This window comes from Massilia forsythiae, from assembly GCF_012849555.1.
GTDB classification, from domain to species: Bacteria; Pseudomonadota; Gammaproteobacteria; order Burkholderiales; family Burkholderiaceae_D; genus Telluria; species Telluria forsythiae.
Genome location: NZ_CP051685.1, coordinates 1,950,387 through 2,007,602, shown reverse-complemented (window position 1 = coordinate 2,007,602; position 57,216 = coordinate 1,950,387). Strand labels below are relative to the sequence as shown.

Sequence of the window (57,216 nt, the reverse complement as noted above, 5' to 3'; positions counted from 1 at the left end):
TTGCGCCAGTTCCGATTTCTTTTGCTGCAGCAGCTGGATCTTTTCTTCCAGCGTGCCCTTCGCAATCAGTTTATACACGAACACCGGCTTATCCTGCCCGATGCGCCAGGCGCGGTCGGTGGCCTGGTTCTCGGCCGCCGGGTTCCACCACGGGTCGTAGTGGATGACGGTGTCGGCCGCGGTCAGGTTCAGGCCGACGCCGCCGGCCTTCAGGCTGATCAGGAAGATCGGCACCGCGCCCTGCTGGAAGGCGGCCACCTGCGCCGAGCGGTCGCGCGTCTCGCCGGTGAGGATGGCGTATGGAATGTTGCGCGCGTCCAGCTCTTCCTCGATCAGGCCGAGCATGCTGGTGAACTGCGAGAACACCAGGATCTTGCGGCCTTCTCCGAGCAGGTCGTCGACCATCTGCATCAGGTCCATCAGCTTGGCCGACACCGCCGCCGTGTTCTTCTTGCCCGGCATCGCTTTTACCAGGCGCGGGTCGCAGCATACCTGGCGCAGTTTCAGCAACGCTTCCAGGATCACGATCTGGCTTCTCGCCACGCCCTTGCGGTCGATTTCCTCGCGCACCTTCTTGTCCATCGCCAGGCGCACGGTCTCGTACAAATCGCGCTGCGGGCCGCTGATCTCGACGCGGCGCACCATTTCCGTCTTTTGCGGCAGTTCCTTGGCAACGTTGTCCTTGGTACGGCGCAGCAGGAAAGGCTTGATGCGGCGGTTCAGCAGCGTGCGCCGCACCGGATCGTCCTGGCGTTCGATCGGATGGCGGAACTGGCTATTGAACGTCTTTTCGTCGCCCAGCAGGCCGGGCAGGAGGAAGTGGAATTGCGACCACAATTCGCCCAAGTGGTTTTCCAGCGGCGTGCCGGACAGGCACAGGCGGTGGCGCGCGTTCAGCGATCCCGCCGTCTGCGCCGCCTTCGAGCGGGTATTCTTGATGTAGTGCGATTCGTCCAGGATCACCAGGTGGTATTCGTGCTCGCGCAGCTTTTCCTCGTCGCGCGGCAGCAGCGCATAGGTGGTCAGCACGATGTCGGCGCCGTCGATCTGGTCGAACAGGTCGACCCGTTCCTTGCCCTGCAACAGCAGCACCTTCAGGCTGGGCGCAAAGCGCGCGGCTTCTTCCATCCAGTTGGCCATCAGGCTGGTCGGCGCGATCACCAGCGCCGGATTGGTCAAGCGGCCGGCTTCCTTCTCGGTGAGGATGTGGGCGATGGTCTGCACGGTTTTACCCAGGCCCATGTCGTCGGCCAGGATGCCGCCGAAATCGTATTCGCGCAGGAATTGCATCCAGGCCAGGCCATCCAGCTGGTAATCGCGCAGCGTGGCTTGCAGGCCCTGCGGCGCCTCGACCTTTTTCACCTTGCCGAACTGGCTCAGTTTGCGGCCGGTCTCGCGCAGGCGCTCGCCGCCGGTCCAGTTCAGTTCGGTGCCGCGCGCCAGTTCTTCCAGGCGCGCCGCGTCCAGTGTCGACAGGCGCACCCTGGCCTTGATCTTGTCGTTGAAATACAGCTCGCCCAGCGTCGACAGGATCGGTTTCACGCGGCCCCATGGCAGCGCCACGCGTACGCCGTCGGGCAGCGTGGCCAGCATCTGGTCACCTTCCGCATGGGCTGCCAGCACTTCCGGATTGAAGTCCAGCGGCGCGCTGCGGATCAATTGCACCAGCACCGGCAGCAGCGGCACGCGCTTGCGGTTGACCACGATGCCCAGCTCCAGCTCGAACCAGGCGTTGCCGGCCTCGGCCGGCTCGTCGATCTGGGCATACCACTCCTCGACCGGCACCACGTCGTAGCGGTACTTCGGCGACTTCTGCACGTGCCAGCCGAGGTCGGACAACGCATCCAGGTCGCTTTCGGCGAAGCGCAGCCATTGCGCCTGGCCGTCCAGCAGCAGCGCGCCGGACAATGCGCTCAAGGGCGCCGAGCCCGGCTTGCGGAAGCCGATCTTGTGCAGCGCCTCCAGGGCTTGCGCCTCTGCCGCTTCGTTGCGCTGGATGACCTCGGTCAGGTCGCCGATCTGGCGCACCACGCGCTGGGCCGGGTCGAACGAGATGCGCTGGCCGTCGTAGTCGAAGGACAGCACGGCGAAATCCTGCAGGCGCTGGCCATTGCCCTCGGCCATCGGCAGCGCGTCCAGCAGCAGGTGCGGCGCAGGCTTGACGTCGTCGCGCAGGCGCTGGGTCAGCGGTTGCGGCAGCGGCATCAATTGCTGCAGGCCATGCGCCAGCAGCAGCTGCGACACGCGTTTCTTGTCGTTGCCGGTGAGCAGAGGCGCCTGCGACACCAGCGCCTGCAGTTCGCCCAGCGAGATGTCGATGCCGCCGCGGTTCAGGTCGAGCGGACCGCAGGACAAATTGTCGATGTACCAGGGCGGATCGGTCGGCAGCATGTAGTCGACCAGGTCGGCGCCCGGGTGGTTCGCATTGCGCGCCGGTTCCACCGACCAGCCCAGCTTGGCGGTGCGGCCCTCGTCGCGCCAGGTCAGGTTGGCCTTGCGCACCGGACCGGCCTGCAGCGGGTACAGCAGGCCACTGCCCATGTCCGACCACGAGTTGGCCCACAGCAGCTTGCCCTGTTCCAGCAATTGCGCCAGCAGGATGGCGCCGACCTTGCCCTTGGGCTCGGTGGCACTGGTGCTCTGGTTGGAACCGCTGCGCATGGCGATGAAGAAACGCACCAGGTCCTCGTCGTCGCCCTCCAGGTAGGCCGGCGGCGCCGACAGCAGCGAAAAGACTTCGCCCACCGGGCTGGCCGAGGCCACGTCGCCGTTCGGACGCAGGCGCGCCTTGCACAGGCACACCGCGACGTGGCGACCGCCGCTGGTGGGCGCCATCACGTAGACGAACTTGTACTGCACCGTCTTCGGATCCGCCACCTCGACGGTCAGCTTCGGCTGCGGATGCGCCGCCGCTTCGACCCGTTGCAACCAGCTCAATACCGGTGCGGGCAAGGCGGGTGCGCGGGCGGGCGCGCGGGCCGGAGGTGCGTCACTGGTATCGTCGCGATGAAAATCAACTGTGTGCATGGGTCTCACGAATCTGGATTTTTGAAAAAACAACAACCATCATTATCTGTCAGCAGCCCGAACCGTTGTGTACGGAATCGCACTTAGCAAGTAAAACTTTACGGGCCGAAAGGATGAAAAGTTACACTCTTCCGCGGCTTTTTGCCACCACCCGTGCGCCGAAAGACCACGCTTTCGGACATTGAGCAAGCTTGTGCGCTTTATATCGTTCCCCAGGCGACCTGGCGGCGGCGATCGCCGGCCGCGGCCAAGGGCATATTGTGCTGCGCGCCCGCGTGTGCGTATCATTGTCCTTCGTTCCACGCTCATCGATTCAAGACCCGCCCCATGCTGCCCTCCATCGAACAACGCCTCGCCCAAGAACTGTCCGCCAAGCCGGTGCAAGTCGCCGCCGCCATCGCCCTGCTCGACGAAGGCGCGACCGTCCCCTTCATCGCGCGCTACCGCAAGGAAGCGACCGGCGGCCTGGACGACATCCAGCTGCGCCTGCTGGAAGAACGCCTGCGCTACCTGCGCGAACTGGAAGAACGGCGCGCCGCGGTGATCGCCGCCATCACCGAGCAGGGCAAGATGACGCCGGAACTGCTGCAATCGATCGCGCTGGCCGAGGACAAGACCCGGCTGGAAGATTTGTACCTGCCGTATAAACAGAAACGCCGCACCAAGGCGCAGATCGCGATCGAGGCCGGCTTGTCGCCGCTGGCGGACGCGCTGCTGAACGATCCTTCCCTAAGCCCGGACGGCGAAGCAGTGAAATTCCTGCGCGATGCTTTCGCCAACGCCGACGGCGCCGGCAACCCCGGCGTGCCGGACGCCAAGGCGGCGCTGGACGGCGCGCGCCAGATCCTGATGGAGCGTTTTGCCGAGGATGCGCAATTGCTGCAATCGCTGCGCGAATACGTGCAGGACCACGGCGTGGTCGCCTCCAAAGTGGTCGAGGGCAAGCAGGATGAGGGCGAAAAATTCGCCGACTATTTCGATTATTCGGAACCGCTGGCGAACGTGCCCTCGTACCGCGCGCTGGCGCTGCTGCGCGGCCGCCGCGAAGGCATCCTCGACGTGACGCTGCGCCTGGACAGCGAAGAGGAAAAGCCGAAGTGGGATGCGCCGCCCAACCCGTGCGAGAGCCGCATCGCGGCGCGCTTCGGCATCAAGGCTGCGGGCCGTCCGGCGGATAAGTGGCTGCAGGACACCGCGCGCTGGACCTGGCGTGTAAAAAGCTTCATGTACATCGAGACGGAACTGATGGGCCTGCTGCGCGACAAGGCGGAGAGCGATGCCATCCAGGTGTTCGCGCGCAACCTGAAAGCGCTGCTGCTGGCGGCGCCGGCCGGTCCGCGCGCCACCATGGGCCTCGATCCGGGCTTGCGTACCGGCGTCAAGGTGGCGGTGGTGGACGCCACCGGCAAAGTGGTCGATACCGCCACCGTCTACCCGCACGCGCCGCGCAACGATTGGGACGGCGCCCTGCATACCCTGGGCAAGCTGGCGGCCAGGCACGGCGTGTCGCTGGTCTCGATCGGCAACGGCACCGCCTCGCGCGAGACGGACAAGTTGGCGCAGGATCTGATCAAGCGGCAGCCGGAACTGAAACTCACCAAGATCGTGGTGTCGGAAGCCGGCGCCTCGGTGTATTCGGCCTCGGAATTCGCTTCGCGCGAACTGCCGGAGCTGGATGTGTCGTTGCGCGGCGCGGTGTCGATCGCGCGCCGGCTGCAGGACCCGCTGGCGGAACTGGTGAAGATCGACCCGAAATCGATCGGCGTCGGCCAGTACCAGCACGACGTGTCGCAGTCGCAGCTGGCGCGCCAGCTGGACGCGGTGGTCGAGGATTGCGTGAACGCGGTCGGCGTCGACGTCAACACGGCGTCGGCGCCGCTGCTGGCGCGCGTGTCCGGCCTGTCCGCCGGCGTGGCGCAGAGCATCGTCAGCTACCGCGATATAAAAGGCGCGTTCGCCTCGCGCGCGGCCTTGAAGAAAGTGCCGCGCCTGGGCGACAAGACCTTCGAGCAGGCTGCCGGTTTCCTGCGCGTGATGAATGGAGAAAATCCGCTGGACGCCTCGGCGGTGCACCCGGAATGCTACCCGGTGGTGCAAAAGATCCTGGCCGACGTCAAGCGCGACATGAAGGCGGTGATCGGCGATGCCGCGTTGGTGAAATCGCTGAACCCGGCTAAATACGCCGACGACAAGTTCGGCGTGCCGACGGTGTCCGACATTTTGAAGGAGCTGGAAAAGCCGGGGCGCGATCCGCGGCCGGAATTCACCACCGCCACCTTCAAGGAAGGTGTGGAAGAAATTTCCGACCTGCGCCCGGAGATGATCCTGGAAGGCGTGGTGACCAACGTGGCGGCGTTCGGCGCGTTCGTCGACATCGGCGTGCACCAGGATGGGCTGGTGCACATCTCGGCGCTGTCGACCAGCTTCGTCAAGGACCCGCACACGGTGGTCAAGGCCGGCCAGGTTGTGAAAGTGAAAGTGCTGGAAGTCGATCCGAAGCGCAAGCGCATCGCCTTGACCATGCGCCTGTCCGACAGCGCGCCGCAGCCGGGCGCACAGCCGCAGCAGCGCGGCGACCGCGGCGATGCCAAGCGCCTGAACGAGCACCAACGTGGACGCGACCCGCAGCGGCGTGGCGACGAGCGCGCGCCGGCGCAGGCCGGCGGGGCGATGGCGGCGGCGTTCGCCAAGCTGAAGAAGTAAGCGATCCCGGGCGCGACCGTGTTCGCCATCGGACCGCTCGATCCGGACCATGCCGACGCCCATGTACTGCTGGCCGAACTGGGCCGGGCGCTGGCGCACATCACCGGCAGCGACGGCGCGGCCTCGTTCGACGCCGCCGACGTGCGCGGCGAACGCGCCTGCTTCCTGGTGGCGCGCGGGTTCGATGGCAACCTGGCCGGCTGCGGCGCGCTGCGGCCGCTGGACAGCGCTACCGCCGAACTCAAGCGGATGTATGCGCGGCCCGGCAGTGGCGCCGGTACCCACCTGCTGGCGGCGCTGGAAGCGCAGGCCGTGGGGTTCGGCTATACGCAGGTGTGGCTGGAAACGCGGCGCGTGAACCGGCGGGCAGTCGCATTCTATGAACGGCACGGTTACCGGCCTATCGCCAGCTACGGCAAATACATGGACCGGCCCGAAGCCGTTTGCCTGGGTAAAGAGGTAGGGTGAACAGCCGTGTACCCGGCGCCGGGTTTTCTTATAAAATGCCGCATCAACGATCATTTACCCGAGGCGACCACCATGAGCGACGTACAAACCTGGATCAAAGACACCGTGACCAACACCCCTGTGGTGCTGTTCATGAAGGGCACCGCCCAGTTCCCGCAGTGCGGCTTTTCCGGCCGCGCGATCCAGATCCTGAAATCCTGCGGCGTCGACAACATCGCCACCGTGAACGTACTGGAAGACGCGGAAGTCCGTCAGGGCATCAAGGATTTCTCGAACTGGCCGACCGTACCACAGCTGTACGTGAACGGCGAATTCGTCGGCGGCTCCGACATCATGACCGAAATGTACGAGTCCGGCGAACTGCAGGCCCTGCTGAAGAAAAATGACTGATCCGCAGCCGCACGCCGGCCAGGTTGGCCGGCCGCGCCGCATCGTGGTCGCCATCACCGGCGCGACCGGCGCGGTCTACGGCGTGCGGCTGCTACAGCGTCTCGGCGCCTGTCCCGGCATCGAGACGCACCTGGTGATGTCGGATGCGGCAACGCTGACGCTGCACCAGGAAACCGGGATGCAGCGTCGAGAAGTGGAAGCCCTGGCGCACGCGGTGCACCGCAACCGCGAGATCGGCGCCTCGATCGCCAGCGGCTCGTTCCAGAGCGCCGGCATGGTGATCGCGCCGTGTTCGATGAAGACCCTGGCTGCCGTGGCGCACGGGCTGTCGGACAACCTGATCGCGCGCGCCGCCGACGTCGTCCTGAAGGAACGGCGGCGCCTGGTGCTGATGGTGCGCGAAACCCCGTTCAATTTGGCGCACCTGCGCAACATGACCGCCGTCACCGAGATGGGCGGCATCGTCTTCCCGCCCCTGCCGAGTTTCTACAACCGCCCGTCCAGCATCGACGAGATGGTCGACCACACGGTTGCGCGCGTGCTGGACCTGTTCGACATCGACAACAGCCTGGCGCCGCGCTGGGCCGGCATGCGCGACCCTGGCTGATTCACGCGAAATTCACGTCCAGCGTTCGCCGCAGCGCTCCCGTTCGGCCTGGCGCGCTTCCCTGGCATCTTCGATCTTGCGGCGCTGCTCGTTACGTTTGCGCATGATTTCCGCATGCTGTTCCGCCGTCATCGGCGGCGCGGTCATGAGGTCTTTCAGTTGCGCGGTGTTGCTGTAGTTATTGATCATGTGGGGGCGGCATCCTTGTTGTCCGGTCACGCTGAAGGAACCCGATAGCGTGATCGATTATGCGCGAGACTCGGCCATTTGTGCCGTTCGATTGAATAAAAATTGCAATCCGGCAGGAGAATGAAAACGGCTGATGCGCAAATCCGACGGAGCGCAATGATCGCCCGGGAATGCTGGTGGACGGCATTCCCGGTGAAAAAGGAGCAAAAGCGAGGAAGATTATTTTTGCTGGTGGTGGATGCGCACCAGCATGCGGATGAACTCGCGCGCCAGTTGCTTGTGGTGCTCGTCCAGGCGCTGCAGGTCCGCGATCAGCTTGACGTCGGCGGATTCGAAACGGGTGGCGCCGTCGGCGCCCTCGCCGTTGGCGGCGGCGGCGTCCGCGCCGCCGAAGCGCAGCCAGTCGGCCGGCACGCCCAGCCACTGGGCGATCATGCGCAGCTTTTCCTGGGTCGGGATGGCTTCGCCGACCAGCCACTTGCGCGCCGCATGGACCGTGATGGGACGGCCTTCGAAGCGGATGTTGAATTCACGGGCCAGGCGCGTCGGGCTGTCCGGAGAATAATGGGCATTTTTCAGGGCTTGCTGCAGACGCTCGCTGAAGCTTTCCCGTTCGTTGGTCGAATTCATGGCTGGTACTAAAGGTTCATGCAACGCCGTCATTGGTTGCTCCATTGATCAGACCGTCTGTGACGACAGGACAGGCTGCAAGTAACAAATGTGTGAGTATTGATCAATTCTCACAATGCTGTCCAGCAATTCCCGAACTTTTTGGTCCGCACTTCATCAAATGTGAAAAATATCCTACAGGAAAAAGAAAACGTTTGCTTACGGCATTAAAAGAGCGATTGCAATCAATCTGTAAAGAAATGAAATGCACGGCGTTCTCACGCTGCATGATGCCGGTGCGCGTCGGATGATACTACAAGGAAACACTAAATTACATTACATCAACTCAAAGCGGATGATCCCATCGCTGCCGGTTACACGGCGCAAGCGACCGTCGTACCAGAGTGCATGCAGGTGGGCGAGCGCTTCGCCGAGGGCGAAGCCGAGTTGATGGGCGTCGAGCGCGCGCCGGAACATGAGCGGCACGATCTCGGCCGCACTGCACGGCGTTGCGCAAGCGCTACGCACTTCCTCGAGGCGCGCAGCATGGTGGTCGCGCAATTGCCCGATGCGTATATGCAAACCGCGGAAAGGCTTGCCGTGCGACGGCAGCACCAGCACGTCGTCGGGCAGGCCGGCGAACTTGTCGAGCGATTCGAGGTAGAGCCGCAGCGGATCGCCCTCGGGCTCCACCGCGAACACCGAGACGTTGGTCGAAATGCGCGGCAACACCATGTCGCCCGACACCAGTACGTTGCGGCGTGCGCTGTACAAGGCCACGTGCTCGGGCGAGTGGCCGAAACCGGTGATCACGCGCCATGTATCGCCGCCGATCGCGACCTGATGGCCATCCTGCAGGCGGGTATAGGCCGGCGGCACGGCCGGCACCAGCGACGGATAGTAATTCTTGCGACTGCGCATCTGCTCGAGCATGCCTTCGTCGGCCAGGCCGTGCCGGCGGAAGTGCGGGATCGCGGACGGGCCGTCCACGCCCGGCAGCGCCGCCGCCATCATGCGCGCGAAGGCGAATTCGGCGGCGCTGGTCCAGAACGGCGCCTCGAAACGCTCGCACAGCCAGCCGGACAGGCCGACGTGGTCCGGGTGGCAGTGGGTGGCGAACACGCGCAGCAACGGCCCTTGTCCCATGTCATCCGCGAACAATTGCTCCCACGCAGCGCGGGTGGCGTCGGTGGCGGCGCCGCAATCGATCAGCGACCAGCCGCGCCGGCCATCGATCTCGTCGTCCAGCAGCCACAGGTTGACGTGGTCGAGGGCGAACGGCAGCGGCATGCGCAGCCAGGACAGGCCGGGCGCCACCTGCATCCTCGTGCCGGGCGCGGGAATCGCGTCGCCGAAGGGATAGGACAATTGGGACTCGAGAGGATTCATGGCGGTCTTTCGTGTTGGCGCGGAGACGGCGCGCTACAATGCATCCGGCATCGGTATTAACGTATGCGTCAACGCTGGCAGGCTGCGATTCTAAGCGATTCCGGATGCCGCCACCCTTCGATCCTGCAGGACAACATGGCCACTACCTACACCATCGCCGAGCTGGCGCGTGAATTCGACATCACGGCCCGCGCCATCCGCTTCTACGAAGACCAGGGACTGCTGAGTCCAAAGCGCGAAGGCCAGGGCGGACGCAACCGCGTGTACACGCCGCGCGACCGTACGCGCCTGAAACTGACGCTGCGCGGCAAGCGCCTGGGCCTGACCCTTTCCGAAATCAAGAGCATCATCGACATGTACGAGACGCCGAAGGACACGGCGGCCCAGATCAACCGTTTCCTGGGCGTGCTGGCGCACCAGCGCGACACCCTGGAACAGCAGCGCGCCGACATCGAGATGTCGCTGGCCGAGATCGCCGTGCACGAGGAAGAATGCCGCCGTTTGCTGGGCACGGCCGGGATGGAACCGGCGCCGGCGGACGCCGAGGAACGCGACGCGGCCTGACGGGCAGCGGCAGCATGGCCGCCGCTGCAGCACGCAGCACGATATCTACTTGACGTTTACGTTAACGTCACTCCGCGCTATCATGCAGCCTGGCCGTGTAGAGCCCAACACCACAACGCGAGGACGACATGCTGCATCTCCCAGGCTTGACCTTTGACCACGGCGAGGACATCGCCGCGCTGCGCGAGGCGGTGCAGCAATTTGCCGCCAGCGAAATCGCCCCGCGCGCCGCCGAGATCGACCGCAGCGACCAGTTCCCGATGGACCTGTGGAAAAAAATGGGCGAACTCGGCCTGCTCGGCATCACCGTCGGCGAGGAATACGGCGGCGCCGGCATGGGCTACCTGGCGCACATCGTCGCCATGGAAGAAATCTCGCGCGCCTCGGCCTCGGTGGGACTGTCGTACGGCGCCCACTCGAACCTGTGCATCAACCAGATCAAGCGCAACGGCAGCGAAGAACAAAAACAGACATACCTGCCGAAGCTGATCTCGGGCGAACATGTCGGTGCGCTGGCGATGTCGGAACCGAACGCCGGCTCCGACGTGGTCAGCATGAAGCTGCGCGCCGAGCTGAAAGGCGACCGCTACGTCCTGAACGGCACCAAGATGTGGATCACCAACGGCCCCGACGCCGATACCCTGGTGGTGTACGCCAAGACCGACATCGAAGCCGGCGCGCGCGGCATGACCGCCTTCCTGATCGAAAAGGGTTTCAAGGGTTTTTCGATCGCGCAAAAGCTCGACAAGCTGGGCATGCGCGGTTCGCACACCGGCGAGCTGGTGTTCCAGGATTGCGACGTGCCGGTCGAGAACGTGCTGGGCGGGGTGGGTAAAGGCGTCAACGTGCTGATGTCGGGCCTGGACTTCGAGCGCACCGTGCTGTCCGGCGGCCCGCTCGGCATCATGGCTGCCTGCATGGACGTGGTCGTGCCCTACATCCACGAAAGAAAACAGTTCGGCCAGGCGATCGGCGAGTTCCAGCTAATGCAGGGCAAGATCGCCGACATGTACTCGACCATGATGGCCTGCCGCGCCTATGTGTACGCGGTCGGCCAGGCTTGCGACCGCGCCGCCAACCCGGCCGCCGTGCGCGCACTGCGCAAGGACGCCGCCGGCGCCATCCTGTACAGCGCCGAAAAGGCGACCTGGATGGCGGGAGAAGCGATCCAGGCGCTGGGCGGCAACGGCTACATCAACGACTACCCGGTCGGCCGCCTGTGGCGCGACGCCAAGCTGTACGAGATCGGCGCCGGTACCAGCGAAATCCGCCGCATGCTGATCGGCCGCGAGCTGTTCGGCGAGACCGCGTAAGGACAAGTGGGGAAGCGAGGGGAGACGCGGGCGCTAGCCCAGAGCCGAAAAGGCCGCACAAGCGCTGACACAGCCATTACCAGCCCGACCTTGTAACGTCGTTCCCGCGAAGGCGGGAACCCATACCGATTATCCGGCGCCGTCATCCGTACCGGCACCGATCGTCGACCTGGGTTCCTCCTTCGCGGGAAGTTGTTTCACGCACCAGCATCCAACCGGAGACACACACCATGAATGATCCAGTCGTCATCGTCGGCGCAGCGCGCACCCCGATGGGCGCCTTCCAGGGCGATTTCAGTTCCCAATCCGCCAGCGACCTGGGCGCGGTGGCGATCCGGGCCGCCGTCGAGCGCGCCGGCGTCGACCCGGCCAGGGTCGAGCACGTCTACTTCGGCAATTGCCTGATGGCCGGCCAGGGCCAGGCCCCGGCGCGCCAGGCGCTGATCAAGGCCGGCCTGCCGATCTCCACCGGCGCGGTGACGCTGTCGAAGATGTGCGGCTCGGCGATGCAGGCGGCGATCTTCGCGCACGACGCATTAAAAGCCGGCAGCGCCGACATCGTGGTGGCCGGCGGCATGGAATCGATGACCAACGCACCCTACCTGATCCCGAAGGCGCGCGGCGGCTACCGCATCGGCCATGCGCCGATGTTCGACCACATGATGCTGGACGGCCTGGAAGACGCCTACTCGCGCAACGAAAAGACCGGTGAGGGCCGCTCGATGGGCACCTTCGCCGAGGAATGCGTCGCCAGCTACGCCTTTACGCGCGAGCAGCTGGACGCGTTCGCGATCGCCTCGGTCAAGCGGGCCCAGGCCGCCGCCGAATCCGGCGCCTTCGACTGGGAGATCGCCCCGGTGAGCGTGGCGAGCCGCTCGGGCGAGACGCTCATCGAGAAGGACGAAGGCCCGCTCAAGGCCAGGCTCGACAAGATCCCGACGCTGCGTCCCGCCTTCAAGAAGGATGGCGCGATCACCGCCGCCTCGTCGTCCTCGATCAACGACGGCGCCGCCGCGCTGGTCATGATGCGCGAATCGACCGCCAGGGAACTGGGTTTGACGCCGATCGCGCGCGTGGTGGCGCACACCACCCACGCCCAGGAACCGGACCGGTTCAGCACCGCGCCGATCGGCTCGCTGAACAAACTGTTCCAGAAGACCGGCTGGACGCCGGCCGACGTCGACCTGTTCGAGATCAACGAAGCCTTTGCCGCGGTGCCGATGGCGGCCATGCACGAACTCGACATCCCGCACGACAAGGTCAACGTCCACGGCGGCGCCTGCGCGCTGGGCCACCCGATCGGCGCTTCCGGCGCGCGCATCCTGGTGACCCTGATGGGCGCCTTGAAACAGACCGGCGGCAAGCGCGGCGTGGCCTCGCTGTGCATCGGCGGCGGCGAAGCCACGGCGATGGCGATCGAGATGGTATAAACGTCGTTCGACGCGTAGGGTGGACGGCTCGACCCGACGATGCGCATGCCGGCAACCCGGATGCCGTCCACGCGTTCAACGGATGCATGATGATTCGTGACATCGATCGAACAAGGAGAACTGCATGCCCACCGCACTCATCATCGGCGCTTCGCGCGGCATCGGCCACGAACTGGCGCGCCAATACCGCGCCGACGGCTGGCGCGTGATCGCCACCGCGCGCCAGGCCGGCGATTGCGACGCGCTGCGCCGCCTGGGCGCGGAAGCGCACCAGGCCGACGTGACCAATGCCGAATCGATCGGCGGCCTCGGCTGGCGGCTGGACGACGAAAAGATCGATGCCGCCTGGCTGGTGGCCGGCGTCTACGGCCCGCGCCACGACGGCTTTCCCACCGCACAGGAATTCGACGGGGTGATGCACACCAACGTGCTGGCGGCGATGCGCCTGCTGCCCATCGTCGCGCCGCTGGTGTTGCCGACGCGCGGCAAGGTGGCGGTGATTTCCTCGCGCATGGGTTCGATCGGCGAGCGCGACTCGCCGTCCGGCTCGCTGTACCGCGCCAGCAAGGCGGCGCTCAATTCCGTGCTGGCCGACGCCGCCCTCGCCTGGGGACCGCAGGGCGCCACCTGCCTCGCCTTCCACCCCGGCTGGGTGCAGACCGACATGGGCGGCGCCGGCGCGGCGCTGACGGTACAAGACAGCGTGCGCGCGCTGCGCGCCACGCTGGCTGCCGCCACGCCGGCGCAGAACGGCAGCTTCCTGAACTACGACGGCACGCCGATCGCCTGGTAGGCCGCCCCTACAACCAAAACGACCGAGACATGGTACTGAGTGAAGAACACCAGATGATCCGCGACGCCCTGCGCAGCTTTGCGCAGGAACGCCTGGCCCCCAATGCCGCGCGCTGGGACCGCGACCACCACTTTCCGAAGGAAGAGCTGCAGGAACTGGCGCAACTGGGCGCCTTCGGCGTGGCGGTGCCGGAACAGTACGGCGGGGCCGGCCTCGACTACGTGGCGCTGGCGCTGGTGCTGGAAGAGATCGCGGCCGGCGACGGCGGCGTCTCGACCGTCATCTCGGTCAACAACTGCCCGGTCTGCTCGATCGCCATGGCCTACGCCAGCGAAGCGCAAAAGCAGCGCTGGCTGCGCCCGCTGGCCCAGGGACAGCTGCTGGGTGCCTTTGCCCTCACCGAGCCGCACACCGGCAGCGACGCCGCCGCGCTGCGCACCACCGCCGTGCGCGACGGCGATGACTACGTCATCAACGGCAGCAAGCAGTTCATCACCAGCGGCAAGAACGGCGACGTGGCGATCGTCCTGGCGGTCACCGACAAGGCGGCCGGCAAGAAGGGCATCAGCGCGTTTTGGGTGCCGGTCGATACGCCCGGCTACATCGTGGCCGGGATCGAGCACAAGATGGGCCAGCACTCGTCCGACACGGCGCAGATCGTGTTCGAGGATTGCCGCGTCCCGGCGGACAACCTGATCGGGCAGGAGGGGCAAGGCTACAAGATCGCCCTGTCCGGCCTGGAGGGCGGGCGCATCGGCATCGCCGCGCAAGCGGTGGGCATGGCGCGCGCGGCCTGCGAGGCGGCGCTGGCGTATGCAAAGGAACGCACCAGCTTCGGCCAGCCGATCTTCGACCACCAGGCGGTGCAGTTCCGCCTGGCCGAGATGGCGATGCAGATCGAGGCCGCGCGCCAGTTGATCCTGCACGCGGCGGCGATGAAGGATGCCGGCCTGCCCTGCCTGAAGGAAGCGGCGATGGCCAAGCTGTTCGCCTCCGAGATGGCCGAGCGCGTGGTCTCCAGCGCGATGCAGGTGTTCGGCGGCTACGGCTACGTGGCCGATTTCCCGGTCGAGCGCATCTACCGCGACGTGCGCGTGTGCCAGATCTACGAAGGCACCAGCGACATCCAGAAGATCCTGATCGCGCGGGCGCTGTGAACGTGGACGCGCGCGCGCTGCCGGATACAAGAGCGGGTGCGGCCGACGCGCCCTCGGACACCGCTGGCGCCGGCCGCCATGACGCGGCGGGCGCGCCGCTGCGCATCCGCGCCGCCGGCGGCGCCGACCTGGCGCCCTTCTTCGCCTACCTGGAAGACCACCTGCGCGACAACGGCACCGGCGGCACGCCGCTGTTCCAGCCATTGCCGCCGGGCCAGTCCAGCCTGCCGGGCGGCGTGCGCCTGTCCTTCATCAAGGGCCTGGACATCGCGGTCGGCCAGCCGGGCTGGCGCCGCCTGTGGCTGGCGCTGGGACCGACCGGTTCCATCGCCGGCCACATCGACCTGCGCAGCCGTCCGGAAATGGCGGCGGCGCACCGCGCCATGCTGGGCATGGGCGTGCACCGCCTGTACCGGCGCCGCGGCCTGGGCACGCGCCTGCTCGCCACCGCCGCCGACTGGGCAGGCCGGGATGCCGGCCTGGCCTGGATCGACCTCGAGGTGCTGGCGCACAACCGGCCGGCGGTCGAACTGTATGCGCGCAACGGTTTTACCACGCTGGCATGCATCGCCGACATGCTGCGCATCGACGGCGCCAGCTACGACCTGAGCTACATGACGCGCGCACTGCGCTGAGACGCCGCAAACGCAGCACTGCCGCAACAGCCATTAAAATTTCATCAACCCGAAAAACCTTCATGCTAGAGTGATCGCAGCCGTTCGGAACCCATCGCCACCAACCGAATCCTGTATGAAGATCACACTCTTTCTCGGACTGACACTGTGCGCCGGCGCCGCGCTGGCGCAAGACCCGGCCGCCGCGGGAACGCCCACCTACGGCGCCGCCGACTGCAAGGTCGGCAAGCTGCTGCCGCCACCGGCGGGCGGCGCCGTGCAATGGCGCGGCAACTGCAAGGACGGCTTCGCCGACGGCCCCGGCGTGCTCGAATGGACGACGAAGGACGGCACCGCGCTGCGCCTGGAAGCCGCCTTCGCGCGCGGCGCGGTCGTCGGCGAAGGCAAGCTGCGTGCCGGGGGACGCTTCGACTATATCGGCACCCTGGTGAACGGCATGCCCGACGGCGAAGGCTATCTGAAATTCGCCGATGGCCACCGCTACGAAGGCGGGATCCGGCACATGCAGCGCGAGGGCCAGGGCACCCTGATCTATCCGAATGGCGACGTCTACCAGGGCGGCTTCCACGACAACAAGCTCAGTGGTACCGGACGCCTGACCTTCGCCCTGGGTGGCAAGATCGAAGGCGAATTCAAGGACGGCAAGCCGGATGCCAAGGCGAAGATCACCTATGCGGGCAGTGGCCGTGAAGCCGAGTTCGGCAACCTGCGGCACGAACGCGCACAGGAAGAGGATGGCAAGCCGCTCGCCTTCCAGATCCGCGAGGACGAACCGCATCTCGGCACCCTGCTACGCAAGGCCACCATCAAGTCATCGGTGCCGCTGACCAGCAACTGGAAGGCGCTGAGCGAGGCGCAAAAGGATGTCGTGCGCTCTCATTACCCCGCCCTGGAAGAAGGCGACGAACCGCCTTTTCCGGTGCGTGGCGAAGGCGAGCTGCTGAAGGTGCTGCATGCAGTCGGCAACCGTTACAACGCCACCGGCATGCTGCGCCTGAACGTGCTGGTCGGCGCCGACGGCAAGGCGAAACAGGTGGCGCGCGTCGGCGACTTCGACCAGGATGTGGTGCGCTATGCGGCCAGCGCCGCCATGGTGCAGGAATACAAGCCGGCGCTATGCCATGGCGCGCCGTGCGAGATGATGTACGCGTTGCGGGTCAACCTGGTCAGGCAAATGCCATAAGCGCGGCGCGGTGCGGTCGTCCTAGAATCCTTCCAGCACGATCTTGCCCTGCGCCCGCTGCGATTCGAGCAGGGCATGCGCCCGTTTCAGGTTGGCGGCATCGATGCGGCCGAAGCGCTCGTGCGCCGTGCTGCGGATGGTGCCGGCATCGACCAGCTCCGCCACGCGGTTCAGGATCGCATGCTGCTGCGCCATGTCGGCGGTATTGAACAGCGAACGGGTGAACATCAGTTCCCAGTGCAGCGACACCGCTTTCATCTTGAGCTTGCGCACGTCGATCGGCGCCGGATCGTCGATCAGGCCGAAGCGGCCCTGCGGCGCGATCAGTTCGACGATCTGGTCGAAGTGCTGGTCGCTATGGGTCAGGCCGGCCACGTAGGCCGGCGCCGGCAGCTGCGCCCGGGCGAAGGCGTCGGCCAGCGGCAGGGTGTGGTCGATCACGTGGTGGGCGCCGTGCGCCAGCGCCCAATCGCGCGTTTCCGGGCGCGACGCGGTGCCGACCACGGTCAAGCCGGTCAACTGGCGCGCCAATTGCAGCAGGACCGAGCCGACGCCGCCGGCGGCGCCGACCACCAGCAAGACCTGGCCGCGCCCGGCGTCTCCCTGCGGCACCTGCAGGCGGTCGAACAGCAATTCCCAGGCGGTCAGGCTGGTCAGCGGCAGCGCCGCGGCGGCGCCGAAGTCGAGCGCTTGCGGCATGCGCCCGACGATGCGCTCGTCGACCAGCTGCAGTTCGCTGTTGCTGCCCGGCCGCACGATCGAGCCGGCGTACCAGACCCGGTCGCCGGGCCGGAACAGCGTTACGTCGGGGCCGACCGCCTTGACCACGCCGGCCGCATCCCAGCCGAGCACCTTCCAGTCGCCCTCTTGCGGGATGGCGCCGGCGCGCACCTTGGTGTCGACCGGGTTGACCGATACCGCGCGCACCTCGACCAGCAGGTCGCGGCCCTGGGCGCTTGGCTCCGGCAGGGTGATGTCGGCCAGCGCCTGCGGGTGGTCGATGGGAAGATGGGACTGGTAGCCGACGGCTTTCATGGTGTTCCTTGCTGGATAGCGAAAGCGCCCATTCTAGCGCCGCCACGGCGATGCCATCAGCCGACCGCGGGTTCCAGCAGCGTCAGCGTCTGCGCCGCGGTGTCCAGCCGGGCGCGCACGCCCAGCGGCAGCGTGCACTGGTTGCGGATGTGGCCGAACGAATAACCGCTCACCGCCGGCACGTTCAAAGGCTGCAGGTGCAGGTCCAGGGTCTCGTCCAGCGTCAAGGACGGTCCGTCGCCCTGCGGCCCGCAGTTTTCGCACACGCCGACGATGAGCGCCGCCGCCCGCTCGAACCCGCCGGACAGGTCGAGCTGGGTCATCCAGCGGTCGATCCGGTACGGCTCCTCGTTGACTTCCTCGATGAACAGCAGGCTGTCGCGGAAGTCGGCCGCGTACGGCGTACCAGCCAGCGCGCTCAACAGGGACAGGTTGCCGCCGACCAGCGGTCCGGTGGCGACGCCGCCGTGCACCGTGCGGATGGCGTACTGCGGCTCGCTGATGGCGCGGCGCGCGTTTTCCGCGGACATCGGTATCGTGTAGCTCGGGCGCGGCTCGGTCAGCACCGCCAGCAGGTGTTCGGTCGAATAATCCGACGGCGTGCTCGACGCCACCGGACCGTGGAAGCTCACCAGGCCGGCATGGCGCAGGATGGCCAGGTGCAGTGCCGTGATGTCGGAATAGCCCAGCAACACCTTGGGGTGGCGCCGGATCAGCGCGTAATCCAGGTGTTTCAGCAAGGAGATGCAGCCGGAGCCGCCGCGGATCGCCCATATGGCCTTGACTTCCGGATCGCGCAACATGGCGTGCAGGTCGGCGATGCGCGCGGCCACGGTGCCGCCGTAGTTGCCCCAGACTTCGCGCAGGTAATGGCCCGGCCTGGCGCGGAAGCCCAGCGCTTCGATGTGCTGCACCGCCGTCTGGATCGATGCATCGGACGTGTAGCCGCCGGGCGCGACCAGGCCGACCAGGTCGCCGCGGCGCAGGCGTGGGGGTTTGATCAGGGGCGTCATTGAACGGGACAAGTGTCGATGCGCAGGTGGGACCGCCGTGGCGGCGTCCGTAGCGGCCGGCAGCAGCAGCGCGCCCGCCAGCAGGCGGTTGAAGCGGCGGCGATCAAGGTCATGCATGTAGAACGCCCGGTAGTGTCACGTGCAACGGCCCGCCGGCGGGAATCCTTTCCCGTCGACGGGCCGCCGTCAGCCAGCGCGATTCAGCCAAAATACATCAGAAGAACTTGTATTTGACATCGAAACTCAGCGCGCGGCCGCGCGGATCGGCCACGCGCGGGTCCCAGCCGGCGCCCACGACTTCATCCACGTTGTGGGCGGTGAACGGCGGGTCGCGGTCGAACAGGTTCTGGATGCCGACCGTGATCGTGGTGCCCTTGAAGCCGGCATACGTGGTCGACAGGCCGAAGGTGGTATAGCTGGCCACGTGCGGGTTGAAGCCGGCCGGCGGCGTGCTCTTGCCGGCGTCCGGCAACTGGTCCTTGTAGCCGTCGCGGTACAGATTGCTCAGCAGGATGCTCCACGGCCCCTTGCTCACGCTGACGGTGGCATTGTGCTTCCAGCGCAGGTAGATGTCGCGCGTATAGAAATTGCCGACATACTCGACGTAGGGCTGGCCCTCGAATTCGGCGAACTGGTAGCTCTGGGTCCAGGTGCCGTCCAGGGTCGCGTTCCAGCGGTAGCCGCCCGGCAGGCTGCCGCGGCCGCGCAGGCCGACGTCGGCGCCGCGGGTTTTCAGGCCGGCGGCGTTGATCCAGCCGGCGTCGATGTACTCGATCACGCCGGCGGCATCGCGGTGGATGTATTCCGGCAAGGCCGCGGCATTCGCCAGCACGACTTGCGGCGTGCGGTTGAGGATGCGGTCCTTGACGTTGATCGCCCAATAATCGACCGAGGCCGAGAAGTTGGCGCTCGGTTCGATAATGAAACCCAGCGTGCCCTGCTTCGAGGTTTCCGGACGCAGGTTCGGGTTGCCGCCGCTGAAATAATCGAGGCGCTCGATGGCGCAATAGCGCGCGTCGCCCGGATGCGCGGCGCAACCGATCGGATCGGACACGCCGTTCGGCAATTCCTGGTTCAGGCGGCCGGCGTACAACTGGCCGAAGCTCGGCGCCAGGAAACCTTTATTGGCCGAACCGCGCAGCATCAGCCAGCTCGTCGGACGGTAGCTGAAGGCGACCTTCGGGTTGGTGGTGGCGCCGATCAAACTGTAATCGTCGCGGCGGATCGCCAGCTGCAATTCCAGGTCCTTCACGACCGGCACCGCCAGCTCGGCATACACCGCCTTGACGTTGCGGCTGACCCGCTCCTGGTTGGCGTTGCCCGGCGCCAGCAGGATCTGGGTGGCGTCGACGTCCTGGCGGAACTGGTAGCTCTCGCGGCGCAGGTCGGTGCCGATCGCGCCCGAGACGGCGCCGGCCGGCAATTGCCAGATCTCGCCCGAGACCGAGCCGTTCAGCTGGGTCAGCGTGGTCTTGCCGTGCTGCAGGCGGCCATAAAACTTGGTCGATTCCAGCGCATTCATCGCCGCTTGCGTCTGGCCGTCGGCCGGCGCCGCGAACGGATTCACGATGCCGCTGCCCAGCACCGCGTACAGCGGTTTCGTGTAGGCGTAGCCGTCGAGCAGGTCGGTGGTGGTGCGGCTGAAGCTGTGCGACAAGTCGAGGCGGTAATCCCATTTGCCGGCGATGGTGCCCTCTCCGCCCAGCAGCAGGCGCGCGGTGTCCGTGCTGTACTTCTGGGTGCGGTCGCCCAGCGGCCAGGCGCGCCATTTGTACAGGATCGGTTTCGTTGCGTCGAACGTCGGGATATAGGCCGACAGGTTCTGGTAGTAAGCACCACCCACCGGGTAGGCATTGCCGGCCGCCAGCGTGGTCGAGATCTGCGCCGGCGTCAGGATCGCCAGGCTGCTGGTGTGGGCGCCGACGGTCTCGGCATACAGGCGGTTCTGCGGATCGATCTGGAAAGTGCCGCGCGCCACGAAGTTGGTGCGCTCGGTGGGCAGCTGCATCACGTAGTCGCCGCCGTAGTCGTACGAGCAGGAATACGTGGAACGCAGCGGCGAGGTCACGTTCTTCCACAGGCTGGTGGCGTACTGCTGCATGCCGGCCACGCTGTCGCACTTGCCCTGCAGGCTCAGCAAACCGGCCTGCAGATACGTGTTGTTGTCGCCGGGACGCTTGAAACCGGTGCCGAGTGCGCTGCCGGCGCCGGTCAATTGGTTGGCGACCGGGGTGCCGGTGGTATCCGGCGCCAGGCCGCGCAGCGGCTGGTAGCCGTTGGCGAAGTCGCGCTGGTTGGAATTCAACTGGGAATTGTTGTCGTAGCCCAGCGCCGCCATCACGTTGAAGCGGTCGGTGTCGAGGTTGCCCTTGCCGGCCACCAGTTGCAGGCGCCGGGTCGCGCCGCCGCCGTGTTCGGTAAAATTGCCGCTGGCATTCGCCTGCAGCCCTTCGAAGTCGGTTTTCAGGATGAAATTGATGACGCCGCCGACCGCGTCGGTGCCGTAGATCGCCGAGGCGCCATCCTTCAGCACCTCGACGCGCGCGACCGCCGCCAGCGGGATCGTGTTCAGGTCGACCGCCTTGCCCGACAAGCCGTAACCGGCGATGCGGCGGCCGTTGATCAACACCAGCGTGCCGCTCGGTCCCAAGCCGCGCAGCGAGGCGAAGGAACCGCCGCCGCTGACGCGGTCGGCATCGGCGCCGAACACGTTGTTACCGGAGGTCATGTTGTCGGCGCCGGTGCCGTTGGCCGAGATCAGGCGCATCATCTGCTCGGCGTTGGTGATGCCCTGCTTGTCCAGCTGTTCCACGGAAATCGTTTGCACCGGCAACGCGCCTTCGGTGGCGAGGCGCTTGATGCTGCTGCCCGTGATTTCGACGCGCTGCATCGGTTGCGACGCTGGCGCCTGCTGCGCGACGGCCGGAGCCGTGGCGCCGATCAGGGCGATCATATGGACTAGCTTCTTCAACTTCACGCGTCTCTCCTTGGGATGCTTGATGGCGGCTGGGCATGGCAATTTTTCAAAGGTATGCGCTGTCCCTGGCGCCAGCCAATGAAAATTCCGGCGCTGAGTATAACTAGAGGGAATGTTTAGTTGAGGAAAAACTCACCAAAACACTCAGCGGCCCCGTGTCGCCCGTGCTCTTTCTACAACATCGACATCCAGGTAACGCCATTGGGTGAATTCGACCGGGTGGCGCTTGTAGTTTTTTAGCCACGGCTGGCGGATGTCGGCCGACAGTACGTGCGTCAGCGGCACCCACGGGTTGTAGGCGTGGATCAGCTGGTTCATCTCGAAGTACAGCTTCTGGCGCGCCGGACCGTCGGTCAATTGGCGCGCTTGCTCGTAGCGGACGTTGTAAGCGGGCAGGTCGAAGCGCGCATAGTTGGCGCGCCCCGCGTTCGGGCCGTACAGCAACTGGTAAAAATTGTCGCCGTCGGGGAAGTCGGCGATCCAGTTACTCTCGAACATTTGCACGGTCCCCAGGCGCGAGCCCTTGATGATCTCGGTCTTCTTGTCCGATTTGAAGACCACGCGCAGGCCGACCGCATTCAGGCATTTGCGCCATAGCTCGTCGCGCAGGCGCCCGCCGACCGTGGCTTCGCTGCTCATCACCAGCGTCAGCGGCTCGGTCGCGCCGGTCGTCCCGGCACCCTTGGCGGCGGCCGGCGATCCGGCGGCCGGCGACCCGGCGGCCGGCGATCCGGCGGCCGGCATGCCGGCGCGTTTCGGCTGGCGCCGGAACCCGTCCGGGTCGCGCTCGCCGTAGCCGTAGCGGTCCAGCAGCGCGTTGGCCAGCGCCACGTCGTGCGGCACCGGGCTGCGGTAGGCGGCGTCGTAGCCGAGCACGCCGGGCGGCAGCGGCGACTCGGCCTTCATCGCGAAACCCTTCTTCAGCAGGGCGATATCCTCGGCGCTGTCGTAGCTGAGGGAAATGGCGCGGCGCAGCGCGATGCGGTCCTTGCCGTAGCCGCCCAGCACCGGATCGCGCATGTTCATCCACATGTAGTAGGTCTGCAGCACCGGGAAGCGATATAACTGCATGCCGCGCGCCGCCAGGTCCGGCTTCAGCTGGCCGTTGCGGATCACCATCTCGGTCATCGATTCCGGCACCTGCTCCAGGTAATCGTATTCGCCGTTCAGGAAGCCGAGCATGCGGCCCTGGAATTCCTCGGCAATCTTGATGTCGACACGGTCGACGCGCGGCAAGCGTTGCCCCTCGAGCGCGGCGGCGATGGCGCGGTCGCCGGCATCGCCGCTCTGCGCAGTACCGTTGCCGGCATGCGCACCCGCAGGCGTACTGCCTTCGCCGGCGAACGCATCGCTATGGAACACCGCCGTCGACTCCGGATTCGCCAGCAGCACGATGCGGTCGCTGCGCTTCCAGTCGCCCAGCATGAAGGGGCCGGTGCCGACCGGGTGGTTGCCGGCCTGGCCGGGATAGGCCTCGATCACTTCGCGCGCCACCACGGCGCTGGCCGGCGTCGCCAGGTAAAACAGGAAATTGTTGTCGGGCGCGGCCAAGCGGATGCGCAGGGTATGCCGGTCGAGCGCCTGCAGGCCGGGAATCGCCGTGTCGACGTTGAACTTGTCCTTCAGCGCGCCGTCGCCCAGCAATTTACCTTCGAACAGGAACGACCATGGCGATTTCAGCGCCGGGTCGTACAGGCGGGTGATGCTGTAGACGTAATCCTGGGCCGTGACCTCGCGCGTCTGCGCGCGCGGCGAATTCTTGAACGCCGGGTCCGGCGTGAAACGGATGCCGGGACGCAAATGAAACGTGTAGGTCAGGCCATCGGGCGACACCTCGGGCAAGCCGGTCGCCGTGTTGCCCTGCAATTTCACGGGGCGCGCCAGGTAATCGTAGCGCAGCAATGGGTCGAACAGGTTTTCCAGCAGGGATAACGTGGCGATGTCGGACGCCACCGCCGGATCGAGGCCGGTTTCGCTGGTCGACAGGAACATGTGCAAGACCTTGGGCGCCGCTGCCGTTACCGGCGCCGGCACCGCGGCCGGGGCGCTGCCCGGCAGCAGCATCGAAGTGGACTGCAAGGTCAGCAGGGCAGCGGCGGCGAGGGTGCGGAAAGTCGGCATGGCGGGGTCCTGGAAACGTTGCGTATCATAGGCCGAGGGAGGATGCGCAGCAATACGCATAACTTTTATACATAGCCCGGCTGCATTCTTTCATCCTTGCAGCTTGCCGTGCACCTATACTCTGCGCTGGACAATCGAGCGCAGGCACGCACCAGCGCGTTGCCGCCGTCGCAGGTGCCACGCCCCCGATTCTTACCCCCAGGCCGCCGGCCTGAACCGAACGACACGCACATGGCTCTGAATTACATCTGGATCGGCTTTTTCCTGGTTGGTTTTATTGCGGCGCTGGCCCAATGGATCTTCCTGGGCGATACCGAGATCTTCAAGCGCATCATCGACGGCACCTTCGATTCCGCCAAGACCGGCGTGATGGACATCGCCCTGCCCCTGGCCGGCGTGATGACGCTGTGGCTGGGCATCATGAACATCGGCGAAAAGGCCGGCGTCATCGGCTGGCTGGCGAAGGTCATCGCGCCCTTCTTTTCGCGCATCTTCCCGGACGTGCCGAAAGACCATCCGGCCACCGGCCACATGGTGATGAATTTCTCGGCCAACCTGCTCGGCCTGGACAATGCCGCCACGCCCTTCGGCTTGAAGGCGATGGAAAGCCTGCAGACCCTGAATCCGCAGAAAGACACCGCCAGCAATGCGCAAATCATGTTCCTGGTGCTGCACACCTCGGGCCTGACCCTGATTCCGCTGGCGATCATGGCCCAGCGCGCCATCCTGGGCGCCAGGGACCCGTCCGACATCTTCATTCCCTGCATGATCGCGACCTACGTCGCCACCGTCACCGGCATCGTCGCGGTGTCGATCCGCCAGCGCATCAACCTGCTCAACGGCGTGGTGCTGGGCTGGCTGGGCGGCATGACGGCGGCGATCGCGCTGCTGATCTGGTATTTCACCGCTTTTTTGACCAAGCCGGAAATCGAGACCGTTTCCAAGCTGGCCAGCAATTTGCTGCTGTTCTCGATCATCATCGTGTTCATCTTGGGCGCGCTGCGCAAGGGCGTGAACGTGTACGAGACCTTCATCGAAGGCGCCAAGGGCGGCATCCAGACCTCGCTGACCATCATCCCCTACCTGGTCGGCATGCTGGTGGCGATTTCCGTGATCCGCAATTCGGGCGTGCTCGGCTTCGTCGTGAACGGCATGGAATGGGTGTTCATGAAGATGGGCCTGGACACCGCGTTCACCCCGGCGCTGCCGACCGCGCTGATGAAGCCGCTGTCCGGCAGCGGTTCCAAGGCGATGATGATCGACGCCATGAAGACCTACGGCGTGGATTCCTTCGTCGGCCGCCTGGCCTGCATCTTCCAGGGCTCGGCCGACACCACCTTCTATATCGTCGCGCTGTATTTCGGCTCGGTCGGCGTACGCAAGACCCGCTATGCGATTTCCTGCGGCCTGATCGCGGACCTGGCCGGCATCGTCGCGGCGATTGCCGTCGCCTACGTATTCTTCGGCTGAGCGCCACCGGCACAAGCGCGGGGCTGCGTTGCCTTAGCCCTGCCCTGCGGCCCATGCCAGCGGTTCATCGCTAAAAAAAGGAGCAGCATGTTTCGTCCTTTCCCCTCGCTCGCGGCGCTGACCCTGGCCGCGTGGTTGCCGCTGCCGGCGCTGGCCCAGCTGCCCGAACCGGTGGCCGGCGTGCTGCGCAGCACGGCCATTCCCGAGAGCGCGCTGAGCGTGCTAGTGCTGCGCGGCAACGATACCGTGCTGTCGCACCTGGCCGACCGTCCCATGCAGCCGGCCTCCACCATGAAGCTGGTGACGACGCTGGCTGCCCTGGAGCAATTGGGCCCGGTCTTTCGCGGCCGCACCGAACTGCGCACCACGGCGCCGCTGCAGGGCGACGCGCTGCAGGGCGACCTGGTGCTGCGCGGCGGCGCCGACGCGGACTTTTCGACCGAGGCCTTGACCACGATGCTGCGCAGCCTGCGCAACCAGGGCATCCGCCGCATCGAAGGGCGCCTGGTAATCGACCGCCAGCTGTTCAACCCGGCCCGCCTCGACCTCGGTGTCGCACCCTTCGACGAATACCCGGAGGCGTACTACAACGTGATTCCGGACGCCCTGCTGGTCAACAAGAACATGCTGCAGCTCGACCTGCGCGCGGACGGCGGACGCCTGACGCTGGCGATGCAGCCCGAACTGGAAGGCGTGACAGTCGCCTCCGATATGACCCTCACCAATGCCGATTGCGACAAGTGGGAAGACGGCTGGAAGACCCCGGAAGCGCTGCCGCAAGCCGACGGCGGCATCAAGGTCATGTTGCACGGCAGCTTCCCGAAAAATTGCACGGCCAATTACGCGATCAACGTGCTCGACCGCCAGGAATACCTCGACCGCCTGTTCCGCTTCACCTGGAAACGGCTGGGCGGCAGCATCGCCGCCCCCACGGTCGAGGGCGCCACGCCGCCGGAAGCGCGCCTGCTGGCCGAACACGTGGCGCGCGCGCTGCCGGAAGTGGTACGCGACACCAACAAGCCCTCGGACAACGCGCTGGCGCGCACGCTGTTCCTGAGCCTGGGCGCGCTGGCGCCGGACCCGCTGCTGGGCAGCCGGCCGCAGCCGGGCAGCGCAGTGCTGACGCTGGCGCGTACCGACAACGTGATCCGCGCCTGGCTGCGCGCCAAGGGCATCGTTGACACCGGCCTGGTGCTCGAAAACGGTTCCGGCCTGTCGCGCAGCGAGCGCATCACCCCGGTGCAGATGGCCGGCGTGCTGCAGGCCGGGCTGCGCAGCAACTGGGCGCCCGAATTCATGGCCAGCATGCCGATCGTCGCCGTCGACGGCACCATGCGCCGGCGCCTGCCCGGCAGTCCGGCGGCCGGCCGCGCGCGCCTGAAGACCGGCTCGCTCAAGAACGTGGTGGCGCTGGCCGGCTACGTGCCGGATGCCGGCGGCCGGCAATGCGTGCTGGTCGCGATGGTCAACAGCGAACTGGTCAGTAATGGCCGCGGGCGCCTGGTGCTCGATGCGCTGGTCGACTGGGTGGCGCGCCTGGATGGTACACCGCCGGGTTTCCCGCCTCAGCCGGTGCAAGGCGTGCCGGGCCAGTTCGGCGCGCCGTCCCGGATGCCGGCACCGGCGCAGTTGCCGGCCCAGCCGTAAGGATTCGGCAAGACATTCGCTGGGCCACTGCCACGCGCATCTTTCTGGCAGCCGGCTCAGCGGGCAGCACCCGTGGCCGTACTCGCTTGTGGCGCCACGGTCTGCGCTGCGCTGCCTGCCCGGGGGGCCGCTACCGGTGCCGGCGCCGGTACGGCTGGTGCTGAAGGGGTCGCCGCTGACGTTGGTAAGGCTGGGGGTGGCGGTGTCGCCGCTACCGATGGCGCCGGTGCCGCCGGTGCCGGTGCCGGTGCCGCCGCTGCTGCTGCCGGTACCGATGCCGCCGCTGGCGCCGCGGCCGGCTCACCCGGCGCGGCGACCGGATGCGTGACGACCGCCGTGGCCGGGTCCGCCATCCCCGCGGCGGGCGCGGCGGCCACCGGCGCGGCAGGCGCCGCCGACGACGACGAGGCATACAACGGCGCCTTGCCCAGCGGGGCGTTTGGCCCGGATTGCAGCCAGGCGGTGCCTGCCAGGTCGGGCCGGGCCTCGACCAGCGACACGGTGGCGCCGGTGCCCTCGCGGATCGCGCGCACCAGGTCCATCATGGTGGTCTCGGTGAATTTTTCCGGAGTGCCCATCATCATGCCGCCGACCCTGCGGGGCCAGGCCAGCCAGCCGCCCTCGGGCTTGGTGAACACGGCGTACATGTCGAGGTGATAGCCGGTCTTGTACGGGAACAGGCAGGCGACCAGGTTCATGTTGTCGCCGCCGCGCACCTGCGGCGCAGCCTTGGCGGTCCAGGAAGCGCCGTCGCAGCTCGGTCCCTTGTCCACGGGCGTGCCGGGGGGCGCGGAAGCGGCATCGGCCATCCTGAAGCGGCCCGGCTGGTCGGTCACCGGCGCGGCGGCCGGGGTCGCCACCACGGCATCCTTGACGTTGCGGCTGATGCCGGTGCTGGCGGCCCTGACCACCGCGTCGGCGGCGGCAGTGGTCTTGATGTCGAACACGCGGTAGTACTCGACCGTCGTGTCGTGGGCGGCAATCTCGTTGTTCCCGGTACTGCTGCATCCCGCCAGCACGGCCGTGGCCGCAACCATGCCGCCCACGCCGGCCATTATCGAGCTTCTCATGCACACCTCCTCGTGTTGGGGTGGACGGTTACCCGCCCTGCATCGGATGCTGCGATTTTCCGGTTCGGGACGGGGTCGAAACTGAGCTTGCTCAAGCGTGCGGCGGCGGCGTCAGCGTGGCGCGACAGCGGCGCGGACTACGGTCACAACACGCGGCGGAAGGTCTGGCGCACCAGGTTGCGGTCGCCGCAGTCGAAGTGCCACCACTCGGTATTGATGCCGACGAAGCCGGCCTGGAACATGGCGTCGCGCAGCAGCTGGCGGTTGGCGGCCTGGCCCGGGGCGAGTTCGCCGCTGGCCAGGAAGCGCGCTTCCAGCGCCGGGTGCGACAGCGCGCTCATGTCGTCGAAACCGGTGCCCATGTCGAGTTCGCGCCCTTCCTCGTCGAGGATGGTGAGGTCGAGCGCCATGCCGTACGAGTGAATCGAGCCGCGCGCCGGGTCGGCCAGGTACGGCTGCAGGCCGGTGCCGGCCAGCGCATCCCACAATTGCTGCTGCACGCGCTGCGGACGCAGGGCGTCCAGCACCAGCAGGGTGTGGCCGGATCGGTGCGCCGCCAGCCAGGCCACGGCCCGTTCCAGTGCGGCGGCGGCGTCGCGGTGCAGCCAGGCGCAGTCGAACGGCGCATACAGGTCGCGCCCGATGAAATTGTTCGGCGTGGCGTAGCGCAGGTCGACGGCGATGCCGTCGATGCCGGACAGGTGGCGGAAGGCGCCATCGGCGGCGACGTCTTCGCTGGCGATGCCATCCGCGATGGTGCCCGGCGCGCCCGCACTCACCGGCATCCTTCGAGCAGGCCGCGCGCAACGGCGCCGATGCAATTGGCCAGCTCGCGCGCGCCGTGCGACAGCGGCGCGTGGCTGGCGCTCAGCAGGTACAGCTGCACCGGGATCGCCGGCGCCCACGGCCGGCACTGCACCTTGTCCGGCGCGGCCGAGGCCGCCGTGAACGGATCCAGTACGGCGCTGCCGGCGCCGGCCTCGACCAGCGAGCGCGCGATCTGGTAAGTTTGCACCACGGTGTGGAACACCGGATGCACGTCCTGCGCCTCGCACGCCGCCACCACAGTTTCTCCCAGCGGGTCGCCGTCGGCCAGGCCGATCAGCTCGCCGGCGAACTGGCCGCCCAGCTCGGCCGCCGACAGCGGCGTGCGGCACTCCTCCGCGCTCCAGGTGCCGGCCGGCGCCATCACCGTCAATGCGCCCTGCGCGATCGGCTCGGCCTCGATGCCGGGATGGCGCGGGTCTTGCAGCGACAGCGCCAGGTCGGCTTCGCCCAGGCGCAGCGCATTGACGATCTCGGTGGTGTGGAAGGTCGCCAGTTCGCAGCGGGTCTCGGCGAAATCGCGGCGCCACAGCGTCAGCGCCGCCGGCAGCACGCTGATCGCCAGCGTCGGCGTCGATACCAGGCGCACGGTCTCGCCGGCGCGGCTTTTCAGGCTGGCGGCCAGGCGGCGGATGCCTTGCAGGTCGCGGTGCAGCTTTTCGGTTTCCGCGAACAGGCGGTGCGCCTCGGGTTTCGGATACAGTTTTCCGCGCACGCGCTCGAACAAGGGCATGCCCAGCTGCAGTTCGGCGTGCTGCAATACCTTGGTGACCGCCGGCTGGGAAATGTGCAGCACCTGGGCGGCGCCGCTGATGGTGCCGACCTGCATGATGGCGTGGAACACTTCGATATGACGCAGACGCATCGCTGTCCCCCGCTTATTGCTGGATCGGCGCCGCCGGGGTCGCCGGCATGACGGTCGCACCGGTCGGCGGCGTCAGGGGCTGGGTCGGCGGCTGCGGCGGCACCGGCTGCGGCTGCACCTGGCCCGGCAACGGCTGGACCGGTGCCGGCTGCAGCGGCTGGTCATAGCCCGGCGCCGGCGCGGCCGGTTGCCCCGGCTGCACCGGTCCGTAGCCCGGCTGCGGCAGCACCGGCGTGGTGATCACGGGCGGCGGCGCCGGCACCGGCGGCAGCGGACCGGCCGGGTTGGTCAGCGCTTCCAGCAGCGCCGCGGTTTCCACGTCCGGCACGCCGGCGATGTTCGCCGGCCGGTACTTCATCTGGAACGCCGCCAGCACGGTGCGGGTCTGCTCGTCCCACACACCGGACTGCACCAGGCCGTAGCCCCAGGTCGCCAGCTTCTTCTGGTACCAGGCCACCGGCGGCAGCTGCGCCTGGAAGATCGGCACGATGGCGGCCACGCGATTGGCGTCCGGCCAGGTCACCAGGCCGGCGGCGGCCAGCTGGCGCCACGGGAACATCGGGCCCGGGTCCTGCTTGCGCAGCGGCGCGATGTCGGAGTGACCCAGCACGTTTTCCGGGGCGATGTGGTGGCGCGTGACGATGTCGCGCACCAGCGGGATCAGGGCGTCGACCTGCGCCTGGTTGAAGGGTGCGTAGACGCGGCCGTTCGGAGTGTCCTTCCAGCCCGGGTTGACGATCTCGATGCCGATCGAACTGTTGTTCAGCTGGGTGAAATTCTTCCAGCTCGAATTGCCCGCGTGCCAGGCCGCGTTCCTTTCGTCGACCAGGTTGTAGATGGTCGGCACCGGATCGTCGGTGACCAGGTAATGCGCGCTGACCTCTTGCTGGGTCAGGATCTTGATGGAATTGGCGCGGTCGCTGACGGTGTAGTGCAGCACCACGAAGCGGGCGCGGCTGGCCTGTCCCTTGGCGGTATAGGTGTGATCGTATTGCGGTCCGGACGGCGGCGTGGCGCAACCGGCCAGCAGGGCGATGAGCAGGGTGGCGGCGAGGGTCTTCATGGCTTGTCGGTGTTCTTGTTAAAGGGGATGGCCGCCATGCGCGCGGCCGCGTGGTGGGCGGCGCCGGCGGCGCGGGACAGCGTGATGGCGGGCGCCAGCATGGCGCGCATGGCGGCGAAGATGGCCGGATGCAGGCCGGCGGCGCGGCCGGACACGGCCACCGGACGCACGCCGAAGCGGCCGGCCAGGGCGTGCGCCAGGCGCGCCAGTTCGCGCCCGGCGCCGTCCAGGATGGCCAGCGCCGCCGGATCGCGTTCGGCGCTGGCGGCCACGGCGAGGGCCAGCTTGCCGACCGCGCCGCGCTCCTGGCCATAGATGAACTGGCGAGAACAGGCCCAGTCGGCGCCGCCGACGTGGTCGAACACCGCCTGCGCCATCGGCGAGGCGCGCCAGGCGCCGGGGCGCTCGTCCTCGTTGCGCCAGATGGTGCGCAGCGCCTCGCGCGCGATCCAGAAGCCGCCGCCGCCGTCGTCCAGCACCACGCCGCGGCCGCCGGCGCGCTGGAAGTGTCCTTCGGCATCGATGAAGGCGCCGATCGAGCCGGTGCCGGCGTACACCAGGTAGCCCTCGCCGGGCGCGAAGGCGGCGCGGTAGGCGATTTCCATGTCGCTGCAAAAGTGGATCGCCTGCGGCGCCAGGTGCAGCGGTTCGGCCAGCCAGCGCTGCAGCAGGTCGGCGTCGCCGCTGACAGCGCTCGCGCCGTTGGCTCCGCTCGCGTCGGCGACTCCGCCCGAACCGGTGAATCCGGTCAGGCCGGCGCACACGCGTACAGGCGCGCCGTGCCGCAGCACCGCCGCCGCCAGTTCGCCGAAGCGGGCGCGCAAGGCCTCACGGCCAGGTTCGCTCTGCATCTGCAGCGCCGACAGGCCGGGCATGGCGCCCTCGGCAAGGATCTGCCCGGCAGGCGCGGCCAGCGCCCAGCGGGTTGCGGTGCCGCCGGCGTCGATGCCGAGACCCAATCCACTGCCGAGTCCCGGCATGGGAGCTGGCTCAGGCATGGAAGCAGGGGCGAATGCGGAAGGCGGATACATCATGGTCGATCCGAAGTGTACGCCGTCCAGGCCGGCGCATGCGAATGAATGCTGATGCCATGCGCATGACTAAATGTTATGCGGGTCGGCGCGACCGGAGCGCAGGCCGCTGGCGGCAGCCGGGCAAACCGGCCATCAAGCGCCGCGCTTCCAGGCCTGCACGCGCGCGCTCTCGTTGCCCAGGCGGTCGACGGCGCTGACGTAGACCGCGTCCGCGCTGCCCAGCTTGACGTCGTCCGGCACCGTCCAGTCCACGCGCGAGGCCGGCGCCACCGCGAAGCGCCACTGGCCGCCGTAGCGCGACCAGATCGCATAGGTCGCGTTGGCCGGGCCGGCCGCCAGCTTCAGCACCACGCCGTTGCCGCGCCGGCTGGCCAGCACGGTCGGGATGCCGGGCGCCGCGTTGCCCAGCCACGGCGTGGCCGGCACCAGCGCCGGCGACAGGTACAAGGCGCTGCGCAGCTGGTCGCTGATGCCCTTGCGGTTCTGCATCAGCGCGACCATGCTGAAGTGCACGTGGCCGCGCGCGTTCGGGCGCGTGCGCGTGACCTCGATCTGTTCGATGATCTCGGCCGGGGCATATTCCTTGCTGGGCGCGCCGATGCGGCTGGTAAACAGCCCCGGCCAGATGTGGCGGCCCTGCACGTTCTGCGTCACCCAGTAGTCCAGCAGCACCGGGTAGGCCTGCGCCGGCTGGCGGATCGGCCAGTACAGCTGCGGCGACAGGTAATCCAGCCAGCCGTTCTGCAGCCAGGTCTCGGCGTCCGCGTACAGCTTGTCGTACTGCGAAAAACCGTTGATGCCGCGCGGGCGGCGGTCCGGACGGCCGATGCCGAACGGGCTGATGCCGAAGCGCACCCAGCTCTTTTCGCGGTGGATGCCCTCGTACAGCGCCTCGATCAATTTATTGACGTTCTGGCGGCGCCAGGACGGGCGGTCCAGCCGTCCGCCGCCCGCCACGTAGCGCTGCCAGGACGGACCGTCGGGGAAATCGAGTTCGCCCTTGCCCGCCTTGCCGTCCAGCGCCGCGGTCTCGGCGCCGCCCGCGGCCGGGTTATCGATCGGGTACGGATAAAAATAATCGTCGATGTGGATGCCGTCGACGTCGTAGCGGCGCACCACGTCCAGCACCACGTCCAGGGTCTGCTTCGCCGCGGCCTCTTCGCCCGGGTCCATCCACAGGAACTTGCCGTAGCTTTTGACCACGGCCGGATTGGTGCGCGTGATGTGGTTGGGCGCCACCGTCGAGCGGGCACCGGTCTGGCGCGCGCGGTAGGGGTTGAACCAGGCGTGCAGTTCCAGTCCGCGCGCGTGCGCCTGCGTGATCCAGAATTTCAGCGGGTCGTACCACGGCTGCGGCGCCTGCCCCTGCACCCCGGTCAGGTATTCCGACCACGGTTCGATGGTCGAGGCATAGATGGCGTCGGCCGCCGGGCGCACCTGCAGCACGATCGCGTTCAAGTTCAGCGCCTTGGCGCGGTCGAGGATGGCGACCGCCTCGGCCTGCTGCTGGGCCGCGTTCAGGTTCGGCTTGCTCGGCCAGTCGATGTTGGCCACCGTCGAGACCCACACCGCGCGGAATTCGCGCGGCGCCGGCGGCGGCAAATCGGCGCCGGCCGCCGGCAGCACGCCCGGCTGGGACGTGGTACAGGCCGAAAACAGGCCACTCGCCGCCAAGGCCCCGGCGACTCCCGCAAGCGCGAACGCGCGTCGTTGTTGATCAGGTTGCAAAACCACTCCGCTTCATCATCCGTGTCTCCATTGCACCGGCGCCGCCCCGACCGATCATCCGATCCGGAGCAAGCTTCCGCCGGGATGCATTGTACCCAGCAGTGGCACCGGCGCGGCGCGGCCGAGCGCGCGTGGGCGTCGACGCGGCGCGCACCGGCCGCGGCAAGGCGGCTATTTCTTGCCGAATTCCGGATCGATCTTCACCAGCGCCGCCATCACGAAGGCGGGAACGGTGGCCAGGCAGGTCCAGATGAAGAAGTGCCGGTAGCCCAGCATTTCCTGGAGCTTGCCGCTCCACATGCCCGGCACCATCATGCCCAGCGCCATCAGGCCGGTGCACAACGCATAGTGCGCGGTTTTATACGGGCCGTCGGCCACCATGATCATGTACAGCAGCATCGCGGTGAAGCCGAAGCCGTAGCCGAACTGCTCGACGGCGAGGAAACCGGAAATGACGGCCAGGTTCTGCGGCTGCGCCGACGACAGGTAGACGAACACCAGGTCGGGCAGGTGCACCGCGAACACCATCAGCCACAGGCAGCGCTTCAGGCCCAGGCGCGAGATCAGCCAGCCGCCGAACAGGCCGCCGCCAGTCAGGGCAATGATGCCGATGGTACCGTAGGCGGTGCCGTACTGCGCGTTGGACAGGCCGAGCCCGCCCTGCGCCACCGGGTCCTTGAGGAAGGGCGCGACCAGTTTCAGCAACTGCGCCTCGCCCAGGCGGAAGGTCAATATGAAACCCAGGATCAGCCAGATGTCGCGCTTGCGGAAGAAGCTGGCGAAGGTGGCGATGAAGGCGGCCAGCGGACTGGCGGATGCCGGCGCGCCGGCGGCGGTCGCGTTGCCGTGCATCGGCGTGGCGATGCCGGCCGGCGACCCGGCATGGCCGGCACCGGAGAAGCCATCCGCGCCATGATCCGCCTCCGGCCGCGGCAGCAGCGCCTGGTGCCAGGCGAACAGCCCGAGGAACAGCGCCGACAACAGGAAGAACACGATGGCCCAGGCCTGGCGCACGTCGCCCAGCGAGCTGGCCAGATAGCCGGTCAGGATCACCAGCGGCCCCTGCGCCGCCAGCGTGGCCAGGCGGTAGAAGGTCGAGCGCACGCCGACGAAGGCGGCCTGCTGCTGCTGGCGCAGGCCGAGCATGTAAAAGCCGTCGGCGGCGATGTCGTGGGTAGCCGAGGCGAACGCCATCAGCCACATCACGCCCAAACTGACCATGAAGTAGGCGGGCAGGTGCAGCGTCGCCCCGACCGCGCCCAGCGACGCCGCCAGCGCCAGTTGCAACAGCACGGTCCAACCGCGCTTGGTGCCGCTGAGGTCGACCAGCGGCGACCACAGCGGCTTGATCACCCAGGGCAGGTACAACAGGCTTGTATAAAAGGCGATGTCGGCGTTGGACACGCCCATGTCCTTGTACATGATGACGGACAGGTTGTTGGCCACGATGTACGGAATGGCCTGGCCGAAGTACAACGAGGGTACCCACAGCCACGGGTTCTTTGCTTGCGATGTTTGCATTCACTCTTTCGTGGTCGGGCAGGCGCCCCCTGCCGGGACGCGGTCATGTGCCGCGCCGGCGCCGTTCAGGCGCCCAGCGCCTGGCGCACGCTGCCGTGCGCCGTTTCCAGCAGGGCGCGCGCCTGCTCGACCGGGATGTTCCTGGACAAGGCCACGATCGCGACCTTGACGTGGAAGCCGCACTGTTCCAGCACGGCGCGCGCATCGGCTTCCTCGGCACCCGTGGCGAAGACCGTCAGGCGCACCGCACGCCGCACCAGCTTGGCGTTGGTCGCTTTCAAGTCTACCATCAGGTTGCCATAAACCTTGTTCAAACGCACCATCAAGGCACTCGAAAACGTGTTCAAGGCAATTTTCTGCGAGGTGCCGGCTTTCAGGCGGGTGCTGCCCGAGATCGCTTCCGCGCCGGTATCGAGGACGATGCCGATATCGGCTTCCTGCGCCACCGGCGCGCCCGGATTGTTGGCGAAGCCGACCGTCAGCGCGCCGGCGGCGCGCGCCGCGCGCAGCGCGCCCAGCACGTAGGGGGTGGCGCCGGACGCGGCCACCAGCAGCACCACGTCGTTCGCTTCCACCCGCGCGCCGGCGATGTCGGCCGCGCCCTGCGCGACGTCGTCCTCGGCCCCCTCGACCGCCACGAACATGGCGCCGCTGCCGCCGGCCAGCAGCGCCACGGCCCGCTCATGCGGCCAGGAAAAGGTGGGATACAGTTCGACGCTGTCGAGCACGCCCAGGCGGCCCGATGTGCCTGCCCCCACGTACACCAGGCGCCCGCCGGCCTGCATGCGCGGCAAGGCCGCCGCCACCGCGGCGCCGATGGCGGGTGCCGCGGCGCGCACCGCCTCGACCGCCTTGAACTGGTCGTCCACCAGCACGTTCACCAGCTCGGCGGTGGGATATTGGTCGAGGGACGCGTGTTGTGTGGCTGGGGTCTCGGTATTCAGCATCGCGGTGGGGATGGGTGCGCAGGTGTCGATGGCATCAGTGTAATGCCGATGCCGGCCAGCTTCCCATGAAAGGAGCGGATGCCGGCATTCCGAAAAGTTATGTCAATACCTGCCATCCCGTGCGATCCATCGCGGCGCCTGACATGAACACCGGTTATGCCTGCCCGCCCTACATTCATTGGCCGGGCGCGATGCCAGCCCATAAGCTGCGCATCATGTCCCTCTTCCATAGTGTGCCCTGATGCAACAAGTGATCGTGATCGGCGGCGGCGTCGTCGGCCTGGCCTCGGCCTGGTGGCTGCTCGAGGCCGGCTACCGGGTCACGCTGCTCGAACGCGCAGCGCAGGTGGGCAGCGGCACCAGCTACGGCAACGGCGGCCAGCTGAGCTACCGCTACGTGGCGCCGCTGGCGGATGCCGGGGTGCCGCTGAAGGCGCTGCGCTGGCTGTTCCAGGAACACGGCCCCTTGCGCTTCAAGCCGCAGTTCGACGCCCAGCAATGGCGCTGGCTGGCCGCCTTTCTCGCCCGTTGCCGCGCCGACGCCAACCGCGCAACGACAGCCAAGCTGCTGGAACTGGGAGAATTGTCGCGCCAGGGCATGGCGCAGCTGGACGGCATCGTGTCGCCGGACGAGTTCGACTGGCGCGATGCCGGCAAGCTGGTGGTCTACCGCACGCCCGCCGCCTTTGCCGCCGCCGCCGCCAAGGCCGGCGCCGGCGAGGTCTGGAGCGCCGCCGAGTGCGCGGCGCGCGAACCGGCGCTGGCCGCGGTGCAACATGAACTGGCCGGCGGCATCTACAACGGCGGCGAGGCGGTGGCCGATTGCCATGCGTTCTGCGTGGCACTGGCCGCGCGCATCCGTCATCATCCGCGCTTCCTCGGCTTCGTGCATGCCGACGTGCAGCGCATCGTCACGGGTCTTCGCCCCGGCACGGTCAGCGAACTGGCCACCAGTGCCGGCCCGATCGCCGCCGACGCCTACGTGCTGGCCGCCGGCATGCGCAGCCGCGCGCTGGCGCTGGACGCCGGCATCGACCTGCCGCTGTATCCACTGAAAGGCTACAGCCTGACGGCGCCGATCCGGCGCGATGACGTCGCCCCCGCCATCAGCGTCACCGATTTCGAACGCAAGGTGCTGTACGCGCGCATCGGGAATAAATTGCGGGTGGCGGCCATGGTCGACCTGGTGGGCAACGACCTGCGCCTGGACGCGCGCCGCCTGGCCGGCCTGACCCGGCAAGTGCGCGCCACCATGCCGCGCGCCGCCGACTACGGCGACATCACGCCCTGGGCCGGCCTGCGCCCCGCCACCCCGAGCAGCGCCCCGATCGTCGGCGCCACGCCGTATGACAACCTGTGGCTGAACGTCGGCCACGGACCGCTCGGTTTCACGTTTGCCTGCGGCACCGCGCGCCTGGTGGCCGACCTGATGCAGGGCAAGGCACCGTCATTCTCCCTCGATGGCTTGACCCTGCGCTAACGCAAACCGGGGTCAGAGCCCGATTTTTGGAAATTTCCCATTTTATTTGACGGCGGGTTTATTTATGTTCGGCAATCGTTGGCCGAAGATGCGGCAATTGTCGTCAATCGCATCGCATTTCTCGACTTCAAAAATTTCCAATACCTGACCCAAGAGCATGAAATGGCGGATAATTGCCGCCATGCCTACCCGCTCGCCTTCTTCTCCCACTTGTCCGTGCGGCAGCGCCCTGCCCGTGCTGCGCTGCTGCGGCCCCTACATCGCCGGCGCCGAACTGCCGCCCACGGCCGAGGCCCTGATGCGCTCGCGCTACACGGCATTCACCATGCAGGACGAGGATTACCTGCGCGCCACCTGGCACCCGAGCACGCGTCCCGACGAGCCGATCGTCGACAAACATGAAAAGATGCAATGGCTCGGACTTGAGATAAAATCTGCTTTACGTTTACGTCAACGTAAAGCAGACCTGCCGGAACATCCAGACCAGGACACCGTCGAATTCGTCGCCCGTTTCAGGATCGATGGCCGCGCGCACCGCTTGCACGAGATCAGCCGCTTCGTGCGCGAACCGGACGCGGCAATCGGCGGCAAGCCACGCTGGTTCTATCTGGACGGCAGTTTTCCCAAGTAAAACTAGCGAAAGCAATAGCGCAGCAGGAGACGCGATGCCCCAGATCGAAACCAAGCTCAACCCGCGTAACGAGGACTTCACCGCCAACGCCGCCGCCATGCGCGCCGTGGTCGACGATCTACGCGCCAAGGTGGCGGCCATCGCCGAAGGCGGCGGCGAAGCGGCCTCTGCCAAGCACGTGGCGCGCGGCAAGCTGTTGCCGCGCGAGCGGGTGCAGATGTTGCTCGATCCCGGGACGCCCTTTCTCGAGTTGTCGCAGCTGGCGGCCTACGCCATGTACGACGACGCCGCGCCCAGCGCCGGCATCATCACCGGCATCGGCAGGGTCGCCGGCCAGGAATGCGTGATCGTCTGTAACGACGCCACCGTCAAGGGCGGCACCTATTACCCGATGACGGTGAAAAAACACTTGCGCGCGCAGGAGATCGCCGAGCAGAACAATTTGCCGTGCATTTACCTGGTCGATTCCGGCGGCGCCAACCTGCCGAACCAGGACGACGTGTTTCCCGACCGCGACCATTTCGGCCGCATTTTTTACAACCAGGCCAATCTGTCCAGCAAAGGCATCCCGCAGATCGCCGTGGTGATGGGCTCGTGCACCGCCGGCGGCGCCTACGTGCCGGCCATGAGCGACGAATCGATCATCGTCAAGGAGCAAGGCACCATCTTCCTGGGCGGCCCGCCCCTGGTAAAGGCGGCCACCGGCGAGGTGGTCAGCGCGGAAGACCTGGGCGGCGGCGACGTGCACACGCGCCTGTCCGGCGTGGTCGACCACCTGGCCCAGGACGATACCCACGCGCTGGCGCTGGCGCGAACGATCGTCGCCAACCTGAACCGCAGCAAGCCGCAGCAGGGCGCGCTGCGCACATCGAGCGAGCCGAAGTACGCCGCGGAGGAACTGTACGGCGTGATCCCGGTCGATACCCGTAAACCCTTCGACGTGCGCGAAGTCATCGCGCGCGTGGTCGACGCCAGTGCGTTCGACGAGTTCAAGGCGCGCTACGGCACTACCCTGGTGTGCGGCTTCGCCCACATCTTCGGCATGCAGGTCGGCATCATCGCCAACAACGGCATCCTGTTCTCGGAATCGGCGCTGAAGGGCACCCACTTCATCGAGCTGTGCTGCCAGCGCAAGATCCCGCTGGTGTTCCTGCAAAATATCACCGGCTTCATGGTCGGCCGCAAGTACGAGAACGAGGGCATCGCCCGCAACGGCGCCAAGATGGTGACCGCGGTCGCCACCGCGGCGGTGCCGAAGTTCACCGTGATCATCGGCGGCTCGTTCGGCGCCGGCAACTACGGCATGTGCGGGCGCGCTTTCTCGCCGCGCTTCTTGTGGATGTGGCCGAATGCGCGCATTTCGGTGATGGGCGGCGACCAGGCCGCCTCGGTGCTGGCCACCGTCAAGCGCGACGGCATCGAAGCCAAGGGCGGCGCCTGGTCGGCGGACGACGAGGCCGCGTTCAAGCAGCCGATCAAGGACCAGTACGAGCAGCAGGGCCACCCGTACTATGCCAGTGCGCGCCTGTGGGACGACGGCGTAATCGATCCGGCCGACACGCGCATGGTGCTGGGCCTGGGCCTGTCGGCGGCGTTGAATGCGCCGATCGACGATACCAAGTTCGGCGTGTTCCGCATGTAAGGGAGAGTCGGATGAACTACGAGACGCTCGACATCGCCGTCGCCGCCAAGGTGGCTACCGTCACGCTGAACCGCCCGCAGCTGCGCAACGCCTTTAACGAGACCGCCATCGCCGACCTGGCCATGGCCTTCGACGAACTCGGCCAGGATCCGGCCGTGCGCGCCATCGTGCTGGCCGCCAACGGCCCGGCCTTTTGCGCCGGCGCCGACTTGCACTGGATGAAGCGCATGGCCGCCTACTCGCCGGCCGAGAACGAGGCCGACGCCATGCGCCTGGCCGCCATGCTGCGCACCATCTATGTCAGTCCGAAGCCGGTGGTGGCGCGGGTGCAGGGCGACTGCTACGCCGGCGGCATGGGCCTGGTGGCCGCATGCGACATCGTGGTGGCGGCAGAGGGCGTCAACTTCTGCCTGTCGGAAGTGAAACTGGGCCTGGTGCCGGCGACGATTTCTCCCTACGTCATCAAGGCGATGGGCGAGCAGGCCGCGCGCCGCTATTTTCTCACCGCCGAGCGCTTCGATGCGCTCGAGGCCAGGCGCATCGGCCTGGCGCACGAGGTGGTGCCGATGGAGGCGCTGGACGCGACCGTCTCCGCCATCGCCCGCGCGCTGGCGGCCAACAGCCCGAACGCCGTGCGCGAAGCGAAAAAGCTGGTGCGCGATATTGCCGGCGCACCGGTCGACGATGCGCTGCTGGCCGATACCGCCGGCCGCATCGCCGCCATCCGCGCCTCCGAAGAAGGGCGCGAAGGCGTCGCCTCGTTCCTGGAAAAGCGCAAGCCGTCCTGGCTATCGACATAAACGATTTATATTAAATACCTGGAAACCATCTTGAAGCCGACCGCCTCCTCCGACTGGATCGCCCGCAGCCTGCGCAGCGTCTGGCACCCCTGCACGCAGATGCAGCACCACGAGCAGGTGCCGCTGATCGCCGTCAGCCACGCCAAGGGCGCCTGGCTCTACGACCACGAGGGGCGGCGCTACCTGGACGGCATCAGCTCGTGGTGGGTCAACCTGTTCGGCCACGCCAATCCGCGCATCAACGCCGCGCTCAAGGACCAACTGGACAAGCTGGAACACGCGATGCTGGCCGGCTTTACGCACGAGCCGGTGGTGGAACTATCGGAACAGCTGGCCGCCCTCACCGGCCACGCGCTCGGCCACGCCTTTTATGCATCCGACGGCGCCTCGGCGGTCGAGATCGCGCTGAAGATGAGTTTTCACTACTGGCGCAACGCCGGTTATCCGGACAAGCAGGAATTCGTCTGCCTGCAGGGTTCCTACCACGGCGAGACCGTGGGCGCGCTGGGCGTGACCGACGTCGCCCTGTTCAAGGATGCCTATGGGCCGCTGCTGCGCGCGGCGCGCACCGTGGCCTCGCCCGACGCGCGCAATGCCGTCGAGGGCGAATCGGCGCGCGAGGTGGCGCTGCGCGCCGCCAGGGACGTCGAGGCGCTGTTCGCGGAAAAAGCCGGCAGCATCGCCGCCATCATCGTCGAGCCGCTGGTGCAGTGCGCCACCGGCATGGCGATGCACGACCCGGTCTACCTGCAGCGCCTGCGCGAACTGTGCGACCGCTACCACGTGCACCTGATCGCCGACGAGATCGCGGTCGGCTGCGGGCGCACCGGCACCTTCTTCGCCTGCGAGCAGGCCGCCATCTGGCCCGACTTCATGTGCCTGTCGAAGGGCATCAGCGGCGGCTACCTGCCGCTGTCGCTGGTGCTCACCACCGACCAGGTCTACGACGCCTTTTACAGCGAAGACGTCACGCGCGGCTTCCTGCACTCGCACTCGTACACCGGCAACGCGCTGGCTTGCCGCGCCGCGCTGGCGACGCTGCAGATCTTCAGGGACGACGCCGTCATCGAGCGCAACCGGCAGTCGGCCACGCGCCTGATGCTGGAAATGGCCGGGTTGATCGACCACGCGCGCGTAAAAAACTTTCGCCAGCGCGGCATGATCCTGGCGTTCGACGCGGTCGAGCCGGACAACGCACGCGCGGCCACCTTTTCGCGCCGCTTCTTCACCGCGGCGGTGGAAAACGAACTGCTGCTGCGCCCGATCGGCCGCACCGTGTACCTGATGCCGCCCTACGTGCTCGACGACGAAGAACTCGCCGGCCTGGCGGCGCGCACGCGGCGTGTGTTCGAATCGGTGATCGCGGACTGAAGGATGCATGGCATGGACCTGATCGCCGACATCCAATCGAAGCTCGATGCGCTGGACGCGCACAGCCTGACGCGCCGCCGCAGGAGCGCCGACACGCCGTGCGCGCCGCGCCAGGTGGTCGATGGGCGCGCACTGCTGGCCTTTTGCAGCAACGATTACCTCGGTCTGGCGGCGCATCCGCGCGTGGTGGCGGCGCTGCGCGAAGGGGCGGACCTGTACGGCGCCGGCAGCGGCGCCTCGCACCTGGTGTCCGGCCACAGCCGCGCGCATGCATTGCTGGAAGAGCGCCTGGCCGCCTTCGCGGCGCCGCACCTGGAGCGGGCGCGCGCGCTGTACTTCTGCACCGGCTACATGGCCAACCTGGCGGTGCTGGGCGCGCTCGGCGCGGATGCCGACACGATGATCTTTTCGGAAGCGCTGAACCACGCCTCGCTGATCGACGGCGCCCGCCTGGCGCGCGCCGGGGTGACGGTGTACCCGCACGGCGACGCCGGCGCGCTGGCGGCACAACTGGCCGCCAGCAGCGCGCGCGTAAAAATCGTGGTCACCGACAGCGTGTTCAGCATGGACGGCGACCTGGCGCCGCTGCCGGACCTGCTGGCGCTGTGCGAACGGCACGGCGCCTGGCTGGTGGTCGACGATGCGCACGGCTTCGGCGTGCTGGGAAAACACGGGCGCGGCGCCCTGGAACATTTTAATTTGCGCTCGCCGAACCTGGTCTACGTCGGCACGCTGGGCAAGGCGGCCGGCGTCGGCGGCGCCTTTGTGGCGGCGCACGAAGCCGTGGTCGAACTGCTGGTGCAGCGCGCGCGGCCCTACATCTACACCACCGCGGCGCCGCCGGCGCTGGCGCACGCGCTGCTGGCCAGCCTCGACATCATCGAGGGCGACGAAGGACAGGAACGGCGCGCGCACCTGGAACGCTTGACCGCGCAATTCAAGGAGGCGCTGCGCGTGCAACGCTGGCAGCGGCCGCCCTCTCCCACCGCGATCCAGCCGATCGTCATCGGCGCCAACGACGAGGCGCTGCGCGTGGCCGCGCGCCTGCACGAGCAGGGCTTGTGGGTGCCGGCGATCCGTCCGCCCACCGTGGCGGCCGGCACGGCGCGCCTGCGCGTGACCCTGTCGGCGGCGCATACGCATGACGACGTCGCGCAGCTTGCCGCTGCATTGAACCATTTGGAAAGGAGCTGAACGACCATGAATACGGCCCTCAACGATCCTGAACAGACCGGCGGCGCGCCCGCGCAACCCGAGGTCGGCATCGCCGAACCGGCGGCCGCCGCCGCGCCGGCGCCGGCGGCCATCCCGGCCGCGCTGGCCGCCGAAGGCATCCCGACCCGCTTCGCCTGCTTCGTGGCCGGCACCGACACCGAGATCGGCAAGACGCTGGTCTCGAGCGCGATCCTGCACAAGCTGGTCGACCAGGGCGTGCGCGCCTGCGGCATGAAGCCGATCGCCGCCGGCGCCGAACTGCGCGACGGCGAGCTGCACAACGAGGACGCGGCCATGCTGCGCGGCGCCGGCAACGTGCACCTGCCGCAGCACATCACCACGCCCTTCATGCTGCGCGAGCCGTGCGCGCCGCATATCGCGGCGGCGCTGGAAGGCGTCACCATCGAACCGGTGCCGATCATCGCCGCCTATGCCGAGATCCTGGGCGCGTCCGACGCCACCGTGGTCGAGGGCGTGGGCGGCTTTTGCGTGCCCTTCTCCGACGATTTCGACAGCGCCGGCCTGGCAGTGCAGCTCGGCCTGCCGGTGATCCTGGTGGTCGGCCTGCGCCTGGGCTGCATCAGCCACGCCTTGCTCACCGCCGAGGCGATCGTGGCGCGCGGCCTGGTGCTGGCCGGCTGGGTCGCCAACCTGGCCGACCCGGACATGCGCTTCGTCGACGAGAACGTCGCCGCGCTGCAGCAGCGCATGCCGGCGCCGCTGCTGGGACGCATCCCGCGCCTGGACCAGCCCACGGCCGCCGCCGCCGCCGCCTTCATCGAGCTGGCCGGCCTGCCGGGCTGGCCGGCCAGGCAACACTGAACACCAAGACCACCTGAACGTCACAAGGAACCAAATGTCCCCATCCCAAGTCGTCACTTTATTCCCGCCGGCCACCCCGGCCAGCCTGCCGCAGGACGCCACCTGGCCCCTGGCCGAGGTGCTGGCGCTGTTCGAACTGCCGCTGCCGGAACTGATGTTCCGCGCCCAGCAGACCCAGCGCGCCAACTTCCCCGACGGCGACGTCGAACTGGCGACCTTGCTGTCGATCAAAACCGGCGGCTGCGAGGAAGACTGCGGCTATTGCCCGCAGGCGGCGCGCTACGACACCGGCGTCGAAGCCAAGAAAATCCTCGACCTGGACACCGTGCTGGACGCGGCGCGCCAGGCCAAGGCCAACGGCGCCACCCGCTTCTGCATGGGCGCCGCCTGGCGCAGCCCGAAGGAGCGCGACATGGAGAAAGTCGAGACCATGGTGCGCGAAGTGAAGGCGCTGGGCATGGAAACCTGCGCCACGCTGGGCATGCTGGAAGTGGGCCAGGCCGAGCAGCTGAAGCAGGCCGGCCTGGACTACTACAACCACAACATCGACACCGCGCCCGACTTTTATGGCGACGTGATCTCGACGCGCGACTACCAGGACCGCCTGGACACGCTCGGCCGCGTGCGCAGCGCCGGCCTGAAGGTGTGCTGCGGCGGCATCGTCGGCATGGGAGAAACGCGCGCCCAGCGCGCCGGCCTGATCGCCCAGCTGGCCAACATGAACCCGTACCCGGAATCGGTGCCGGTGAACCACCTGGTGCAGGTCGAAGGCACGCCGCTGCACGGCTTGCCGCCGCTGGACCCGATCGAATTCGTGCGCACCATCGCGGTGGCGCGCATCACCATGCCGAAGGCGCGTGTGCGCCTGTCGGCCGGCCGCCGCCAGCTGGGCGAAGCGGTGCAGGCGATGTGCTTCATGGCCGGCGCCAATTCGATCTTCTACGGCGACAAGCTGCTCACCACCGACAACCCGGAAGCCGACGACGACCGCGCGCTGCTGGAAAAGCTGGGTTTGAAAACCCGCGCGGCGACGCTGGATTCGGTGCAGAAGCAGAGTTGCGGGTGCTGACCGCTTGATGCGGACACGTACCGTCGTGCGTCCTCCCCGCGCAGGCGGGGACCCATACTGAATAACAGAATCCGGTCTGCCAGAAACACCGCGGCGTCTTCGAAGATACGGCTTCGGAAGCTCAGCATGGGTCCCCGCCTCCGCGGGGACGACGATAGGTACGCGAACAACCGGGTCATCATCCGCACCACCCCATTCCATAAAACATACAACACACGAGACACCAATGTTCACCAAGATCCTGATCGCCAACCGTGGCGAAATCGCCTGCCGGGTCGCGGCCACCGCGCGCCGCATGGGCATCCGTACCGTCGCCGTCTATTCGGAAGCCGACGCCGGCGCCAGGCACGTCGCCGTGTGCGACGAGGCGGTGCTGATCGGCCCCGCCGCCGCCAAGGACAGCTACCTGCGCGGCGACAGGATCATCGAGGTGGCCAGGGCCTGCGGCGCGCAGGCGATCCACCCGGGCTACGGCTTCCTGTCCGAGAACGCCGGCTTCGCCGACGCCTGCGCGCAAGCCGGCCTGGTGTTCATCGGCCCGCCGGCCGCCGCGATGCGTGCCATGGGTTCCAAGTCGGCGGCCAAGCAGCTGATGGAAGGGGCGCAGGTGCCGCTGGTGCCGGGCTACCACGGCGACGACCAGGACCCGGAACTGCTGCAGGCGCAGGCCAACCGCATCGGCTATCCGGTGCTGCTGAAAGCCAGCGCCGGCGGCGGCGGCAAGGGCATGCGCGTGGTCGAGCGCGCCGAGGATTTCCAGGCGGCGCTGGCCTCGTGCCAGCGCGAAGCCGTCTCGTCCTTCGGCGACGCCAAGGTGCTGGTCGAGAAATACCTGCAGCGTCCGCGCCACATCGAGATCCAGGTATTCGCCGACACCCGGGGCAACTGCGTCTACCTGCACGAGCGCGACTGCTCGGTGCAGCGCCGCCACCAGAAGGTGCTGGAAGAAGCGCCGGCGCCTGGCATGCCGCTGGATCGGCGCGCGGCGATGGGAGAGGCGGCGGTGGCGGCCGCGCGCGCGGTCGGTTACGTCGGCGCCGGCACCGTCGAATTCATCGCCAACCAGGACGGCTCGTTCTACTTCATGGAGATGAACACGCGCCTGCAGGTCGAGCATCCGGTCACCGAGATGATCACCGGCACCGACCTGGTCGAATGGCAGCTGCGCGTGGCGGCCGGCCAGCCGCTGCCCAAGCGGCAGGAGGAATTGGCCATCCACGGCCACGCGATCGAGGCGCGCGTGTACGCGGAAAACCCGGAAAAGGGGTTCCTGCCGTCGATCGGCACGCTGCAGGTGATGGACACGCCCGCCCACGTGGCGTTCGCGCTGGGCGGCCACGCAGGCGCCGGCAGCGGCGGCGAGCCGGCCGCCGTGCGCATCGATGCCGGCGTGCGCCAGGGCGATGCGATTTCCCCGTTCTACGACCCGATGATCGCCAAGCTGATCGTCTGGGGCGTGGACCGCGGCCAGGCGCTGGCACGGATGGCGCAGGCGCTGTCCGAATTCCACATCGTCGGCCTGGCCACCAACATCGCCTTTCTGAAACGCCTGGTCGAGGGCGATGCCTTCGCCAACGCCGACCTGGACACCGGCCTGATCGAACGCAACGCCGCCACCCTGTTCCCTCCCGCCGCGCCGGCGCCCCTGCCCGTGCTGGCATTGGCCGCCAGCGCCCTGCTGCAGGAAGAGCAGGGACGCACGCGGTCACTGTCGGCCAACCGGGCCAACCCGGCCAACCCGGCCGACCCGTGGAGCAGCGCCCACGGCTGGCGCCTGAACGGCGTGTACCGCCGGCGCCTGGCGTTCACCGACGACTACACCGGCGCCGGCGGCAACGAGCCGTATCGGGTCGGCGTCGCCTATCACGCGCGCGGCTGCACCATCGAGGTCGATGGCCGTCAGCACGCGCTGGCGCCGGCCGCGTGCGGCGACGGCCACGGCACGCTGCGCCTGGACGGCAATGCGCTGCAGGGCACGGTGCACCGCGAAGGAGAACTGCTGCACGTGTTCAGCGGCGGGGGCCACCACGTGCTGGCGTGGCAGGACCCGCTGGCGCATGCCGGCGAACACGAAGCCGCGGGCGGACGCCTGACCGCGCCGATGCCGGGCAAGGTGGTGGCGGTGATGGCGTCCGGCGGCCAGCACGTCAAAAAGGGAGAACCGCTGGTGATCATGGAAGCGATGAAGATGGAACACACGATCGCGGCGCCGAGCGACGGCCTGGTCGAGGAAGTCCTGTACCGGGTCGGCGACCAGGTGGCCGACGGCGCCCCGCTGCTGGCGTTCCAGGCGGCGGCGTGACGAGCGCGGCGGCAACGCCGCGCTGACCGCCAACGACAACACGAACGATGGGGAGACAAGCGATGCGGATCTTGCTGTACCGCGGAGATGGACAGATCGAACCCTGGGCGCGCGACTTCGCCGCCGCATTGCCGCATGCCGAGACCGTCGCCTGGGAGGAAGGCGCGTCCACGCCGTGGGGACCGTACGACTACGCGGTGCTGTGGTCGCCCTGCCCCGCCCTGCTGGACACGCTGGCGCAGGTCAAGGCGGTGTTCCTGATGGGGGCCGGCGTCGATGCGATATTAAAATTCGGCGACCTGCTGCCGCCGGTGCCGCTGATCCGCCTGGGCGACGCCGGCATGGCCGAGCAGATGGCGGAATACGTGGCGCATGCGGTGCTGCGCTATTACCGCCGCTTCGACGAGCACGAACAGCAGGCGCGCCAGGGCATCTGGCGGCCCTTGCCGCCGCGCGACAAGAGCGCGTTCACGGTCGGCGTGCTCGGCATGGGCAAGCTCGGCATGCCGGTGCTGCGCACGCTGCGCCAGCTCGGCTTTCCGGTGCGCGGCTGGAGCCGCACGCCCAAGGACGCGCCCGGCGTGGATTGCTATGCCGGCATGGCGGCGCTGGACGATTTCCTGGCCGGCACCCGGGTGCTGGTATCGATGCTGCCGCTGACGCCGCAGACGAACAACCTGCTCGACCGCGCGCGCCTGGCCAGATTGCCGCAGGGCGCCTACCTGATCAACGTCGCGCGCGGCGCGCAGGTGGCCGAGCCGGACCTGCTGGCGCTGATCCGCGCCGGCCACCTCGCCGGCGCCACGCTGGACGTGTTCCGCAACGAACCGCTGCCGGCGCCGCACCCGTTCTGGGGCGAGCCGCGCATCAGCATCACGCCGCACATCGCGGCGCTGACCATCCGCGAAGAGGCCGTGCGCCAGATCGCCGCCAAGATCGCGTTGCTCGAGCGCGGCGAAACGGTCGCCGACCTCGTCGACCGCAACCGGGGCTATTGAAGGAGCCATGCCATGAACAACTTGCCGCAACACGTCAAGATCGTCGAGGTCGGTCCGCGCGACGGGCTGCAGAACGAAAAGGAGGCGGTGTCCGCCCGGGTCAAGATCGAACTGGTGGACCGCCTGTCGCGCGCCGGTTTTATGAATATCGAGGCGGCGTCGTTCGTGTCGCCGAAGTGGGTGCCGCAGATGGCCACCAGCGCCGAGGTCATGGCCGGCATCGAGCGCCGTCCCGGCACGCTCTATTCGGCGCTGACGCCGAACATGCAGGGCTTCGAGGCGGCGCTGGCGGCCGGCGCCGGCGAGGTCGTGATCTTCGGCTCGGCCTCGGAAGCGTTCTCGCACAAGAACATCAACTGCTCGATCGCGGAATCGATCGCGCGCTTCGAACCGGTGGCGCGCGCCGCCAGGGAACACGGACTGCGCCTGCGCGGCAGCGTCAGCTGCGCCTTCGGCTGTCCGTACCAGGGAGAGGTGCCGCTGGAGGCCGTGGCCGACGTGGTGGGCCGCATGCGCGATCTCGGCTGCGACGAGATCGACATCGCCGACACCATCGGCGTGTCGACGCCGCGCAAGACACAGGCGGTGATGCAGACCGCGGCCAGGGCCTTCGCGCTGGAACGCATCTCGGGCCACTTCCACGATACCTATGGCCAGGCGCTGGCCAACATCTATGCCAGCCTGGAAGTCGGCGTGGCGATCTTTCACTCGTCGGTGGCGGGACTGGGCGGCTGCCCGTACGCCAGGGGCGCCACCGGCAACGTCGCCACCGAGGACGTGCTGTACCTGCTGGACGGGCTCGGCATCCAGACCGGCGTCGACTTGCAGCAGGTGGTGGATGCCGGCGCCTTCATTTCGGCGCAACTCGGGCGCAAGGGCGCGAGCCGGGTCGGCAATGCGCTGCTGGCCAAGCACGCCGGCTGATCGTCGGTCCCGTTGCCCCATCGGCGTGCCGGTGGGGCGGTGGCGCCGATGATGGCGGCGCGGAAATGAAAAAGGCCGACGATCGCTCGTCGGCCTTCTTGATATACTGGTCGGAGTACAAGGATTCGAACCTTGGACCCTCTGGTCCCAAACCAGATGCGCTACCGGGCTGCGCTACACTCCGAAGACAGCCATCATAACCGGCGCACCCCGTTGGCGTCAAGGAAAGCGCTCGTGAATCGGCGCGCGTGCGGTTTTCCTGCACAATTTTTTTCACTCCGACGCCGGCACGGCCGTCCTTCGCATCAGGAGCACGCATGCATCACGGGCTGTCTTCCGCCACCGTTCCGGGCGCCGGCGCCGACATCGCCGCCGGTTGCGCACCGTGCGACACAGCCGGCGGGCGGCGCCAGGCGCGGCGCGTGGCCGGCGCCGTCGCCGCTTCGCTGGCGCTGCACGCGGCGCTGCTGGCGCTGGTACGGCAGCCGCAGCCGGCTGCGCCTCCCGCTGCAGCAATCGAAGCGCTGACGGTGCGCCTGCAGCCGGCAGCGCCGCCGGCGGCTGCCGGCCAGGCCGCAGCGGCTTCCGTGGAGCCGGCAGCAAGGTCCGTCACCAGATCGGCGCCAGCCGCACCCAGGACGCCGCCCGCCGAGACGACATCGGCGGGCGCCCCGTCCTCGGCCACGGCGCGCACGCCGCCGCCGGATACCGGCGCCGCGCCGCGCGTGCGCCCTGCCCCGCCGCTCATCGCCGTCACGCCGGCGGCCCGGCAGGCGCCCGCCAGCGGTTTTACGGTGGCGCCCGCGGTGCCCGCCGGTCGCGCGGACGACAGCGCAGCTGCCAACGATGGCGCCGCGCCGCCACGCTTCGACCTGGAGGCGGCGCGCGCCACGGCGCGCAAGCTGGCCGGCGAACCCGATCCATCCAGGGCCGGCACCGCGCTCGAACGCCTGCCGCAAAAACCGCTGGAAACCGAAAGCCGGCTGGCGCGCGGCATCGCCGGCGCCAGGCGCGCCGACTGCAAGGACGGCGTGCCGGGCGGCCTGCTGGCGCCGCTCTACCTGATGATGGACAAGAAGGACAGCGGCTGCAAATGGTGACGGGCGCCACCCGCCAGCCCGTGTTGCACGCCGGTACGGTACAAGAACACGGGAACGCCCGATTGCGCTCGCTTCCCCCTGTCTGCTGGGGATAGTTCTTACTCGCCCTTGATCTGCAGCGCGCGCTCGTACAGCGCGTTCTTCTTGCGCCCGGTGATCTGCGCCGCCAGGGAGGCAGCCTGCTTCACCGAGCACTCGCTCAACAGGATCTGCAGGATGCGTTCCGCTTCCGCATCGCCGGCATCGGCCGCAAGGGCCGCGCCCTCGACCAGCACCACGAATTCGCCGCGCTCGCGGTGGGCGTCGGCCTTGACCCAGGCCAGGGCATCGCGCAAGGGGCAGCGGTGGATTTCCTCGAACAGCTTCGACAGCTCGCGCGCGAACACCACCTGGCGTTGCGGCTCGAACACGGCCATTAACGCCTCGACGCAATCGACGATGCGATGCGGCGCCTCATAGATCACCAGCGTCGCCGTCATCGGCTTGAGCGTACTCAGCTCGGCCTCGCGCTGCCTGGCCTTGGCCGGCAAAAAGCCGACAAAATGGAAGCGGTCGTTCACCAGGCCGCTGGCCGACAGCGCCGCGATCGCCGCCGACGCGCCCGGCACCGGCACCACGTGCAAGCCGGCCGCGCGCACCGCGTCGACGATGCGCGCACCGGGGTCGGACACGCCCGGCGTGCCGGCATCCGACACCAGCGCCACCCGTGCGCCGCCGCGCAGGCGCTCGATCAGTTTCACGGCAACCTCGCGCTCGTTGTGCTGGTGCGCCGCCACCATCGGTTTGTTCAGGCCGAAGCGGGTCAGCAGGGCGCCGGTCTTGCGCGTGTCTTCGCAGGCGACCACGTCGGCCAGCAGCAGCACGTGCAGGGCGCGCAGCGTGATGTCGGCGACGTTGCCGATCGGCGTGGCGACGACGTACAAGGTGGCGTCCGGATACGACTGCTGGGCGGCTTCGCCCATGACGGGCAGTTGGGCGATCTGGCTGGAGGAGGTGTCGGTCATTGGAAATGGTGGGTGGGATGGCGGACCGATTGTGCGCGCGCGTGGACGCAAACACAAGGGCAGGCGGGCAGGGCGCAGCCGGAAAAATCGGCAGCAAACCGGATGGAGTCGGGGTGAGCGGGGATGCGTGTCCGGCAGGTTGCCGGGACTTCCACTCTCAATCTGATCCTTTGTTTCACTTATTCTGAATAAATTGTTTTTGCTGATTCATTTGTTTTTATCGATAATGCCGTTTATGCCGTTTGGATTCTGTCCCGTTTTACGCCTGGGCCGGATGCCAAAGGGCGACGAACGCACCCAGGGAGAGAACGATGTGGCCGACGCGCTTGTCGCACAAGCAGGAGCAGGGCAGGCAGTGGGAAGAGGCGGCGCTGGCCTACCTGCAGGAGCACGGTTTGCGGCTGGTCGAAGCGAATTTCATTTGCAAGCTGGGCGAAATCGACCTCGTCATGCGCGACGGCGCGACCCTGGTGTTCGTCGAAGTGCGCCAGCGCGCCGCCGGCAGCCAGGTGAGTGCCGCGGCCAGCATCGGCCCGGCCAAGATCCGGCGCATCCTGCGCGCCGCCCAGGTCTACCTGCAGCGCTGCGCACGCATGCCGCCCTGCCGCATCGACGTGGTGGCGATCGACGGCGCGCGCATCGAATGGCTCAAGGGCGCCATCGAGGCGGGCGCCTGAATCGCTGCGGCGCCGGCTGGCGCGCTTGCGCTTGTCTCTTGTAAGCCTTTCAAGTGTAAGCAATTTTTGCAGCACTTGATCGACGAGCATTGCTACTACACTATAATCTTCGACCATGAATACTCAACGCATCCTCGCCCATTTCCAGGAAAGCGCCGACCTCAAGCTGAAGTCGGGTGTCGCCCTGGCACAACCCATTGCCCAAGCCATCGAGCTGATGTTCAATGCGCTTTCCAATGGCAACAAGATCCTCGCATGCGGCAATGGCGGTTCGGCCGGCGATGCCCAGCACTTCGCCGCCGAGCTGGTCGGCCGCTTCGAGCGCGAGCGCTTTCCCTTGCCGGCGATTTCGCTGAGCACGGACACCTCGATCATCACCGCGGTCGGCAACGACTACAGTTTCAACGAGATCTTCAGCAAGCAGGTGCAGGCGCTGGGCCAGCCCGGCGACATCCTGCTGGCGATCTCGACCTCGGGCAATTCCGGCAACGTGCTGGCCGCGGCCGAAGCCGCGCTGGAACGTGAGATGCGGGTCGTGGCCCTGACCGGCAAGGATGGCGGCAAGCTGGGGCAGTTGCTGAGCGATGCCGACGTCCATATCAACGTGCAGCACGCACGCACAGCGCGCATCCAGGAAGTGCACCTGGTGGCGATCCACAGTATCTGCGACGGCCTCGACGTCGCCCTGTTCGGAGAAGAAGATGCAAGTTAACGCCGCCTCCCTGTTGCGTCCCCTGTCCAAGGCCGTGCTGTGCGCGGCGCTGCTGTCGTCCCTGCAGGGCTGCGTGGCGATCGTCGCCGCCGGCGCGGTGGGCGGCGCGGTGGCCACCGCCGACCGCCGCTCGCTGGGCGCCCAGACCGAGGACAAGGCCATCGCGGTGAAGGCCGACGTCAACCTGGGCAAGATCGTCGGCGACGCCGGCCACGTCAACGTCAACAGCTACAACCGCAAGGTGCTGCTGACCGGAGAGGTGCGCGACGAAGCGATGAAGCGCGCCGTCGAGAACGAGGTGCGCGGCATTTCCAACGTCGACAACGTGATGAACGAACTGGCGGTCGCCGGCGTGTCCAGCTATACCTCACGCTCCAGCGATACCCTGATCACCAGCAAGGTCAAGCTCAGCCTGGCCGACAAGCAAACCATCAAGGCGACCTCGTTCAAGGTCGTTACCGAACGCGGCAACGTCTACCTGATGGGCCTGGTGACCCAGCGCGAAGGCAACATCGCCGCCGACGTGGCGAAGGGCGTGTCCGGCGTGATGCGCGTCGTCAAAATGTTCGAATACATCAGCGAGGAAGACGTGCGCTCGATGCAGGCGCGCACGGCGCAAGCCAACTGAGTTGCCCGGCCTGCCGCTGTGCGGCGTGCCGATGCGGCAAGCGGACGGCGGCGCTTCGGACCTATAATGAAGCTCCGCCGACAACGTACGACCATCACGCCATGACCGTTCCCGCCTCCAACCGCTCCTGGGTCAAGCCGGCCGCCATCGGCGCGGCGGTGCTCGCCATCGCCGGCATCGGCGCCGCCACCTTCGGCCGCCAGCAGCAGGCGCCCGACGTCACCTTCCTGAGCATCGACGGCCAGAAGATCAGCTCGCAGGATTTGCGCGGCAAGGTCGTGATGGTCAATTTCTGGGCCACGTCCTGCGCCACCTGCGTGAAGGAAATGCCGCAGATGGTCGAGACCTACAACAGGTTCAAGGGGCAGGGCTTGCAGTTCGTCGCCGTGGCGATGAGCTACGATCCGCCCAACTATGTCTTGAACTATGCGGCCACGCGCCAATTGCCGTTCAAGGTGGCGCTCGATGCGGGCGGCGACCTGGCCAGGCAGTTCGGCGACGTCGCCATGACGCCGACCACCTTCGTCATCGGCAAGGATGGCAAAATCCTCAAGCGCTACCTGGGCGAACCCGATTTCACGGCACTGCACGCGCTGCTGCAAAAATCGCTGAGCGCCACCTGAAGGGCGCATCGACAGCCCATCCATTGCCGTTTCGCGCGCCGGCTGCGCCCCGCGCACGCCTGACTTCCCGCAAGCCCGGCCCGCCTGGTTGCCGCAAGCTTGACGCGCCCGCCGCTGCCGCCGGCGCACCGGCCTCCCTGAACATGTCCCGTAGGAGAATGCGATGCGCAAGCTGACCATCAACATGTGCGTGCTCGCCTGCCTGGCGGCGGCGGGCTGCACCAGCGTGCCCGTCGACCTGCGCGACACCGTGGTGCTGCACTACCAGCACGTGGCCAACGTCCACCGCATCGATTTTTCCAGCCCCGTGATGCTGCCGCATCGCCACTTGCCGGTGGAATCGGTGGCGCCGCTGGCATCGCAGGGCTTCTGGGCCGTGTTCCTGCTGTGCGGCGTGGACGTGACCGGCGCCGGCGTGCCGAGCTTTTATTTCGACGTCGACCGCTTCCGCGTGCGCGCCGGCAGGCAGCGCTTCGGCCCCCTGCGTCCCTACACGCTGCGCCTGGACGATTCGGCCGACCTGAATTCGCGCTTCGATACCCGCGTCATCGCCGACGCGGTCGCCATGGAAATCCAGGAAGGACCGTCGAGCCAGGTCTTCCGGCACGGCTATTACCCGCGCCTGGATTACCGGTTCGCCATCTACGTGCCGCACGCCTTGCCCGACTACGCGGGCGATGAATTGACGCTGCGCTACGAGGGCGGGCGCACCATGGTGCTCGGCAACGGCTATCCGCCCTCGGACATCCCGGTCGCCGGTCTCGGCGCAATGGGCATCGCCTCGCACTGCCTGCCCTGAACCCGCGCCGCGCTGGCCGGGCATCTTCACCAGCGCCCGCCGCCCTTCTTCGACTGGCGTTTCCGCGCCGCCGCGTTCTGCTGCTGCAGCAGCGCATCGACGCGTTCCGACGCTTCGCGCGCCAGTTGCTGGGCCAGGTCGACGTCGGGGAAGAATGCCGGCATGCGGTAGCCGAGCCAGGCATACGCCGAATACAGGCGGCAGGTGTCCTCGACTTCCTGCAGGTTCTTCCAGAACAGTTCTTGCGGATGTTGCTGGAGGTGGGAAATCTTCCGTTTGGACAGCGATTGCGCCCAGTGCGACCAGGCGCTTTCCAGCGTCGGCACCCTGGTCGACACCGGTACCAGCGACAGCGTGAATTTTTCCGCCACGCTCAGGTCGAGCGTGTCCAGCCATTCGGCGCGCTCGTGCTGCTCTTCGGTGATGCGTGGATAAAAGAAGCCGTCCGGCACGTCGATGTTGTGCACGAAACGTTTCAGCAGTTTTACCAGCGAGGTCTCGCCGGTCACCGCCGAAATCCGGTGCAATTGCTCCAGGGATGGCGCCACGGCGAATCCGGTGGCCCGCACCGGCGCGATCTTTTCCTTCATCAGCGAACGGATGATGTCGTGGGTCTCGTCGTCGTAGCCGGCAACGAAACCCTCTTCGTGCACGCCGTAGCGGCCGGCGCGCCCGGCGATCTGCTTGGCCAGCGCCGCCGGGATTTCTTCCTCTTCGACGCCGTTGTACTTGAAGGCGGTGGTCATCACGATGCGCTGGATCGGCATGTTCAAGCCCATGGCCAGGGCATCGGTGCCGACCACGATGTCGGCTTGCCCTTCCCGGAACCGCTCGGCCTGGGCGCGCCGCACTTCCGGCGACAGGTTGCCGTACACGGTGGCGACGGACAGGCCGGTCTCGGTGATCATGTCGCGCCACATCAGCACGTCGCGCCGCGAAAAGGCGATCACGGCGTCGCCGCGGCGCAGGTTGCGGATCTTGCGCACCGACACCGTCTCCATCGACAGCGGCGCCTTTCTCTTGAGGACGTGTACTTCCAGCGGACATTCCAGGCGCGCCGCCAGCGCTTCCACCGCGCGCCGCGCCTCGACCGCGCCGACCAGGTACACGGTCGATGCCGGCGCGCCGCACACGGCGGCGGTCCAGGCGGCGCCGCGGTCGCGGTCGGCCAGCATCTGGATCTCGTCGATCACCGCCACCTCGACCGGCGTCCTGGTATCGAGCATCTCGACGGTGCTGGCCACGTGGGTGGCGTCCTGGGCCAGGCGGCGTTCCTCGCCGGTGACCAGGCTGACCGCCAGCGGCTTGCCGTCGGCGCCGAGCGTATTTTGCAGGCGCTCGTAGTTTTCCAGCGCCAGCAGGCGCAGCGGCGCCAGGTACACGCCGCTGGCGGCCTGCCCCAGCGCTTCCATCGCCTTGTGGGTCTTGCCGGAATTGGTCGGGCCCAGCAGCGCGACGAAGCGGCGCGCCATCTTGCTGGCGGCCTCGAACGAGGCCGGGTATTCCGCCAGGTTGATGCTTTCCTTGGTACGCGCGGCGTGGCGCTCTTCCAGCTCGCGCTCGACGGCGTGCTCCAGGCGCTGGCGGATGCGCTCGAACACGTATTCGGCAGGCTCCGAGGTCTCCAGCTCTTCCAGCACGTGCAGGAACGGCATCGGATCGAAGCCGGCGTCGTCGGCCTGGTCGGCCACCTCGCGCACGAATTCCTCGACTTCCTGGTTCAGGTCGTCCGCGGCGTCGCGCGTGGCGCGCTCCGCCACCAGATCGCGCCGCGTTTGTAGATCCATCTTTCTCCACTTGCTCGGCTTGGCCAGCACGCCGCGCGCCGGCACCAGGCGGTAGCAGACGTGCAGGCCGTCGACCCGCACCGCGCCGGCGAAGCGCAGGAACACGCGTCCCTCCAGCTTGACCAGTTCGATGCCGCGCGCGGCCAGGTTCAGTTCGTGTTCGAGCAGGGCGTCGTCGTCGCCCGAGTAGGTGTCGGCATCGTGGTGCTGGCGCGGATCGTTCATGTGGCGGCTGCTGGCTGTCTGGTTGCCAGCACTATAGCGGATAAGGGCGCATCGCACGCCAAGCTCAAAACGGCGCCTCCAGCGTGCCGGAGGCGCTGCCGTCGTAGCCGGGCAGGGCGTCCAGCGCGGCGCGCAAGGCGCTGCTGGCCAGCGCCTTGCGCACCGCCGCCAGCAGCGGCGTATTCAACGCGCCGCGCTCGCAGGCGAGGAAGTAGCGTTCGCGGCAGACGGGGATGAAATCGAGGTCGAAGCGGCGCGCCGCGGTCTCGACGCCGAAGCTGACGTCGGCCATGCCGCTGGCCACGTAGGCGGCCACCGCCGCATGAGTAAACTCGGCGCTGTCGAAGCCGGCGATGGACGCCGGATCGAGGCCGCGCTCGGCCAGCAGCAGTTCCAGCAGCATGCGCGTGCCGGAACCGCGCTGGCGGTTCACGAAGCGCAGATCCGGACGCACCAGGTCGTCGATTCCGCGCACCCGCTTCGGGTTGCCCCTGGCGACGAACAGTCCCTGCTGGCGCACGGCGAGATGCAGGAAGGCGTGCCGTAGCGGGTCCAGCCACTGGCGGTGCGCGGCGGCCGCCGCCGCCTCGAACTGCCCCAGCGGTAAATGAAAACCGGCCAGGTCGCATTCGCC

At 67.5% G+C, this 57,216-nt stretch carries 49 protein-coding genes and 1 tRNA gene (2 of these 50 running past the window's edge); 30 read left to right on the top strand and 20 right to left on the bottom strand.

Annotation, left to right across the window (positions count from 1 at the left end; all coding sequences use genetic code 11):
- A protein-coding gene (locus HH212_RS08715; protein WP_170202134.1) for a DEAD/DEAH box helicase crosses the window boundary here: on the bottom strand, positions 1-3,027 show its 5' portion. Its footprint begins 84 nt before the window's first position; only the first 3,027 of its 3,111 coding nucleotides appear in the window; it begins with the start codon at positions 3,025-3,027; the stop codon falls past the left edge of the window.
- A 327-nt stretch (positions 3,028-3,354) separates the two neighbouring features.
- On the opposite strand from HH212_RS08715, the gene HH212_RS08710 reads away from it, so the two are divergent.
- From HH212_RS08710 to HH212_RS08695, 4 genes are all read left to right on the top strand, one after another.
- The gene (locus tag HH212_RS08710) at positions 3,355-5,730 is read left to right on the top strand and encodes a Tex family protein (protein ID WP_170202133.1); all 2,376 of its coding nucleotides are present in this window, start codon (positions 3,355-3,357) and stop codon (positions 5,728-5,730) included.
- Between the two features lie 18 nt (positions 5,731-5,748).
- Entirely contained in the window at positions 5,749-6,198 is a 450-nt protein-coding gene (locus HH212_RS08705) for a GNAT family N-acetyltransferase (RefSeq protein WP_170202132.1), read from the top strand.
- Positions 6,199-6,270: 72 nt separating this feature from the next.
- Positions 6,271-6,588 (top strand): Grx4 family monothiol glutaredoxin, encoded by a 318-nt coding sequence (grxD, locus tag HH212_RS08700; protein WP_170202131.1) that lies wholly within the window; start codon positions 6,271-6,273, stop codon positions 6,586-6,588.
- Positions 6,581-7,195, top strand: a complete 615-nt coding sequence (locus tag HH212_RS08695) for a UbiX family flavin prenyltransferase (RefSeq protein WP_170202130.1) — start codon at positions 6,581-6,583, stop codon at positions 7,193-7,195. Before grxD ends, HH212_RS08695 begins: the two co-directional genes overlap by 8 nt.
- A 12-nt stretch (positions 7,196-7,207) precedes the next feature.
- Here the strand turns inward: HH212_RS08695 and HH212_RS08690 are convergent, their stop codons facing one another.
- The 3 genes from HH212_RS08690 to HH212_RS08680 all read right to left on the bottom strand — a co-directional run bounded on the left by HH212_RS08690 (position 7,208) and on the right by HH212_RS08680 (position 9,382).
- Positions 7,208-7,384 carry a hypothetical protein gene (locus HH212_RS08690; RefSeq protein ID WP_170202129.1) on the bottom strand — a complete coding sequence of 59 codons (177 nt, stop codon included), beginning with the start codon at positions 7,382-7,384 and terminating at the stop codon, positions 7,208-7,210.
- 219 nt (positions 7,385-7,603) lie between these two features.
- Positions 7,604-8,014, bottom strand: a complete 411-nt coding sequence (locus tag HH212_RS08685) for a hypothetical protein (protein ID WP_170202128.1) — start codon at positions 8,012-8,014, stop codon at positions 7,604-7,606.
- Positions 8,015-8,329: 315 nt separating this feature from the next.
- Positions 8,330-9,382 (bottom strand): MBL fold metallo-hydrolase, encoded by a 1,053-nt coding sequence (locus HH212_RS08680; protein WP_170202127.1) that lies wholly within the window; start codon positions 9,380-9,382, stop codon positions 8,330-8,332.
- Between the two features lie 135 nt (positions 9,383-9,517).
- Between HH212_RS08680 and HH212_RS08675 the strand changes: the two genes are divergently transcribed.
- The 7 genes from HH212_RS08675 to HH212_RS08645 all read left to right on the top strand — a co-directional run bounded on the left by HH212_RS08675 (position 9,518) and on the right by HH212_RS08645 (position 16,457).
- On the top strand, positions 9,518-9,946 hold the full coding sequence (locus HH212_RS08675) for a MerR family transcriptional regulator (protein WP_170202126.1): 429 nt from the start codon (positions 9,518-9,520) through the stop codon (positions 9,944-9,946).
- A 128-nt stretch (positions 9,947-10,074) separates the two neighbouring features.
- Entirely contained in the window at positions 10,075-11,259 is a 1,185-nt protein-coding gene (locus HH212_RS08670; RefSeq protein WP_170202125.1) for an isovaleryl-CoA dehydrogenase, read from the top strand.
- Between the two features lie 230 nt (positions 11,260-11,489).
- Positions 11,490-12,689, top strand: a complete 1,200-nt coding sequence (locus tag HH212_RS08665) for an acetyl-CoA C-acyltransferase (RefSeq protein WP_170202124.1) — start codon at positions 11,490-11,492, stop codon at positions 12,687-12,689.
- 124 nt (positions 12,690-12,813) lie between these two features.
- On the top strand, positions 12,814-13,482 hold the full coding sequence (locus tag HH212_RS08660; protein WP_170202123.1) for an SDR family oxidoreductase: 669 nt from the start codon (positions 12,814-12,816) through the stop codon (positions 13,480-13,482).
- A 29-nt stretch (positions 13,483-13,511) separates the two neighbouring features.
- Entirely contained in the window at positions 13,512-14,639 is a 1,128-nt protein-coding gene (locus tag HH212_RS08655; protein WP_170202122.1) for an acyl-CoA dehydrogenase family protein, read from the top strand.
- Positions 14,636-15,274, top strand: a complete 639-nt coding sequence (locus HH212_RS08650) for a GNAT family N-acetyltransferase (protein ID WP_229217637.1) — start codon at positions 14,636-14,638, stop codon at positions 15,272-15,274. The genes HH212_RS08655 and HH212_RS08650 overlap by 4 nt, the downstream gene beginning before the upstream one ends.
- A 115-nt stretch (positions 15,275-15,389) precedes the next feature.
- Positions 15,390-16,457, top strand: coding sequence for an MORN repeat-containing protein (locus HH212_RS08645; protein ID WP_170202121.1), 1,068 nt, complete (start codon positions 15,390-15,392; stop codon positions 16,455-16,457).
- Positions 16,458-16,478: 21 nt separating this feature from the next.
- Here HH212_RS08645 and HH212_RS08640 read toward each other — a convergent pair whose 3' ends face one another.
- The 4 genes from HH212_RS08640 to HH212_RS08625 form a co-directional block, all read right to left on the bottom strand.
- Positions 16,479-17,492 (bottom strand): zinc-binding alcohol dehydrogenase family protein, encoded by a 1,014-nt coding sequence (locus tag HH212_RS08640; protein ID WP_170202120.1) that lies wholly within the window; start codon positions 17,490-17,492, stop codon positions 16,479-16,481.
- 56 nt (positions 17,493-17,548) lie between these two features.
- On the bottom strand, positions 17,549-18,622 hold the full coding sequence (locus tag HH212_RS08635) for a S66 peptidase family protein (RefSeq protein WP_170202119.1): 1,074 nt from the start codon (positions 18,620-18,622) through the stop codon (positions 17,549-17,551).
- 97 nt (positions 18,623-18,719) lie between these two features.
- Complete coding sequence (locus tag HH212_RS08630) at positions 18,720-21,482, bottom strand: TonB-dependent receptor (protein WP_229217636.1); 2,763 nt, start codon at positions 21,480-21,482, stop codon at positions 18,720-18,722.
- Positions 21,483-21,626: 144 nt separating this feature from the next.
- Positions 21,627-23,603, bottom strand: a complete 1,977-nt coding sequence (locus tag HH212_RS08625; RefSeq protein ID WP_170202118.1) for an ABC transporter substrate-binding protein — start codon at positions 23,601-23,603, stop codon at positions 21,627-21,629.
- A gap of 231 nt (positions 23,604-23,834) precedes the next feature.
- Between HH212_RS08625 and HH212_RS08620 the strand changes: the two genes are divergently transcribed.
- Positions 23,835-25,073, top strand: a complete 1,239-nt coding sequence (locus HH212_RS08620; RefSeq protein ID WP_170202117.1) for a spore maturation protein — start codon at positions 23,835-23,837, stop codon at positions 25,071-25,073.
- Between the two features lie 87 nt (positions 25,074-25,160).
- The gene (gene dacB, locus HH212_RS08615) at positions 25,161-26,720 is read left to right on the top strand and encodes a D-alanyl-D-alanine carboxypeptidase/D-alanyl-D-alanine endopeptidase (protein ID WP_170202116.1); all 1,560 of its coding nucleotides are present in this window, start codon (positions 25,161-25,163) and stop codon (positions 26,718-26,720) included.
- Positions 26,721-26,776: 56 nt separating this feature from the next.
- Here the strand turns inward: dacB and HH212_RS27070 are convergent, their stop codons facing one another.
- The 8 genes from HH212_RS27070 to HH212_RS08575 form a co-directional block, all read right to left on the bottom strand.
- The gene (locus HH212_RS27070) at positions 26,777-27,790 is read right to left on the bottom strand and encodes a hypothetical protein (RefSeq protein ID WP_211172475.1); all 1,014 of its coding nucleotides are present in this window, start codon (positions 27,788-27,790) and stop codon (positions 26,777-26,779) included.
- Between the two features lie 143 nt (positions 27,791-27,933).
- Positions 27,934-28,569 (bottom strand): M15 family metallopeptidase, encoded by a 636-nt coding sequence (locus HH212_RS08605; protein WP_229217635.1) that lies wholly within the window; start codon positions 28,567-28,569, stop codon positions 27,934-27,936.
- Positions 28,566-29,480, bottom strand: a complete 915-nt coding sequence (locus HH212_RS08600) for a LysR family transcriptional regulator (RefSeq protein ID WP_170202114.1) — start codon at positions 29,478-29,480, stop codon at positions 28,566-28,568. Before HH212_RS08600 ends, HH212_RS08605 begins: the two co-directional genes overlap by 4 nt.
- Before the next feature lie 13 nt (positions 29,481-29,493).
- On the bottom strand, positions 29,494-30,543 hold the full coding sequence (locus HH212_RS08595; protein ID WP_170202113.1) for an N-acetylmuramoyl-L-alanine amidase: 1,050 nt from the start codon (positions 30,541-30,543) through the stop codon (positions 29,494-29,496).
- Entirely contained in the window at positions 30,540-31,523 is a 984-nt protein-coding gene (locus HH212_RS08590; RefSeq protein WP_170202112.1) for an N-acetylglucosamine kinase, read from the bottom strand. The genes HH212_RS08595 and HH212_RS08590 overlap by 4 nt, the downstream gene beginning before the upstream one ends.
- 186 nt (positions 31,524-31,709) lie before the next feature.
- Complete coding sequence (locus tag HH212_RS08585) at positions 31,710-33,251, bottom strand: glycoside hydrolase family 10-like protein (protein WP_229217634.1); 1,542 nt, start codon at positions 33,249-33,251, stop codon at positions 31,710-31,712.
- Positions 33,252-33,476: 225 nt separating this feature from the next.
- Complete coding sequence (locus HH212_RS08580) at positions 33,477-34,826, bottom strand: MFS transporter (protein WP_170202110.1); 1,350 nt, start codon at positions 34,824-34,826, stop codon at positions 33,477-33,479.
- A gap of 65 nt (positions 34,827-34,891) precedes the next feature.
- The gene (locus tag HH212_RS08575) at positions 34,892-35,773 is read right to left on the bottom strand and encodes an N-acetylmuramic acid 6-phosphate etherase (RefSeq protein ID WP_170202109.1); all 882 of its coding nucleotides are present in this window, start codon (positions 35,771-35,773) and stop codon (positions 34,892-34,894) included.
- 241 nt (positions 35,774-36,014) lie between these two features.
- On the opposite strand from HH212_RS08575, the gene HH212_RS08570 reads away from it, so the two are divergent.
- From HH212_RS08570 to HH212_RS08520, 11 genes are all read left to right on the top strand, one after another.
- Positions 36,015-37,253, top strand: coding sequence for a D-amino acid dehydrogenase (locus HH212_RS08570; RefSeq protein ID WP_211172474.1), 1,239 nt, complete (start codon positions 36,015-36,017; stop codon positions 37,251-37,253).
- Between the two features lie 181 nt (positions 37,254-37,434).
- Complete coding sequence (locus HH212_RS08565; RefSeq protein WP_170202108.1) at positions 37,435-37,884, top strand: YchJ family protein; 450 nt, start codon at positions 37,435-37,437, stop codon at positions 37,882-37,884.
- 34 nt (positions 37,885-37,918) lie between these two features.
- Positions 37,919-39,526: a carboxyl transferase domain-containing protein gene (locus HH212_RS08560; RefSeq protein WP_170202107.1), complete on the top strand. Its 1,608-nt coding sequence runs from the start codon at positions 37,919-37,921 to the stop codon at positions 39,524-39,526.
- Positions 39,527-39,537: 11 nt separating this feature from the next.
- A complete protein-coding gene (locus tag HH212_RS08555; RefSeq protein ID WP_170202106.1) occupies positions 39,538-40,326 on the top strand; it encodes an enoyl-CoA hydratase/isomerase family protein in 789 nt (262 codons plus the stop codon).
- Positions 40,327-40,356: 30 nt separating this feature from the next.
- Entirely contained in the window at positions 40,357-41,697 is a 1,341-nt protein-coding gene (gene bioA / locus HH212_RS08550; RefSeq protein WP_170202105.1) for an adenosylmethionine--8-amino-7-oxononanoate transaminase, read from the top strand.
- A gap of 12 nt (positions 41,698-41,709) precedes the next feature.
- Entirely contained in the window at positions 41,710-42,891 is a 1,182-nt protein-coding gene (gene bioF, locus HH212_RS08545) for an 8-amino-7-oxononanoate synthase (protein ID WP_170202104.1), read from the top strand.
- A gap of 6 nt (positions 42,892-42,897) precedes the next feature.
- Positions 42,898-43,734: a dethiobiotin synthase gene (gene bioD / locus HH212_RS08540; RefSeq protein ID WP_170202103.1), complete on the top strand. Its 837-nt coding sequence runs from the start codon at positions 42,898-42,900 to the stop codon at positions 43,732-43,734.
- A 34-nt stretch (positions 43,735-43,768) separates the two neighbouring features.
- A complete protein-coding gene (bioB, locus tag HH212_RS08535; RefSeq protein ID WP_170202102.1) occupies positions 43,769-44,803 on the top strand; it encodes a biotin synthase BioB in 1,035 nt (344 codons plus the stop codon).
- Positions 44,804-45,029: 226 nt separating this feature from the next.
- Entirely contained in the window at positions 45,030-47,105 is a 2,076-nt protein-coding gene (locus HH212_RS08530; RefSeq protein WP_170202101.1) for an acetyl/propionyl/methylcrotonyl-CoA carboxylase subunit alpha, read from the top strand.
- A gap of 62 nt (positions 47,106-47,167) precedes the next feature.
- Positions 47,168-48,103, top strand: coding sequence for a 2-hydroxyacid dehydrogenase (locus tag HH212_RS08525; RefSeq protein WP_170202100.1), 936 nt, complete (start codon positions 47,168-47,170; stop codon positions 48,101-48,103).
- A 12-nt stretch (positions 48,104-48,115) separates the two neighbouring features.
- On the top strand, positions 48,116-49,027 hold the full coding sequence (locus tag HH212_RS08520) for a hydroxymethylglutaryl-CoA lyase (RefSeq protein ID WP_170202099.1): 912 nt from the start codon (positions 48,116-48,118) through the stop codon (positions 49,025-49,027).
- A 107-nt stretch (positions 49,028-49,134) separates the two neighbouring features.
- On the opposite strand, the gene HH212_RS08515 is transcribed toward HH212_RS08520, so the two are convergent.
- A tRNA-Pro gene (locus HH212_RS08515) sits at positions 49,135-49,211 on the bottom strand.
- Positions 49,212-49,344: 133 nt separating this feature from the next.
- Between HH212_RS08515 and HH212_RS08510 the strand changes: the two genes are divergently transcribed.
- Complete coding sequence (locus HH212_RS08510; RefSeq protein WP_170202098.1) at positions 49,345-50,127, top strand: hypothetical protein; 783 nt, start codon at positions 49,345-49,347, stop codon at positions 50,125-50,127.
- Positions 50,128-50,225: 98 nt separating this feature from the next.
- Here the strand turns inward: HH212_RS08510 and rsmI are convergent, their stop codons facing one another.
- Complete coding sequence (gene rsmI, locus HH212_RS08505; RefSeq protein ID WP_170202097.1) at positions 50,226-51,131, bottom strand: 16S rRNA (cytidine(1402)-2'-O)-methyltransferase; 906 nt, start codon at positions 51,129-51,131, stop codon at positions 50,226-50,228.
- 311 nt (positions 51,132-51,442) lie between these two features.
- Between rsmI and HH212_RS08500 the strand changes: the two genes are divergently transcribed.
- The 5 genes from HH212_RS08500 to HH212_RS08480 all read left to right on the top strand — a co-directional run bounded on the left by HH212_RS08500 (position 51,443) and on the right by HH212_RS08480 (position 54,570).
- The gene (locus HH212_RS08500) at positions 51,443-51,808 is read left to right on the top strand and encodes a YraN family protein (protein ID WP_170202096.1); all 366 of its coding nucleotides are present in this window, start codon (positions 51,443-51,445) and stop codon (positions 51,806-51,808) included.
- Positions 51,809-51,923: 115 nt separating this feature from the next.
- A complete protein-coding gene (locus HH212_RS08495) occupies positions 51,924-52,520 on the top strand; it encodes a phosphoheptose isomerase (protein WP_170202095.1) in 597 nt (198 codons plus the stop codon).
- Positions 52,510-53,148 (top strand): BON domain-containing protein, encoded by a 639-nt coding sequence (locus HH212_RS08490; RefSeq protein WP_170202094.1) that lies wholly within the window; start codon positions 52,510-52,512, stop codon positions 53,146-53,148. Before HH212_RS08495 ends, HH212_RS08490 begins: the two co-directional genes overlap by 11 nt.
- A gap of 101 nt (positions 53,149-53,249) precedes the next feature.
- Positions 53,250-53,771: a peroxiredoxin family protein gene (locus HH212_RS08485; RefSeq protein ID WP_170202093.1), complete on the top strand. Its 522-nt coding sequence runs from the start codon at positions 53,250-53,252 to the stop codon at positions 53,769-53,771.
- 163 nt (positions 53,772-53,934) lie between these two features.
- Positions 53,935-54,570, top strand: coding sequence for a hypothetical protein (locus tag HH212_RS08480; protein ID WP_169435006.1), 636 nt, complete (start codon positions 53,935-53,937; stop codon positions 54,568-54,570).
- Between the two features lie 26 nt (positions 54,571-54,596).
- On the opposite strand, the gene HH212_RS08475 is transcribed toward HH212_RS08480, so the two are convergent.
- Together HH212_RS08475 and HH212_RS08470 are read right to left on the bottom strand one after the other, a co-directional pair.
- Positions 54,597-56,582: a helicase-related protein gene (locus HH212_RS08475; protein ID WP_169435005.1), complete on the bottom strand. Its 1,986-nt coding sequence runs from the start codon at positions 56,580-56,582 to the stop codon at positions 54,597-54,599.
- 64 nt (positions 56,583-56,646) lie between these two features.
- On the bottom strand, positions 56,647-57,216 hold the 3' portion of the coding sequence (locus tag HH212_RS08470) for a substrate-binding domain-containing protein (protein WP_229217633.1). Its footprint extends 498 nt past the window's final position; 570 of the gene's 1,068 nt are visible here — the last part of the coding sequence; its start codon lies beyond the right edge, outside the window — the gene reads right to left on this strand; the stop codon is at positions 56,647-56,649.

Excerpts from the sequence above, each read along its gene's own strand:
- HH212_RS08710 (WP_170202133.1), top strand. The coding sequence starts at position 3,355 with ATGCTGCCCTCCATCGAACAACGCCTCGCCCAAGAACTGTCCGCCAAG.
- grxD (WP_170202131.1), top strand. The coding sequence starts at position 6,271 with ATGAGCGACGTACAAACCTGGATCAAAGACACCGTGACCAACACCCCT.
- HH212_RS08695 (WP_170202130.1), top strand. The coding sequence starts at position 6,581 with ATGACTGATCCGCAGCCGCACGCCGGCCAGGTTGGCCGGCCGCGCCGC.
- HH212_RS08690 (WP_170202129.1), bottom strand. The coding sequence starts at position 7,384 with ATGATCAATAACTACAGCAACACCGCGCAACTGAAAGACCTCATGACC.
- HH212_RS08685 (WP_170202128.1), bottom strand. The coding sequence starts at position 8,014 with ATGAATTCGACCAACGAACGGGAAAGCTTCAGCGAGCGTCTGCAGCAA.
- HH212_RS08680 (WP_170202127.1), bottom strand. The coding sequence starts at position 9,382 with ATGAATCCTCTCGAGTCCCAATTGTCCTATCCCTTCGGCGACGCGATT.
- HH212_RS08675 (WP_170202126.1), top strand. The coding sequence starts at position 9,518 with ATGGCCACTACCTACACCATCGCCGAGCTGGCGCGTGAATTCGACATC.
- HH212_RS08670 (WP_170202125.1), top strand. The coding sequence starts at position 10,075 with ATGCTGCATCTCCCAGGCTTGACCTTTGACCACGGCGAGGACATCGCC.
- HH212_RS08665 (WP_170202124.1), top strand. The coding sequence starts at position 11,490 with ATGAATGATCCAGTCGTCATCGTCGGCGCAGCGCGCACCCCGATGGGC.
- HH212_RS08660 (WP_170202123.1), top strand. The coding sequence starts at position 12,814 with ATGCCCACCGCACTCATCATCGGCGCTTCGCGCGGCATCGGCCACGAA.
- HH212_RS08655 (WP_170202122.1), top strand. The coding sequence starts at position 13,512 with ATGGTACTGAGTGAAGAACACCAGATGATCCGCGACGCCCTGCGCAGC.
- HH212_RS08645 (WP_170202121.1), top strand. The coding sequence starts at position 15,390 with ATGAAGATCACACTCTTTCTCGGACTGACACTGTGCGCCGGCGCCGCG.
- HH212_RS08640 (WP_170202120.1), bottom strand. The coding sequence starts at position 17,492 with ATGAAAGCCGTCGGCTACCAGTCCCATCTTCCCATCGACCACCCGCAG.
- HH212_RS08635 (WP_170202119.1), bottom strand. The coding sequence starts at position 18,622 with ATGCATGACCTTGATCGCCGCCGCTTCAACCGCCTGCTGGCGGGCGCG.
- HH212_RS08625 (WP_170202118.1), bottom strand. The coding sequence starts at position 23,603 with ATGCCGACTTTCCGCACCCTCGCCGCCGCTGCCCTGCTGACCTTGCAG.
- HH212_RS08620 (WP_170202117.1), top strand. The coding sequence starts at position 23,835 with ATGGCTCTGAATTACATCTGGATCGGCTTTTTCCTGGTTGGTTTTATT.
- dacB (WP_170202116.1), top strand. The coding sequence starts at position 25,161 with ATGTTTCGTCCTTTCCCCTCGCTCGCGGCGCTGACCCTGGCCGCGTGG.
- HH212_RS27070 (WP_211172475.1), bottom strand. The coding sequence starts at position 27,790 with ATGAGAAGCTCGATAATGGCCGGCGTGGGCGGCATGGTTGCGGCCACG.
- HH212_RS08600 (WP_170202114.1), bottom strand. The coding sequence starts at position 29,480 with ATGCGTCTGCGTCATATCGAAGTGTTCCACGCCATCATGCAGGTCGGC.
- HH212_RS08595 (WP_170202113.1), bottom strand. The coding sequence starts at position 30,543 with ATGAAGACCCTCGCCGCCACCCTGCTCATCGCCCTGCTGGCCGGTTGC.
- HH212_RS08590 (WP_170202112.1), bottom strand. The coding sequence starts at position 31,523 with ATGCCGGGACTCGGCAGTGGATTGGGTCTCGGCATCGACGCCGGCGGC.
- HH212_RS08580 (WP_170202110.1), bottom strand. The coding sequence starts at position 34,826 with ATGCAAACATCGCAAGCAAAGAACCCGTGGCTGTGGGTACCCTCGTTG.
- HH212_RS08575 (WP_170202109.1), bottom strand. The coding sequence starts at position 35,773 with ATGCTGAATACCGAGACCCCAGCCACACAACACGCGTCCCTCGACCAA.
- HH212_RS08570 (WP_211172474.1), top strand. The coding sequence starts at position 36,015 with ATGCAACAAGTGATCGTGATCGGCGGCGGCGTCGTCGGCCTGGCCTCG.
- HH212_RS08565 (WP_170202108.1), top strand. The coding sequence starts at position 37,435 with ATGCCTACCCGCTCGCCTTCTTCTCCCACTTGTCCGTGCGGCAGCGCC.
- HH212_RS08560 (WP_170202107.1), top strand. The coding sequence starts at position 37,919 with ATGCCCCAGATCGAAACCAAGCTCAACCCGCGTAACGAGGACTTCACC.
- HH212_RS08555 (WP_170202106.1), top strand. The coding sequence starts at position 39,538 with ATGAACTACGAGACGCTCGACATCGCCGTCGCCGCCAAGGTGGCTACC.
- bioF (WP_170202104.1), top strand. The coding sequence starts at position 41,710 with ATGGACCTGATCGCCGACATCCAATCGAAGCTCGATGCGCTGGACGCG.
- bioD (WP_170202103.1), top strand. The coding sequence starts at position 42,898 with ATGAATACGGCCCTCAACGATCCTGAACAGACCGGCGGCGCGCCCGCG.
- bioB (WP_170202102.1), top strand. The coding sequence starts at position 43,769 with ATGTCCCCATCCCAAGTCGTCACTTTATTCCCGCCGGCCACCCCGGCC.
- HH212_RS08530 (WP_170202101.1), top strand. The coding sequence starts at position 45,030 with ATGTTCACCAAGATCCTGATCGCCAACCGTGGCGAAATCGCCTGCCGG.
- HH212_RS08525 (WP_170202100.1), top strand. The coding sequence starts at position 47,168 with ATGCGGATCTTGCTGTACCGCGGAGATGGACAGATCGAACCCTGGGCG.
- HH212_RS08520 (WP_170202099.1), top strand. The coding sequence starts at position 48,116 with ATGAACAACTTGCCGCAACACGTCAAGATCGTCGAGGTCGGTCCGCGC.
- HH212_RS08510 (WP_170202098.1), top strand. The coding sequence starts at position 49,345 with ATGCATCACGGGCTGTCTTCCGCCACCGTTCCGGGCGCCGGCGCCGAC.
- rsmI (WP_170202097.1), bottom strand. The coding sequence starts at position 51,131 with ATGACCGACACCTCCTCCAGCCAGATCGCCCAACTGCCCGTCATGGGC.
- HH212_RS08500 (WP_170202096.1), top strand. The coding sequence starts at position 51,443 with ATGTGGCCGACGCGCTTGTCGCACAAGCAGGAGCAGGGCAGGCAGTGG.
- HH212_RS08495 (WP_170202095.1), top strand. The coding sequence starts at position 51,924 with ATGAATACTCAACGCATCCTCGCCCATTTCCAGGAAAGCGCCGACCTC.
- HH212_RS08490 (WP_170202094.1), top strand. The coding sequence starts at position 52,510 with ATGCAAGTTAACGCCGCCTCCCTGTTGCGTCCCCTGTCCAAGGCCGTG.
- HH212_RS08485 (WP_170202093.1), top strand. The coding sequence starts at position 53,250 with ATGACCGTTCCCGCCTCCAACCGCTCCTGGGTCAAGCCGGCCGCCATC.
- HH212_RS08480 (WP_169435006.1), top strand. The coding sequence starts at position 53,935 with ATGCGCAAGCTGACCATCAACATGTGCGTGCTCGCCTGCCTGGCGGCG.
- HH212_RS08475 (WP_169435005.1), bottom strand. The coding sequence starts at position 56,582 with ATGAACGATCCGCGCCAGCACCACGATGCCGACACCTACTCGGGCGAC.